Annotated in this window: 48 protein-coding genes and 1 tRNA gene (1 of these 49 running past the window's edge); 31 read left to right on the top strand and 18 right to left on the bottom strand. The window is 60.9% G+C overall.

Features of this window, described 5'->3' with window-relative positions; translation table 11 throughout:
• On the bottom strand, positions 1-1,474 hold the 5' portion of the coding sequence (locus tag KF757_12710; GenBank protein MBX3323840.1) for a hypothetical protein. The gene continues 1,076 nt to the left of window position 1, outside the view; only the first 1,474 of its 2,550 coding nucleotides appear in the window; the start codon lies at positions 1,472-1,474; its stop codon lies beyond the left edge, outside the window.
• Between the two features lie 144 nt (positions 1,475-1,618).
• Positions 1,619-2,968: an amidohydrolase family protein gene (locus KF757_12705; protein MBX3323839.1), complete on the bottom strand. Its 1,350-nt coding sequence runs from the start codon at positions 2,966-2,968 to the stop codon at positions 1,619-1,621.
• A 123-nt stretch (positions 2,969-3,091) separates the two neighbouring features.
• Between KF757_12705 and KF757_12700 the strand changes: the two genes are divergently transcribed.
• Positions 3,092-3,952, top strand: a complete 861-nt coding sequence (locus KF757_12700; protein ID MBX3323838.1) for an OmpA family protein — start codon at positions 3,092-3,094, stop codon at positions 3,950-3,952.
• A 112-nt stretch (positions 3,953-4,064) separates the two neighbouring features.
• Here KF757_12700 and KF757_12695 read toward each other — a convergent pair whose 3' ends face one another.
• Both KF757_12695 and ubiE read right to left on the bottom strand, forming a co-directional pair.
• Positions 4,065-4,778: a cobalamin-dependent protein gene (locus KF757_12695; protein ID MBX3323837.1), complete on the bottom strand. Its 714-nt coding sequence runs from the start codon at positions 4,776-4,778 to the stop codon at positions 4,065-4,067.
• A gap of 211 nt (positions 4,779-4,989) precedes the next feature.
• Complete coding sequence (ubiE, locus tag KF757_12690) at positions 4,990-5,781, bottom strand: bifunctional demethylmenaquinone methyltransferase/2-methoxy-6-polyprenyl-1,4-benzoquinol methylase UbiE (GenBank protein MBX3323836.1); 792 nt, start codon at positions 5,779-5,781, stop codon at positions 4,990-4,992.
• Positions 5,782-5,825: 44 nt separating this feature from the next.
• Between ubiE and KF757_12685 the strand changes: the two genes are divergently transcribed.
• The 4 genes from KF757_12685 (at position 5,826) to KF757_12670 (ending at position 10,086) form a co-directional block, all read left to right on the top strand.
• Positions 5,826-6,806 carry a M48 family metallopeptidase gene (locus tag KF757_12685; GenBank protein ID MBX3323835.1) on the top strand — a complete coding sequence of 327 codons (981 nt, stop codon included), beginning with the start codon at positions 5,826-5,828 and terminating at the stop codon, positions 6,804-6,806.
• Positions 6,807-6,925: 119 nt separating this feature from the next.
• Positions 6,926-7,651, top strand: coding sequence for a prolyl oligopeptidase family serine peptidase (locus KF757_12680; GenBank protein ID MBX3323834.1), 726 nt, complete (start codon positions 6,926-6,928; stop codon positions 7,649-7,651).
• A 168-nt stretch (positions 7,652-7,819) separates the two neighbouring features.
• On the top strand, positions 7,820-9,391 hold the full coding sequence (locus tag KF757_12675) for a hypothetical protein (protein MBX3323833.1): 1,572 nt from the start codon (positions 7,820-7,822) through the stop codon (positions 9,389-9,391).
• A gap of 101 nt (positions 9,392-9,492) precedes the next feature.
• Positions 9,493-10,086, top strand: coding sequence for a biotin transporter BioY (locus KF757_12670; GenBank protein MBX3323832.1), 594 nt, complete (start codon positions 9,493-9,495; stop codon positions 10,084-10,086).
• Positions 10,087-10,184: 98 nt separating this feature from the next.
• Here the strand turns inward: KF757_12670 and KF757_12665 are convergent, their stop codons facing one another.
• Positions 10,185-10,874, bottom strand: coding sequence for a hypothetical protein (locus KF757_12665; protein ID MBX3323831.1), 690 nt, complete (start codon positions 10,872-10,874; stop codon positions 10,185-10,187).
• A 163-nt stretch (positions 10,875-11,037) separates the two neighbouring features.
• Between KF757_12665 and coaD the strand changes: the two genes are divergently transcribed.
• Positions 11,038-11,538 carry a pantetheine-phosphate adenylyltransferase gene (gene coaD, locus KF757_12660; GenBank protein MBX3323830.1) on the top strand — a complete coding sequence of 167 codons (501 nt, stop codon included), beginning with the start codon at positions 11,038-11,040 and terminating at the stop codon, positions 11,536-11,538.
• Here coaD and accC read toward each other — a convergent pair.
• Both accC and accB read right to left on the bottom strand, forming a co-directional pair.
• Positions 11,531-12,871: an acetyl-CoA carboxylase biotin carboxylase subunit gene (gene accC, locus KF757_12655; protein ID MBX3323829.1), complete on the bottom strand. Its 1,341-nt coding sequence runs from the start codon at positions 12,869-12,871 to the stop codon at positions 11,531-11,533. The genes coaD and accC overlap by 8 nt on opposite strands.
• A 21-nt stretch (positions 12,872-12,892) precedes the next feature.
• Complete coding sequence (gene accB / locus KF757_12650; GenBank protein ID MBX3323828.1) at positions 12,893-13,378, bottom strand: acetyl-CoA carboxylase biotin carboxyl carrier protein; 486 nt, start codon at positions 13,376-13,378, stop codon at positions 12,893-12,895.
• A gap of 116 nt (positions 13,379-13,494) precedes the next feature.
• Between accB and KF757_12645 the strand changes: the two genes are divergently transcribed.
• Genes KF757_12645 through KF757_12605 form a run of 9 tightly spaced genes read left to right on the top strand, consistent with a single transcriptional unit; the run spans position 13,495 to position 28,518 of the window.
• Positions 13,495-15,174 (top strand): hypothetical protein, encoded by a 1,680-nt coding sequence (locus KF757_12645; GenBank protein ID MBX3323827.1) that lies wholly within the window; start codon positions 13,495-13,497, stop codon positions 15,172-15,174.
• A 34-nt stretch (positions 15,175-15,208) separates the two neighbouring features.
• The gene (locus KF757_12640; protein MBX3323826.1) at positions 15,209-16,294 is read left to right on the top strand and encodes a hypothetical protein; all 1,086 of its coding nucleotides are present in this window, start codon (positions 15,209-15,211) and stop codon (positions 16,292-16,294) included.
• Positions 16,291-19,341: a VWA domain-containing protein gene (locus KF757_12635; protein MBX3323825.1), complete on the top strand. Its 3,051-nt coding sequence runs from the start codon at positions 16,291-16,293 to the stop codon at positions 19,339-19,341. The genes KF757_12640 and KF757_12635 overlap by 4 nt, the downstream gene beginning before the upstream one ends.
• Before the next feature lie 12 nt (positions 19,342-19,353).
• On the top strand, positions 19,354-20,409 hold the full coding sequence (locus tag KF757_12630) for a MoxR family ATPase (GenBank protein MBX3323824.1): 1,056 nt from the start codon (positions 19,354-19,356) through the stop codon (positions 20,407-20,409).
• A 13-nt stretch (positions 20,410-20,422) separates the two neighbouring features.
• Positions 20,423-21,397, top strand: coding sequence for a DUF58 domain-containing protein (locus KF757_12625; protein ID MBX3323823.1), 975 nt, complete (start codon positions 20,423-20,425; stop codon positions 21,395-21,397).
• Positions 21,394-23,535, top strand: coding sequence for a BatA domain-containing protein (locus tag KF757_12620; GenBank protein MBX3323822.1), 2,142 nt, complete (start codon positions 21,394-21,396; stop codon positions 23,533-23,535). Before KF757_12625 ends, KF757_12620 begins: the two co-directional genes overlap by 4 nt.
• An 8-nt stretch (positions 23,536-23,543) precedes the next feature.
• Positions 23,544-25,766, top strand: a complete 2,223-nt coding sequence (locus KF757_12615; protein MBX3323821.1) for a hypothetical protein — start codon at positions 23,544-23,546, stop codon at positions 25,764-25,766.
• On the top strand, positions 25,763-26,695 hold the full coding sequence (locus KF757_12610) for an ABC transporter ATP-binding protein (protein ID MBX3323820.1): 933 nt from the start codon (positions 25,763-25,765) through the stop codon (positions 26,693-26,695). Before KF757_12615 ends, KF757_12610 begins: the two co-directional genes overlap by 4 nt.
• The gene (locus KF757_12605; GenBank protein MBX3323819.1) at positions 26,692-28,518 is read left to right on the top strand and encodes an ABC transporter permease subunit; all 1,827 of its coding nucleotides are present in this window, start codon (positions 26,692-26,694) and stop codon (positions 28,516-28,518) included. The genes KF757_12610 and KF757_12605 overlap by 4 nt, the downstream gene beginning before the upstream one ends.
• A 9-nt stretch (positions 28,519-28,527) precedes the next feature.
• On the opposite strand, the gene KF757_12600 is transcribed toward KF757_12605, so the two are convergent.
• Entirely contained in the window at positions 28,528-29,268 is a 741-nt protein-coding gene (locus KF757_12600; protein ID MBX3323818.1) for a sugar phosphate isomerase/epimerase, read from the bottom strand.
• Positions 29,269-29,328: 60 nt separating this feature from the next.
• Between KF757_12600 and KF757_12595 the strand changes: the two genes are divergently transcribed.
• Both KF757_12595 and nth read left to right on the top strand, forming a co-directional pair.
• A complete protein-coding gene (locus tag KF757_12595) occupies positions 29,329-29,916 on the top strand; it encodes a hypothetical protein (protein ID MBX3323817.1) in 588 nt (195 codons plus the stop codon).
• Positions 29,913-30,641, top strand: coding sequence for an endonuclease III (nth, locus tag KF757_12590; GenBank protein MBX3323816.1), 729 nt, complete (start codon positions 29,913-29,915; stop codon positions 30,639-30,641). Before KF757_12595 ends, nth begins: the two co-directional genes overlap by 4 nt.
• Positions 30,642-30,660: 19 nt before the next feature.
• Here the strand turns inward: nth and KF757_12585 are convergent, their stop codons facing one another.
• Both KF757_12585 and KF757_12580 read right to left on the bottom strand, forming a co-directional pair.
• Complete coding sequence (locus KF757_12585; protein MBX3323815.1) at positions 30,661-31,506, bottom strand: hypothetical protein; 846 nt, start codon at positions 31,504-31,506, stop codon at positions 30,661-30,663.
• Between the two features lie 173 nt (positions 31,507-31,679).
• Positions 31,680-31,753: transfer RNA gene (locus KF757_12580), tRNA-Arg, on the bottom strand.
• 25 nt (positions 31,754-31,778) lie between these two features.
• Here KF757_12580 and KF757_12575 point away from each other — a divergent pair.
• The 7 genes from KF757_12575 (at position 31,779) to KF757_12545 (ending at position 41,311) form a co-directional block, all read left to right on the top strand.
• Complete coding sequence (locus KF757_12575) at positions 31,779-33,041, top strand: hypothetical protein (GenBank protein MBX3323814.1); 1,263 nt, start codon at positions 31,779-31,781, stop codon at positions 33,039-33,041.
• A gap of 215 nt (positions 33,042-33,256) precedes the next feature.
• On the top strand, positions 33,257-35,476 hold the full coding sequence (locus tag KF757_12570) for a S41 family peptidase (protein ID MBX3323813.1): 2,220 nt from the start codon (positions 33,257-33,259) through the stop codon (positions 35,474-35,476).
• Positions 35,477-35,616: 140 nt separating this feature from the next.
• Complete coding sequence (gene pdhA, locus KF757_12565; GenBank protein ID MBX3323812.1) at positions 35,617-36,714, top strand: pyruvate dehydrogenase (acetyl-transferring) E1 component subunit alpha; 1,098 nt, start codon at positions 35,617-35,619, stop codon at positions 36,712-36,714.
• A 16-nt stretch (positions 36,715-36,730) separates the two neighbouring features.
• Positions 36,731-36,928, top strand: coding sequence for a hypothetical protein (locus KF757_12560; GenBank protein MBX3323811.1), 198 nt, complete (start codon positions 36,731-36,733; stop codon positions 36,926-36,928).
• 8 nt (positions 36,929-36,936) lie between these two features.
• Positions 36,937-38,469, top strand: a complete 1,533-nt coding sequence (locus KF757_12555) for an SRPBCC domain-containing protein (GenBank protein ID MBX3323810.1) — start codon at positions 36,937-36,939, stop codon at positions 38,467-38,469.
• Between the two features lie 97 nt (positions 38,470-38,566).
• Positions 38,567-40,390, top strand: a complete 1,824-nt coding sequence (aspS, locus tag KF757_12550; GenBank protein ID MBX3323809.1) for an aspartate--tRNA ligase — start codon at positions 38,567-38,569, stop codon at positions 40,388-40,390.
• 174 nt (positions 40,391-40,564) lie between these two features.
• Complete coding sequence (locus tag KF757_12545; protein MBX3323808.1) at positions 40,565-41,311, top strand: hypothetical protein; 747 nt, start codon at positions 40,565-40,567, stop codon at positions 41,309-41,311.
• A gap of 72 nt (positions 41,312-41,383) precedes the next feature.
• Here the strand turns inward: KF757_12545 and KF757_12540 are convergent, their stop codons facing one another.
• Both KF757_12540 and KF757_12535 read right to left on the bottom strand, forming a co-directional pair.
• Complete coding sequence (locus KF757_12540) at positions 41,384-41,701, bottom strand: hypothetical protein (protein ID MBX3323807.1); 318 nt, start codon at positions 41,699-41,701, stop codon at positions 41,384-41,386.
• A gap of 148 nt (positions 41,702-41,849) precedes the next feature.
• Positions 41,850-43,253 carry a DEAD/DEAH box helicase gene (locus KF757_12535; protein ID MBX3323806.1) on the bottom strand — a complete coding sequence of 468 codons (1,404 nt, stop codon included), beginning with the start codon at positions 43,251-43,253 and terminating at the stop codon, positions 41,850-41,852.
• A 500-nt stretch (positions 43,254-43,753) separates the two neighbouring features.
• Here KF757_12535 and KF757_12530 point away from each other — a divergent pair, with 500 nt between their 5' ends.
• The 7 genes from KF757_12530 to KF757_12500 all read left to right on the top strand — a co-directional run bounded on the left by KF757_12530 (position 43,754) and on the right by KF757_12500 (position 50,396).
• The gene (locus KF757_12530; protein ID MBX3323805.1) at positions 43,754-45,853 is read left to right on the top strand and encodes a PAS domain S-box protein; all 2,100 of its coding nucleotides are present in this window, start codon (positions 43,754-43,756) and stop codon (positions 45,851-45,853) included.
• The gene (locus tag KF757_12525) at positions 45,843-46,241 is read left to right on the top strand and encodes a response regulator (protein MBX3323804.1); all 399 of its coding nucleotides are present in this window, start codon (positions 45,843-45,845) and stop codon (positions 46,239-46,241) included. Before KF757_12530 ends, KF757_12525 begins: the two co-directional genes overlap by 11 nt.
• The gene (locus KF757_12520) at positions 46,238-46,645 is read left to right on the top strand and encodes a response regulator (protein ID MBX3323803.1); all 408 of its coding nucleotides are present in this window, start codon (positions 46,238-46,240) and stop codon (positions 46,643-46,645) included. Before KF757_12525 ends, KF757_12520 begins: the two co-directional genes overlap by 4 nt.
• Before the next feature lie 26 nt (positions 46,646-46,671).
• Positions 46,672-47,061, top strand: a complete 390-nt coding sequence (locus KF757_12515; protein MBX3323802.1) for a response regulator — start codon at positions 46,672-46,674, stop codon at positions 47,059-47,061.
• Positions 47,062-47,558: 497 nt separating this feature from the next.
• The gene (gene gap, locus KF757_12510) at positions 47,559-48,605 is read left to right on the top strand and encodes a type I glyceraldehyde-3-phosphate dehydrogenase (protein MBX3323801.1); all 1,047 of its coding nucleotides are present in this window, start codon (positions 47,559-47,561) and stop codon (positions 48,603-48,605) included.
• 72 nt (positions 48,606-48,677) lie between these two features.
• A complete protein-coding gene (locus KF757_12505; GenBank protein MBX3323800.1) occupies positions 48,678-49,112 on the top strand; it encodes a hypothetical protein in 435 nt (144 codons plus the stop codon).
• A gap of 12 nt (positions 49,113-49,124) precedes the next feature.
• Positions 49,125-50,396: a competence/damage-inducible protein A gene (locus KF757_12500; GenBank protein ID MBX3323799.1), complete on the top strand. Its 1,272-nt coding sequence runs from the start codon at positions 49,125-49,127 to the stop codon at positions 50,394-50,396.
• Here KF757_12500 and KF757_12495 read toward each other — a convergent pair.
• The 6 genes from KF757_12495 to KF757_12470 all read right to left on the bottom strand — a co-directional run bounded on the left by KF757_12495 (position 50,387) and on the right by KF757_12470 (position 57,502).
• Entirely contained in the window at positions 50,387-51,157 is a 771-nt protein-coding gene (locus tag KF757_12495) for a hypothetical protein (protein ID MBX3323798.1), read from the bottom strand. The genes KF757_12500 and KF757_12495 overlap by 10 nt on opposite strands.
• A gap of 27 nt (positions 51,158-51,184) precedes the next feature.
• Positions 51,185-52,417 carry a Gfo/Idh/MocA family oxidoreductase gene (locus KF757_12490; GenBank protein ID MBX3323797.1) on the bottom strand — a complete coding sequence of 411 codons (1,233 nt, stop codon included), beginning with the start codon at positions 52,415-52,417 and terminating at the stop codon, positions 51,185-51,187.
• 5 nt (positions 52,418-52,422) lie between these two features.
• Positions 52,423-53,337: an FAD:protein FMN transferase gene (locus tag KF757_12485; GenBank protein MBX3323796.1), complete on the bottom strand. Its 915-nt coding sequence runs from the start codon at positions 53,335-53,337 to the stop codon at positions 52,423-52,425.
• 10 nt (positions 53,338-53,347) lie between these two features.
• Positions 53,348-54,676: a Gfo/Idh/MocA family oxidoreductase gene (locus KF757_12480; protein MBX3323795.1), complete on the bottom strand. Its 1,329-nt coding sequence runs from the start codon at positions 54,674-54,676 to the stop codon at positions 53,348-53,350.
• A 148-nt stretch (positions 54,677-54,824) separates the two neighbouring features.
• Entirely contained in the window at positions 54,825-56,177 is a 1,353-nt protein-coding gene (locus KF757_12475) for a nucleoside permease (GenBank protein ID MBX3323794.1), read from the bottom strand.
• A 53-nt stretch (positions 56,178-56,230) separates the two neighbouring features.
• A complete protein-coding gene (locus tag KF757_12470; protein MBX3323793.1) occupies positions 56,231-57,502 on the bottom strand; it encodes a DUF1080 domain-containing protein in 1,272 nt (423 codons plus the stop codon).
• Positions 57,503-57,671: the final 169 nt, after the last annotated feature.

The raw sequence follows: 57,671 nt of genomic DNA, 5'->3' as shown, positions 1-57,671 counted from the left end.
AGGACTGCCCGGCGGGGTTGGTGATGCGAACGATGGCGACGGCGCTGGGGGCGTCTTCGTAGCCACGCGTGATGATGGGCATCGGAGGCGTGGGAGAAATCTGTTCGACCTGGATGCGATAGCCGGAGTCGCCGATGGTGAGAGAGTCGCCGACTGCGATTGGTGTGACGATGCGCAGGGGTTGTTCGCCGGGAATCTCGATGGAGAGGGCGTGTGACGTGTCTGGCGGGAGATCGAGGGCGAGGGTGTCCCATCGGCGTTGGTCCATGCCGATGGTGTATTCGAGGCCGAAGGCTTCGTTTTCGCTGATGCGCTGGATCGGCGCGTTGGGGAGGAGCGTGAATTCGAATGCGGGGCCTGTGCGCACCTGTCCCTGGTCATCGGGGATGTTGAGGAAGAGGGAGACGACGCGGAGGGGGTTTGCGCGGGCGAAGTTGGGGGAGTCGGCGACTTCAAGATAATCGCTTTGAAGTCGGCCATAGGAGCAGTAGCCGACGATGCGGAAGTTGATGTCGTCGTCGATGAGGTGTGTGGTCGGGGGGAGTGGGATGTTGAGTGGGCGTTGTGGCGTACCTTGCCATGGGGAGGCTGAGCCGGTGCGCCAGAGGCTGGTGCGTGCGTGCTCGTCGCCGACGTCGAGGGCGTAGTCGTTGTAGCGTGGGAGTCGCTTGATGGGACGTTGTTCCCATGCGGTGGGCCCGAGACCGGTGTGATCCTGCGCGACGTAGAGAACGACGGCGGTGTTGTCGTAGAAGGTTGCCTGGGGCGGGCCGATTGCGGCGGCACCGCTGACATCGCGGCCTGAGATGAGGAGGGTGTCGCCTTCTTTCTTGAGTTTCTGGTAGTAGATGCTGCCGAGGGCGATGGTGATGATGCCGGTGTGAACGGTGAGGACGCCGATGTTTTTGAAGGTGAACTCGATGCGTCGGATGGTGGCGATGAACATGTTGATGATGAAGGTCATCAGCAGGAGCCGCATTGGCCACCAGGAGTAGAACTCGAGTTCGGTCATTTCGAATGGAGGCAGGCGGCGGAGCGTGATGGCCTGATATTGACTGACGAAGGCTGGGAAGAGGCGAAAGCCGGAGTTTGTGGCGGCGTCATAGTGCAGCGCGGGCCAGACGTTGGCGGCCCAGAAGGATGTGCCGGCGACGCCGACAAGGATGAGCAGGCCGAGGACGAGGGGGAAGCGGACCGTGCGTTTGAGGGGGAGGCGATTGGCGACGAGGACGATGAGGAAGGCGATGAGTGTGAAAGGAACAACGAGGGTGGCGACCTTGATGAGCCACGTGGGAATGAGCGCGAGCATGCCGATGGGGACGGATGCGAAGACGGCGTAGAGCGCGACGCCGACGAGGACGATGACTGCGAGGGTGATGGAACTGAAGGCGCGGAGGAGAAATTTGAAGGGCCATGCCCAGGACGGAAAGTGTTGATCGTCCCATGCCTTGCTACGCTGCCACTTTTGACTCATGACGCTCCCATTTGTGGACCGCGGCGACGGCAGAGGACGATCGACAGAATACTCGCGACACTCACCGGCCAGCGGTTTGGATTCTAGGTCGTTCTGGCCTGTTCGGCGGGAGAGGCGTGTTCCCTTGAGTCGGGCGCGATGCGATCAGGGGTGGGTGGTGCTTGCGGCGCAGATTGCGAGCAGTGCGGGCTTGTGTGTGGCGGTGAGAGCGTCGGCTGGATTGGGGCCTGCGGGGAGGGCGACGATGCCTGCGAGCGGGGCACCGGGCGTGAATGTCCATGCGATGGGATCGAGGCCGAGGGCGCGTGCGCCGTTTGTGGTGAGCATGGCCAGTGCGGTCTGCGGGTCGAGATCATCGCGATGGATGAGCAGGCGGGCTTCATCGAGCGTTGAGAGGGAGCCTGTGGATTGGTCGTGTGGATCTGCGGGGAGGTTGATGATGGAGTCGGTGCCGAGGCAGACATTGATGCCGGCTGCGAGCATGTCGCGATAGCGGTGAGGGCCCAGGAAGTGTGGCGCGTTGAAGTAGTCGCTGGCGCGCGGGCAGTATGCGACGCTTGCGCGAGAGCGGGCGAGGATGGCGAGTGCGTGGTCGGGGCAGTCGTTGCAATGCGCGCAGAGCCAGTGAGCGCGGGCGAGGTATGGGGCGAGGTGCTCGATGGGATGATGCCCGAGGCCGAAGTGTGCGCTGGTGGGCGGGGGGAAAAGGCTGAGGGACTCGAGGAATGTGCGGTGCGGACCTTGTGCGTGCTGGATGAAGTTGCGTTCGTCGAGTGTTTCGGCCAGGTGTGTCGTGAGGGGGAGGTTGTGTGCTGAGGCGAGTTGGAGTGCGGCGTCGAAGGCAGAGGGCTCGGCGGAGTATGGAGAGTGTGGGCTGAGGCCGAGGCGGGTGGTGTGGGATGTGGGTGGTTGGGATGCAATGGAGTTGAGGAGTTGGTGGAGGTGTGCGATGCGATCGTGAGCGCGATTGCCGATGGCGAAGAACTCGAGGAAACTGACACCTGCCAAGGGCGATGCAGCGAGTGTGTGCCATGGGGCGAGCGTGGGACCAGTGGATGTGCAGCCTGCGATGTCGCCGACTGCAACGACGCCTCCGGCGAGTGAGCGTTCGACACCCTGACGGACAGCAGCGGCGATGTCGGGTTCGGATTGCGGGCGCGATGTGCGCACGGTGTCGAGCCAAGCGGCGAAGGCTGATTCGGCGGGCCTTGGTCGTGGGCCTATGGCGGTGAGATCGAGATGCGTGTGGGCATTGACAAACCCTGGGAGCAGGATGGTGCCGGGGAGAGGGAGAGTGAGTGTGCCGGAAGGGGCGTCGAGAGACGGGGAACATTGGAGTGTCTGGAGGCGGGTGAGTTGGTCGTGATGGCGTTCAATGAGGATCAGGAGCGAGGCTCCGATGTTTGGATCCCGGTGGGCATCCCATACTGCGTCGGGCCTGAGGAGGACGAGTGTGGGAGTGCGATCTGGGATAACTGTGATGAGGTCTTTCATGGCAAAGCGGGGACGAGTCCGATATGGTTGCTGGCACGAGGGTACCATGTTGGGCGCCGGGTTGGGCGCCGGGTCGGGACCGATCCGTGCGGTGTGCCGTCGCAAGGAGTATGGAAGATGAACATGTCGAAGCATCGTCGCTGGCTGGTGGGAAGCGTTCTGGCGTGCCTTTCCGTTATGGGTCTGGGCGGGTGCGTGAGTCAGCAGGAGTATGACCGTCTGGTGGACACGAACCGGAGCCTGAAGGCGACGAATTCGGATCTTCAGGCACAACTTGATGACCGGAATCGATTGATCAGTTCGCTACGCGGGGAGACCGGCAGCGCGAGCGATTCGATCACGGGATTGACTGGCGAGAACGCGACGCTGAGGCAGCAGCTGGCGGCTGCGCAGGCGCGGATCAGGCAGTTCGAGGATGATCTGGCGTCGATGTCGATGACACGACTGGACCCGGTGACGGATAGTGCGTTGCGTGATCTTGCCAACCGGTATCCTGGGCTGGTGTCGTATGACGCTGACCGTGGGATGCTGCGGTTTGCGAGCGATCTGACGTTTGACTCGGGCTCTGCGGTGGTGCGTGCTTCTGCGGGAGACAGCCTGCGGGCCTTGGCGGGGATTCTCAACTCGTCGGATGCGATGAACTATGACGCTCGCATCGTGGGGCATACGGATTCGCAGCGTGTGAGTGCGGCGACGGCACAGCGTCACGCGACGAACATGCACCTTTCGGCGCACCGGGCGATTGCGGTGCGCGATGCGCTCATCGGGCTTGGTGTGACGCCTGGGCGCATGGAGGCGGCAGGTTGGGGCGAGTTCCGTCCTGCGGTGCCGAACACTGCCAGCGGCAATACGCCTGAGAACCGTCGCGTCGAGATCTACATCGTTCGAGGATCGGGCGGGGCACGCTCGCTGGGTGCTCCGAGTGGCGGTTCGATTGAACTTGATCGCGATCGGGGTGCGGGCGGGTTTGAGCCTGTGAAGTAAGCCGATTGCTTCATCCTGAAGCGACAATCACCATGAATTGATAAAACCCCGGACGTGTGTCCGGGGTTTTTCGTTTGTGTGGTTGAAGCGAGCCTTGGCGGGCGGGCTTTAATTATGCTGCGGGCTTGGAGCGGCGGCGGCGCTTGCCGAACGTGCGGTGCGCGACGCTGGTGCGCAGGTCTCGATCGTGGATGAGGACTTCGACGAGTTCGATAGGATCCTGCACCCAGACGTCGGCGCCCATTTCTTCGGCGAGGCCTTCGGCACGATTGAAGACTCCCCCACCGACGGCGATCTGCATGTCCGGGCAGATGCCGGTTTCGTGGAGGGTGTTGAAGATCAGGCGGAGGTAGGGCAGGTCTGTCTGTGATGAGCAGAAGCAGAGGAAGACTGCGGGTCGTTCTTCACTGAGGGCGGAGATGATCTCGTCGTGCGGGACGTTGCCTCCGACGAATTGGACTGTGAAGCCGTGAGATTCGAGGAGGTCGACGGCGATCTGTGCGCCGAGCTCGTCGGGGTCTGTTGGGCCACAGCAGGTGAAGATGGTGCGTCCTTCGCCGGGCCCGGTGCCTGTGAGAGGAAGGTTTGCGGCGACCTGATCGACGAGCACGCGTAAGAGGCGTGAGCCGAGCTGATAACTGAGTTTGCTGAGTTGGTCCTTGCGGTGCATCTTGTCGAGCAGCGCGTAGGAGGGCCAGAGGAGATTGATGAGGATGTCCTGTGGCGGGAGGGTCTGTGCGGCATTGTGAATAACGGCGCGTGCGAGCGGACGATCGCCCGCGATGAGGGCATCAAAGAGCCCTTCGATCAGTGGATTCGAACTCATACTGGTGGTGCTCCGACGTCTGTACGTCCGGCGTCGGTTCCACCGCGCTCCGGGGCATGATTTGGGTTCGACGATCGACTCCCGTCCGATCGGCCGGGTCGGCTTCCGTGCCACCCGTGCGATGGAGTATCGGAGGCACAGAGAAAAATCTCGCACAATCGGGTGTGTGTTGTGGCGTGTGGATTGAAACGCGCAAAGTCGGCCTTGAAGGTCAGGTTTGCGGACCTGATCGGACGGCGCGATAGAGGGTGCAGATGCCAAGGCTGAGGGGGCGGGAGGAAATCTGTGAGAATCCGTGGCGATTCATGGCTGATTCAAGATCTGTTCGCGACATGAATGATTCGACGGACCTTGGCAAGTAGCGATAAGCCCCCGAGCGGTCGCGGCTGATGAGGGTTGCGGTACGAGGCATGACCCAGCCACAGTAGAAAGCGTTGAACCACCGGACCGGGGCGATCGCCGGGCGATCGAATTCGAGGATAACGAGTCGCCCGCCGGGGCGGAGGACTCGGGCGAACTCGGCCAGAGCCTGATCGGGATTCTGGACGTTGCGGATGCCGAAGGCGATCGAGACGACATCGACCGACCCCGATTCGAGTGGGAGGTTTTGTGCGTCCGCTTCGAGATATCTGATGCGGTCGGGGTCTGGGATGGAGCGGGTGGTGCGTTTGTGCTCTGCGAGATCGAGCATGGCGCGGGTGAAGTCGAGGCCGAGGATAGAGGATGCCGGTGTGCGGGCGAATGCGTGAGTGAGGTCACCGGTGCCACAGGCGACGTCTGCGACGACGTCTCCTGATTGAACGGCGGCGGCACGGACGGCGAGTTTTCGCCAGCGTTGGTCCTGGCCGAGGGAATGCACCCGGTTGTTGAGGTCATAGGATCTTGCGATGGCGGAGAACATTGCCCGGACCTTTGCGGGCTTGTCGGCGTCGTGGTGAGGATCGGTCAGGGTGGCGTCGGTCCAGACGGTGTCCTGATTGGTAGTTTTGGATGCGGAGTTCACCAGCGATGGTAGAACACTGTCGCAGGGTGCGAAGGAGTCGTCAGATGAAGAGCGTGATGAAGTACTTGGTGGTGTTTGTGGTTGGATCGACAGGATTGATGCTGGCGGGGTGTTCGGACAATCCGACGTTGGGGCGATCGCAGTTTGCGTTGCTGAGCCGGGCGCAGGAAATCGAGATTGGAGAGCAGGCCCAGGCGCAGTTGTCGGAGGAATATGGCGGGAGAGTGAAGAACGAGGCGGTGCAGGCGTATCTGGCTGAGGTGTGCATGAGCATGGTCGCGCACACTGAAGGGGATTGGGCGACGCTGCCCTGGGAGTTCACGCTGCTCGACAGCCCGGTGATCAATGCGTTTGCACTTCCGGGTGGCAAGACGTTCATGTCGCGTGGGCTGGTTGAGAAACTGAGCAATGAGGCGGAACTGGCGTTCATCATGGGGCACGAGATCGGGCATGTGACGGCAAGGCACGGGAACACGAGGATCAGCCAGCAGATCGGCGCGTCGGTGCTGCTGGTTGGGGCTGGGGTCGCGGCGCAGGGTTCGGACAGCGAAGTGGTGCGGGCGGGCGTGCCTGCGGTGATCGGGGCGGGGACGGGGTTGTATCTGCTGCGATATGGGCGGAATCAGGAGTCGGAATCTGATGCGCTGGGGATGCGGTACATGGTGAGAGCGGGGTACAACCCGCTTGGCGCGCGCGGGGCGATGCAGGTTTTGGCGGACCTGTCGCAGGGTTCGGAGCGCGGGGCGGAGATGTTTGCGACGCACCCGCACCCGGAGCGGCGCGTGGCGGATATCAATGAACGCATCAAGAAGCATTACAGCGCGATGGTTGATGACCCGGCGTATGAGTTTCATGAGGACCGGTTTCGGGCACGCATGCTGAGGCCTTTGGCGATGCTGCCGAGGAGTGGCGCGTGGGATCAGGGTTTTGCGCTGCACGAGACGGCGACATGGTGTGGACTGTGTGCGGCCGAGGCGCTGGGAGATGAGCACGCGGCGGTCGAGACGCGGATTGACGCGCGATGAGGGCGTGGGTTGTCGTGTTGTGTGCGGCGGTGTGTGCGGCGGGGTGTGGCTTGTCGGGTTGCGCTCGAGAACCTGCGCGCACGGCGCCGAACGTGGACGCGGCACCATTGCATCCTGCAGTGACCAACGAGCCTGAGGTTCCGACGGGGGGATCGTTTCGCGACGAGACGGTGATGTTCGGTGATCGGGAATATCGGTATGCGCTGTGGGTGCCGAGCGGGATTGAGATGCCCTGCGCAGGGCTGGTGTTCCTGCATGGGCTGGGCGAGTGCGGAACGGATGGGCGCAAGCAGGTGACGGTCGGGATTGGGCCTGCGCTGGAGCGTGATCCTGATCGGTGGCCTTTCGTGGTGGTGCTGCCACAGAAGCCTGAGTTCGCGGATGCATGGGAGGACCATGCGGGTGCGGTGCTGGCGATGGTGGATGCGGCGATCGAAGCGGGGCTGATTGATTCCAAGCGTGTGGCGATCACTGGGTTGAGTCAAGGCGGGCATGGGACGATCGCGATCGGCGCTGGGCATCGGGAACGATTCAGGGCTGCGGTTCCGGTGTGCGGGTATGTGGCGCCGGTGTGGGGGCCTGGGGGAGTGAGGAGCTGGACTCAGGCGGATGATCCGGCGTTGACTCGGTATGCGTCGGCGCTGGCGGAGATGCCGATGTGGGTGGTGCATGGTGCCCGTGATCAGGTGGTGCCGATGCGGGAGAGCGAGTTGCTGGTTGAGGTTTTGATTGCGGCGGGCTCGACCCCCCGGTTTACGGTGCTGCCGGAGGCGGATCACAACGCCTGGGACGCGACGTATGGCGACGCTGAGATTGCGGTGTGGCTGGTGGAGATGACGCGGTAGGAATCGCATTGTCGGCGGGGTGCAGATCTTTACAAATTTTGGTGAATCGGCCCGCGTGACCCGGGCGAAGCACGAGAAGGAGCCGTTCGGCTTCTCGGACGCATCGCGGATGCGTCGAATCTCACGAATGCCCGGTTTCGGGCGTCACAACTGGAAAGGAATTGAGTGATGAGCATTCTGAGAGAAGGTCTGTCGAGTACCGGGCGGCGTGCGGGGTTGATCGGGGTTGCCTTGATCATGACAGCGGGCGCGGCGATGAGCGCGGATATCGCGGTGCCGGGCGACGTGGCAACGATTCAAGGTGCGATCGATATTGCGCAGGCGGGTGATGTGATTGTGGTTTCGCCGGGCGTGTATCAGGAGACTCTTCAGTTTGGGAGCAAAGCCATCACGGTGCGATCGAGCGATGGCGCGGGTGTGACGACGATTGACGCAGGAGGAATTGCTGCGTTTGTGGTGCGGATGCACGGCGTTTCGGGTGGTGAGGCGGTGCTGAGCGGGTTTACGATCACGGGCGGGCTAGGCGCGCTCGGCGGAGCACACCCCACGGGCGGAGGGATCTGGATCTCGAACTCGACTGCGCGGATCGAGGGTGTGGTTGTGACGGGAAACAGCAACATCTTTGGTGGCGGACTGCGGGCGGAAGGAAGCACCGTTACGGTGATCGATGCCCTGTTCATGGAGAATGAGGCCTTGTCTGGTGGTGCGGTGAGCACGGCGGGCGGGAATGTCACGATCGAGCGCACAGTGTTGGAGAACAATCGTGCAACCAACAACGGCGGCGGACTGGCGGGGCAAGGGGGACATCTGACGCTGCGCGAGGTGGAGCTGCGGGAGAACGGATGCGGACAGCTCGGCGGTGGTTTGTGGCTGAATCATGTGAATATCAATGGTTCGCAGATGCTCGTGGAGAGCAACGGTTTTGCGGAAGTGCAGAGCGGGTCGATCCAGTTCGACACGCTCGCGGGCGGTGGTGTGTACACGTCGAACACATCGGGGCGGATTGATCGGTCGCGATTCATCAGTAATCGCGGGGCGTATGGCGGGGCGTTCTATATCGCGGGCGATGGCACGCTGGAGATTGTGAACACGGTGATGGCAGGCTCACTGGCAGCGATTGGTGGCGGGGTGTATTGCAACAGTTCGTCGCCTCGGATCACGAACTGCACGATCGTGAACAATCCGTGGGCGCTGTTCACGACGTACAACGCGTCACCTGTGGTGAAGAACTCGATTCTGAGCGGCAACTCGGGCACAGGATCAAACGAGATCGGGGGTAACGGACTGACACAGGTTTCGAACAGCATTGTCAACGGTCCGATCTGGAACACGAACATTGGCGGCGGGGTGATGCAGATTCATCCGATGCTGGATGCGGACTTTGCTCCGATGGCAGGGTCGCCAGCGATCGATGCGGGCGACAACAGCGCGGTGCCGAGCGGAGTGACGCTGGACCTGCTGGGCAATGCGCGATTCGTGGATGACCCGGATACGGCAGACACGGGGATCGGGGAGGGCCCGATTGTGGATCTTGGTGCGATCGAGTTCGGAGCGTCGCCTGCGACGGCCGAATGTGCAACTGACATGATTGCAGATGGGGTGCTGGATTTCTTTGACGTTGTTGCCTTCATCAGCATGTGGCAGGCGGGAAACCCAAGGGCGGACCTGAATGGCGATAGTCAGCACGACATTTTCGACGTTCTGATTTATCTCGATATGTTCTCGAACGGCTGCCCGTAATGTGAGTGAGTTCATTGATACTGCGGCGGGCGAGCCTGTGAGGGGAGCGCCCGCTGCGGTTGTTTTGTCGCATGCTTGCGAGAGCGGTATGCTTGCGATCTATGTTGCGTGAAGCGATAGGGCAAGCGGGCGATGAAAGCGGTGCGCGGTGGGCGGCGCTCCTGCGGCTGATGCTGGTGCCGGGTTTTGCGCTGCTGACGAGTCTGGGGGCGCACGTAGCGGTGCCGTTGCCACCGGATGGTGTGCCGATGACGATGCAGACGCTTGCGGTGCTGCTTGCGGCGATGTGTCTTGGGCCTCGGCTTGGGGCGGCGTCGATGGGTTTGTATGTGCTGATGGGGATTGTTGGTGCGAGCGTTTTTGCTGAGGGAGAGAAGGGGGCAGCGGCGATACTGGGGCAGACGGGGGGATATCTGGTGGGGTTTGTGGCGTGTCAGCCGGTGGTCGGATGGATTGTGAAGCGGCGCGACGGATCGGTGCGTGGATGGGGGGCGTTGGTGGTTGCGGTTTTGGCGGCGGAGATTGTGATCTTCGGGGTTGGGGTGCCTTGGCTGGCGGTGGTGAACGGGTTCGGGATTGAACGCGCGCTGGAGGGCGGGCTGTATCCGTTTTTGCCTGGTGCGGTGATCAAGGGGGCGATTGCGGTGTTGATCGGGCGGGTTGCGGTGCCTTGGGCGAGTCGTCGGTTGTGGTAGGCGCGACAAAACGCACAACGTCGCGCGAGGCGACGCTGTGAGAGAGAGGGAGAGACTGTGAGAGGTGAGACTGATGTCGCGGGTGCCGGAGCGAGTGTTCAGCGGCGGCGGCGTGTGATTGCGAGTGCGCCGAGGCCGAGGAGTGCTGCTGAGGCTGGAGTGGGGACAACACGGATGGAGCCTGAGAAGATGATGCCGCTGACGACTGCGCCTGCGTCCCACTGGTAGATGTAGAGGGTGTTGTTGAGTCCGAGCCATGATGTGGGGATGTTTGCGAAGCCGTTGGTTGGGGTTGCGAAGTTTCCGCCGGAGATGTTGAGTCCCTGGGCGGGATTGTTGATGTAGATCCCGACGTTGCTGTTGTCGCCGAGGACGTCGTCGATCATCCAGTCCATGGAGAAGGTGGCGCTGGTTGCGGAGGCCCAGTTGGGGACGGTGAAGTTGATGGCGTAGATCGCGGAGCGTGGCGCGCCGAGGGGGTTGGCGGCATTGAAAATGTCGGGGTTGATCCAGCGTGCCTGATTGTCGGAGGGGAGGAGAGCGGTCCATGCGTTGTGGGGCTGGATGACGTAGGCCATTGGACCGGAGGAGGCGGCGGCGAAGTTTGCAGCGGTGAGGGGAATGGTGCCGGTGGGCATGCCGAGGCATGAGATGTCGTCTTCGAGTTGGCCGAAGGTGCCCGGTGCGTTTCCGACGTAGCCGGAACGGAAGTTGAACACTGAGGCGTTGGCTGCAGAGGCGAGGGTGAGTGCAAGGGATGAGGCGAGGATTACGGTGCGAGTCTTCATTGTGATTCTTCTCCTGAAAGGCTGAGTGACCTGGTTGAGCACGGCGACAGGTGCGTGCGTTGGTTGCTGACGCCATACTTCTGTTGCTGGGCGGGGAATCTCTCAGGAGAGGGCAGAAAAATTTGAGGCGGCTAGGGGTGGGCGGATCGGATATGCTGCGGGTATGAGCCAAGTCGCGGTTTATGCGGGCAGTTTTGACCCCCCCACCAACGGGCATGTGTGGATGATCGAACAGAGTGCGGCGTTGTTCGATCGGTTGATCGTGGCGGTGGCGCAAAACCCTGAGAAGTCGTACTCGTATTCACTGAAACAGCGTCTAGGCTGGCTACGGACGGTGTTGCGCAAGCACCCCAACGTTGAGGTTGCGAGCATCGAGAACGAGTTTCTGGCGCACTATGCGCGGAAGGTTGGCGCGGCTTTTGTGATTCGCGGCATCCGCCATGAGGCGGACTATCAGTATGAGCGTGGGATGCGGTATGTGAACAGCGACCTGAACCCCGGGCTGACGACGGTTTTTTTGATGCCGCCTCGGGAGTTGTGCGAGATTTCGTCGAGTTTCGTGAAAGGGATGATCGGGCCGGAAGGGTGGGAGGAGATCGTGTCGCGGTATGTGCCTGCGGAGGTGTTTGCGGATCTGCGGCAGGAGAAGGGCGCGATTACTTGAGGATGCGTTCGAGATAGTGGATGTCGATCCCACCGGTTTTGAATGCGGAATCCTGCATGAGGCGGTGATGCAGGTCGATGGTGGTCTTGATGGGTCCGACGCGGAACTCGCGGAGTGCGCGTGCTGCGCGATCGATCGCTTCTTCGCGCGTGTCGGCGTGGACGATGAGTTTGCCGATCATGGAGTCGTAGTTTGGCGGGACGTAGTAGCCTGGGATGACGTGGGAGTCGATGCGGACGCCGGGGCCTCCGGGGAGTTCCCAGGTGTCGATGCGCCCTGCGGAGGGCATGAAGTTTTTGGTGGGGTCCTCGGCGTTGATTCGGCACTCGATGGCGTGGCCTCGGATGGAGATGTCTTTCTGCTTGAACGGAAGGGCGGCACCGGAGGCGACGAGGATCGACATTTTGACGATATCGATGCCTGTGATGAGTTCTGTAACGGGATGCTCGACCTGGACGCGGGTGTTGACTTCGAGCATGTAGAAGTTCTGCTTCGAGTCCATGAGGAACTCGACGGTGGCCGCACCGGCGTATTCGGCACTGCGGACGAGGCGTGCGGCGGATTCGCAGACGGCGAGGATTTTTTTACGGTCGATGCCGGGGCCGGGGGCTTCTTCGATGACTTTCTGGTGTCGGCGTTGCATGGAGCAATCGCGTTCGAAGAGGTGAACGGCGTTGCCTTTTTTGTCGCCGAGGACCTGGACTTCGACATGACGAGCGGCTTCGAGGAATTTTTCGACAAAGACTGAGCCGTTGCCAAAGGCAGCGAGTGCTTCCTGTTGTGCTTTTTTGATGTTGGCGCGGAGGGTTGCTTCGTTGTGGCAGACGCGCATGCCGCGTCCGCCGCCGCCGGCTGCAGCCTTGATGATGACGGGGTATCCGATTTCGTTTGCGACTTCTACGGCTTCGTCTTCGGTTTCGATGGCACCTTCGGAGCCGGGGAAGATGGGGACTTTTGCGGCTTTTGCGAAACGTTTTGCTTCGACTTTGTCACCGAGGCGTTTCATTGCTTCGGGGCTTGGGCCGATGAACTCGATTTTGCAGTCGCGACAGACTTCGGAGAAGTCGGGGCGTTCGGAGAGGAAGCCGTAGCCGGGGTGAATGGCATCGACATCGGCGACTTCGGCTGCGGAGATGATGCGGGAGATGTTGAGGTAGCTTTCGCGTGCGGGCGGGGGTCCGATGCAGATGGCGCGGTCGGCGAGGCGGAGGTATGGCGCTGCGCGATCGGCTTCGGAATAGACGCAGACGGTCTCGATGCCGAGTTCCTGGCATGCGCGGATGATGCGAAGGGCGATCTCGCCCCGGTTTGCGATGAGGACTCTCTTGAACATGGATGCTCGCGTGTTGGTCGATCAGTTTGGGCGAACGAGGAAGAGTTTTTGTCCGAACTCAACGGCGTCGCCGTCCTTGACGAGGATCTGCTCGACGCGACCTGAGACCCCGGACTTGATTTCGTTGAAGACTTTCATGGCTTCGACGAGGCAGACGACGGAGTCGTCGGAGATGGTTGACCCTGCGGAGACGTAGGCGTCGGAGTCGGGGTTGGGCGCGGAGTAGAAGGTTCCGACCATTGGGGATTCGATGGCGAGGAGGTCGGGGTCATCGATTGCGGTGGTGCCGTTGGCTGCGGCCCGTGCCGAGTCGTCGTCGGACGAGGCGTATGAAGCAGCGTGTGCGTAGGTGGGTGCTGGGGCGTTGTGGCCCTGATATATAACTGGTGCGAGGTCGGCACCTCTTTTGATTTTAACGGTCTCCTGCTGATCCTGAAGGTCGAGTTCGGTGAGTTCGTTTTCGACCATGAGTCGAACGAGTTCTTTGAGTTTTCGAATATCAATCATGATGAGGTCGCTCGATGAGAATGCGACAGAACGAAAAGTGTGAGATCGCTGAGCCTACGCGGCTGAGCGGCAACGAAGTCTACCAGCGCACCCGATCCCAGGTGTAGTCGCGGCTCGTGATGGTAGTGCGCCTGCGGGCGTGCTGCGCGGGTGATGGGCGTGTGGCGAAGTCATGCGTGCCGGCCGAGGGCATCGTTACACTGATGGGCAGCACGATCGAATGGGAGCAGAACAATCGGATGAGGTTCAGAGCCGACACAACACGACTGCCGATTGCGATGATTGTGCTCTGCGCGGTGAGTGTTGTGGTGCTTGGGCCGGTGATTGTGCCGATGGCCGGCGGGCTGTGGAGCGGGCGCGACGCGTTTGAGATTCGGTCGATGCGTGTGCTCGGGGTGACGGTGGGCGTTGCGGTGATGATTGGGTTCCTGGCGACGATGCTGGCGTGGTTTCCGGCGTGCGTGATGGCGGGTGGGCGCGGGCGGTGGTCGGGGTTGTTGCTGGTGCCGGTGTTGATGCCGCCGTACCTGGCGTATTCGGGGTATGGACTGGTGCGCGATCCGAGCTGGATGGTCGGGGACATGCTGACGAGGCTTGCGGTGTCGGGGCATGCGTGGGTGACGATTGGGGTGGGGCGCGGGCTTGCGATTGTGGGGTTGGCGATGTGGGCGTGGCCGATTGCGGCGTTGATGCTGCGTCCTTCGCTTGTGCGCGTGGGCGCGGCGGTTGATGATGCGATGAGGCTGGAAGCGGGTGGATTGCGACGAGCGCGAGAAAAATTGCGGATGCACGCGGCGGGGGTCGCGGGTGCGACGGGAGCGGTGTCACTGGTGATGCTGGGGTCAGCGCTGCCGCTGCATTTGGCGCAGGTCGAGACGCTTGCGATTGATCTGTGGCGCAGGCTGAGCGAAGCAGCCAGCGTGGATTGGGACAAAATCTGGGTGGGCGCGTGGCCGTTGTTTGGCGCGGCGCTGGTTGGCGGAGCGGCAATCGCGCTCTGGGTCGGCATGCAGCATCGTGACCATCGCGAGGATGACCCGACGCCGGCAAGAGTGAGCAGGGTTGCGAAAGTGCTGGCTGTGGTGGTGTGGGGCGCGAGCGTGCTGGTGCCGCTGGGGTTGTTTGCAGCGTCGATTCGGCATTGGAGTTCGATCGGGCGGTTCTGGATGTTGTCTGGGGAGGCGGTTGGACATGGCGCGATCGTGGCGGCGATTGACGCCGGGGCTGCGGTGTTGATCGGTGGCGCGATGGCGTGCGCGATCGGGACAGGCCGGGGCGTGTGGGCGCGGCGGTGGGTGATTGCGGTGTTGTCGGTGTGGATAGTTGCGGCGTTGGTGCCGGGGGTGTTGATCGGGTCGGCCCTGGCGCGGGTTGGAGTTGGGCATGGCATCGCGGGAGATGTGCTGGTGGTGATCGGACATCTGGTGCGATTTGGGTGTGTTGCGGCGCTGGCGGGTTGTGTGGTCGGGTGGAGTGAGCCTCGGGATCGAAGGGATCTGCGCTGGCTTGACGGAGCGGCGGGGGTACGTGGGTGGTGGCTGGCGTCGCTGCCCTGGCAGTTGCCGGTGTTGATCGGAGCGGCGGCTGTTGTTGGATTGATGGGGTTCCATGAGATCGAGGCGACGATGATGGTGCAGTCGCCGGGGCGGGGGAATCTTGCGCAGCAGATTCTGGGCTACCTGCATTTTTCGCGGCTTGAGGAGTTGTCGGCGGCTGCGGCGTGGTTGATTGGGGGCGGGTTGGTGCTTTCAGGTGTGGCTTCGGTTGCAATTTGGGGATCACGGCGCGGAATTTGAACCCTCGAAAGCGGAAGCCTGTACCATGGAGTCGATGGCAAATGGCCGACCAATCCTGTGGCGCGCGGCAGTGGTGTGGGCGATTGCTGCGTTTGGTGGCTGTGCGGACAGGGGGAATGATGGCCCGCTGACAGTGAACGGGGTTGTTGGTGAGATCGGTGTCGCGCCGGGGCAGTTCAGCTATCCGCGTGCGATTGACGCCTCGATGGGCTGGATGGTGGTGATTGACAAGACGGCACGGGTGCAGAGGCTGGATGCTCGGACCGGGGAATTTCTGGGCGGGTTTCGGATGCCGGAGCTTGATCTTGGCAAGCCGACGGGCGTGACGATCGGTTCGCATCCTTTCGATGCGGGGCGGCAAGTGCTGTACATCGCGGACACGCACTATCACCGCGTGATGGTGTATGACGTGCCGAGCGATTCGCGAGAGGATCCGCGGGTGCCGCGCGAGCCGTTGCTTTCGTTTGGGAGTTATGGCACGGGGGATGGGCAGTTTGTGTATCTGACTGATGTTGCGCCGCTTCTTGATGAGCATGGGGCGGTGACGAGGTTGTATGTTACGGAGTATGGCGGGAACGATCGGATCAGCGTGTGGGATGTGGCTGAGGGCGAGATTCGATTCTCGTTTGCGTTCGGGCGTTTTGGAGATGGGCGTGGAGTGGTGGGAACGCGTGAGGTTGAGTTTCAGAGGCCTCAGTCGATCGAAATCGATCATGCCCGGCGCGAGATCGTGATGACGGATACGTGCAGCCATCGGGTGGGGAGGTTCACACTTGAGGGAGAGTTGATCGCGTGGATCGGAGATGATGCGGGCGAAGCGACGTTTGCCTATCCGCAAGGGCTTGTGCTGCTCGAGGGCGGGCGGGCGCTGGTGGTGGAGTTTCTGGGCAACCGGGTGCAGATCGTGGATCTTGAATCGGGCGCGTCGCTTGGGAGTCATGGGACAGCGGGAAGAATGGTGGGCGAATTGGCCAGCCCGTGGGGGGTTGCGATCAACGGTCGCGAGGTGTTGGTGCTCGATTCGGGGAACAATCGTGTGCAGCGGACGGGGATATCGGCGCGTCGGCTGAATCCGCCATGGGCGTTTGGCGAGGCGCGTGCGTCCAGGAGCGTCCCTTGATGCGAGCGTGCGAGGTGATGGTGTTTGGAGAGTTGGTGCTGGGACCGATTCAGTTTGATCGGCCGGTGTGGTTGTGGCTGATTCCGGTGCTGGGATTGGCGTCGTGGTGGATCGGGCGCAAGAGTCTGTCGGGAATGGATACGAAGTTGCGCTGGGTTGCGCTGGCGGTGCGTGTGGTGGTGATTGCGTTGCTGGCTGGCGCGCTGGCGGAGCCTGCGTCTCGGCGCGAGGGCAAGGACGTATCGGTGACGATTGTGCAGGACGTGAGCCGATCGATTCCGCGGACGCTCGATGGGCAGATTGACGGCTACATCGATCAGGCGCGAGAAGCATCGAAGGGACGTGATGATCGCCTCGGGTTGGTGACGGCGGGGACGGGTTCGTATGTGCAGATGTTGCCAAGTCGCATGACGCGAGGGCTTGAACGGCAGTATGTGGGTTCAACGGATTCGACGAATCTGGCGTCGGCGCTGCGACTGGCACTTGGGGTGATGCCCAACGACGCGGCGAACCGGATTGTGCTGATCAGCGATGGGAATGAGACGGCTGGGAGTCTGCGGTCGGCAGCGGAGCATGCGCGTGCGATGGGGGTGCCGATCGATGTGCTGGCGGTGAGGCTCAACTATGACAACGAGGTCATGGTGGAGCGGGTTGCGCTGCCTTCGACGGTTCGTGGCGGGGAAACGATCAATGTGCGCATCGTCATCAACGCGACCAAGCGGACGCTGGGGCGACTGATGCTGACGCAGAATGGCGAGGCGGTGGATCTTGATCCGTCGTCGGCATCGCTGGGGTATGAGGTGGTGCTGGATGCGGGGAAGAACGTGATTTCGGTGCCGGTGCCGCCGTCGGCGCCGGGGCCACAGGAGTTTGATGCGGAGTTTGTGCCGATCGGCACGTTGAGCGAAGACGATGAGATCATCGGGCCTGCCGATACGCTGGTAGAGAACAACCGTGCGCAGGGCGTGACTTTTGTGGGGCGTGAGGGGTGGGTGCTGGTTGTTGCGGATTCAGCGGCCGAATCGCAGCACTTTGTGCGCGCACTGGGAGAAGCGGAGGTTCGCACGGAAGTTGTTTCGCGTGAACGCGCGCCGACGACGCTGACAGAGCTCAACAGGTACGAAGCTGTGATCATGCTGAATCAGCCTTCGTACAACTTCAGCGAGCGGCAGCAGGAGATTCTAAGGCAGTATGTGCATGACAGCGGCGGCGGGCTTTTGATGGTTGGCGGGCCGGAGAGTTTTGGTGCGGGTGGGTGGATTGGCTCGCCGCTGGAGGATGCGCTGCCGATTCAACTGGATCCGCCGCAGAAACGGCAGATGCCACGTGGCGCGCTGGTGATGGTGATTCACTCGGTGGAGATGCCCAACGGGGTGTACTGGGGGAAGCAGGTCTGCAATGCTGCGGTCGATGCGCTTTCGAGCCGCGACCTTGCGGGGATCGTGGAGGTGAACTGGTCGCAGGGTGTGGACTGGGTGCATCCGTTGTCGCAGTTGAACGATCGCTCGGCGATCAAGCAGTCCATCAACAAGCTGACGTTCGGCGACATGCAGAGTTTTGATCCATCGCTGAACCTTGCGCTTGCGGGGTTGATGAATGCAGACGCGGGGCAGAAGCACTGCATCGTGATTTCGGACGGCGACCCGACGTTGAGCCGATCGATCCTGACGCGGTTTGCCGCTGCCGGGGTGAGCATCAGCACGGTGGGTGTCTTCCCGCATTCGACGGCGGACTTCAACACGCTCAAGGACATGGCGGAGATCACGGGTGGGACGTTTTATCCGGTGAACTCGCAAGCGGCGATCACGACGCTGCCGGAGATCTTCATCAAGGAAGCGCAGACGGTTAAACGATCGTTGATCTGGGAAGGGCCTGCGTTTACACCGGCGGTGGTTGCGGCCCCGATCGAGTCGATGCGTGGGATCGCGGCGGTGCCTCCGATCACGGGGTATGTGGTGGCGGCTGATCGCGGCGGGCTGAGCATGGTGACGCTGCGTGGGCAAGAAGAGGACCCGATTGCAGCTCAGTGGCAGTATGGGCTGGGGCGCGTGTTTGCGTTTACGGGCGATGCGACGACGCGGTGGTCGGCGGACTGGACAGGCTGGTCGCAGTTTCGTGCGTATTGGGAGCAGCAGGTTCGGTGGGTGATGAGGCCCTCGGGCGATGCGACGATGCGGGTCAATACACGACAGGAAGGCGAAGAGACGATCATCGAGATCGAGGCGCTGGATCCGGATGGAGAGAGGCTGAACTTTGCTGCGTTTCGTGCGCGGATTGCGGCTCCGGATGGGAGCGGCGAGGATGTTTCGATTCGGCAGATTGGACCGGGGTTGTATCAGGGGCGCGCGACGACCACGTTGCCGGGGTCGTATGTGGTGAGCATGGCGTACAGGGCGCCTGGGGCTGAGGGGCAGTCTCCGATCGAAGGAACGGTGCAGGCGGCGATTACGAAACCGTTTGCCGATGAGTTTCGGACATTGACGGACAACATGCCGCTGCTGCGTGATGTTGCGGCGTTGACGGGCGGGCGTGTGCTGACGTGGAACCCGCAGGCCGACGAGTTGTGGCGGCGTGAGGGGTTGACGATGCCGGTCTCGACGCGGTCGATCTGGTTGTGGGTTGCGATGGCTGGAGTAGGGCTGTTTCTGATTGATGTCGGGATTCGGCGTGTGCGGATTGATCTTCGCGCGATGGCGGCGGCGGTGTTGCGTTCTGTGCGTCGCGGGCCGGAGTCGGGGGCGGGCAAGCAGATGGACACGCTGCATGCTGCACGAGCCAAGGCGAAGGCTCGGATCGGCGAGGGCGGAGCGGAAGAATCGCGGCAGGTTGCTGCGAGGAAGTTTGAGATGTCGGAGGAGGCTGCGAAGGCGGCTGGCGAGCAATCGGTGTTGAGCGGCGCGCCGACGGATGCGCTGCAAAGGCCGAAGGCTGAAGTTGTCAAGCCGAAATCGAAGGAGTCGCAGCCCGAGGAAGAGGGTATGTCACGACTGATGCAGGCCAAGAAGCGGGCGCAGGACGAATACGGAAAAGACGACAAGCAGCAGTAAGGAGTGTGCGTGATGGCAGGTGCGGAAATGGTTGAGAGCGCGGAAGTACGGGCAGAATGCGCTGCGTTTCGAGAGACTTTTGCCAAACTCAAGAGCGAGATCGGCAAAGTGATGGTCGGGCAGGACGAGGTGGTCGATGGCGTGCTGACGACGCTTTTTGCGGGCGGGAACGTCCTGCTTGAGGGCGTGCCTGGGCTGGGCAAGACGCTGCTGGTGCGAACGCTGGCCGATTCATTGCACCTGCCGTTCAGCCGCATTCAGTTCACGCCGGACCTGATGCCCGCGGACGTTGTGGGAACGAACATTGTCTCGGAAGATCCGGAAACGGGTCGGCGTCGGTTCGAGTTTCAGCGTGGACCGATCTTTGCGCAGGTGGTGCTGGCCGACGAGATCAACCGCGCGACGCCCAAGACGCAGTCGGCGCTGCTCGAAGCGATGCAGGAGCGGAGTGTCACGGTTGGCGGAGAGACGTACAGGCTCGCGCAGCCGTTTCTGGTGCTTGCAACGCAGAACCCGATCGAGCAGGAAGGAACGTATCCGCTGCCCGAAGCGCAGATGGACCGGTTCCTGATGAAGATCAATGTGGGATACAGCCAGTTGGATGATCTGATGGTGATACTGGATCGGACGACAGGCGCGGCGACGCCGACGGTGAGTGCGGTGCTGGATGGGCCCGGGATTCTGGCAGCACAGAAGTTGATTCGCGGAGTTGTGATTGCGCCGCATGTCAAGGAGTATGCGGCGAGGCTGGTGCTTGCGACGCATCCTGGCGGGCGGTTCATGGCGGGTGGTGAATCGGGGCCTGTGAATCGGTATGTGCGATGCGGGGCAAGCCCGCGTGGTGCACAGGCGCTGGTGCTGGCGGCAAAGGTTAAGGCGGTGACGGATGGGCGCTACCACGTTGGCAATCAGGACATCAAGGAAGTGGCACTGGCGTGTCTGCGGCATCGTGTGCTGCTCAACTTTGAGGCCGAGGCGGATCGAGTGGATGCGGATGTGCTGGTGGGACAGATTCTGGAGATGACGCCGACGCAGCCGGTGGGCATGCCGGCAGCGTTGAAGGCCTAGAGGACAGCGAGCGATGCTGCGAACGACCAATCCAACTCGGCCTCGTTCGATCGATCAGCTGATCGATGGGCAGCTCATGTCCAGACTTGGGCAGCTTGATCTGACGAGCCGCAAGATGTTTGCGGGGAAACTCAAGGGCGAACGTCGGAGCAAGAAGCGCGGCGAGAGCGTCGAGTTTGCCGACCACAGGCAGTACACGATCGGTGACGACCTGCGGCACATCGACTGGAACATTTACGGGAGACTCGATCGGTTCTTCATGAAACTGTTCGTGGAGGAAGAGGATCTGTCGCTGCACATTGTGATTGATGCGAGCGAGAGCAGCGACTGTGGCACTCCCAACAAGTTTTTCTATATGCAACAGGTTGCGCTGGCGCTGGGATACATCGGGCTGGTGAACCTGAATCGTGTTGCCGTGACGACGATCGGCGGAACGGTCAGAACGGGCGAGGAGGACGCTGAGTCGCGCACTGTCGCGGGGGATCTGGATGGGCCGGTGATGCACTCGATCCGCGATCTGCGCGGGAGTCGGCGGCTTGCGGATCTTGGGCGATTTCTTTGTGCGCTCGAGCCTGGCGGCCGGAGTGATTTTTCGGAGGTTGCCAAGCGCATCGCGCTTTCGCGGCGTGGGCGCGGCGTGATGGTTGTGCTGAGCGATTTTTTCATGAAGGAAGGGTACGAAACGGGCCTGCGGCTGCTGGTGGGTCGGGGGTATGACGTGTTTGCGATTCAGACGCTGAGCCCGCAAGAGGTGGAGCCTGACATCAAGGGGGATCTTCGACTGCGCGATGTCGAGGACGGGGATATGGCGGAGGTGACGATTTCAGCACCGCTGCTCAAGAAGTACAAGCAGATTCTCGCGGCGTACTGCACGGAACTGCGCGATTTTTGTGCGCGGCGAGAGATCACGAGTTTCACGATCAGGTCTGACACACCGATCGATTCGCTGATGCTCGATTATCTGCGTCGAAGGGGGCTGCTGCGATGAACTGGGCGACACCTGGGCTTGCGGCACTTGCGGGAGCGGTGGCGGTTCCGACGCTGCTGATTTTGTATTTTCTGAAATTGCGGCGGCGGAATGTGGAGATTTCATCGACGCTGCTGTGGAAGAAGGCGATTCAGGACTTGCAGGCGAATGCGCCGTTTCAGCGATTGCGGCGGAATCTGCTGTTGTTTTTACAGTTGCTGGTGCTGGGGGCGGTGTTGCTTGCGATCGCGCAGCCTCAGATGATGAGCGATCATGCGACGGGTGAACTGAAGATTTTCATGATCGATCGTTCGGCGAGCATGGCCTCGATGGATGGCGACACAACGGGCGGGACGCGACTGTCGAGGCTGGATCAGGCCAAGCGACTGGCGATCCGCGAGGTTGAAGCGATGCGAGAGGCCGGTCTGTTCAAGGGCGAAGAGCCTGACCAGGGCATGGTGATTGCGTTCGATGGGACTGCCGTGGTGGTGCAGCAGTTCACGAGCGACAAGGAGATGCTCAAGGCTGCGATTCGGTCGATCGAGCAGACGGACGGCCCGAGCCGATTGGACGAAGCGATGTCGCTTGCCAAGAGCCGCAAACCGCCGCGCGTGCTGACAGATACGCGGGTAGGCGAGGATGGGGAGGTGGTTGAGAACATTTCGATCGAGGGGCTGACATCGGGCCCGCCTCAGTTGATTCATTTGTATACGGATGGGCAGCTTGTGGATTCGGCGCGCGTGCTGCCTGATCAGGGCGATACGGTGCTGTTTCATGCGATTGGAACATCGGATGCGGTGAATCTTGGGCTGACATCTGTGCGTGCCGAGCGGAGTTATCAGCAGCCGGAGCAGTTGACAGTGTTCGCAGCGATCGAGAACACCGCGAGCACCGCGCGCGAAGTGGATGTGGAGTTGCGTGTGGACGGAACTCCAGTCGCGACACGGCGCGTGACGATTCCGGGTTCGGCGAGCCAGGGGGCAAGCGTAACAGCGGACGGCACTGGCAGCGCGCGAGCGGCCAGGCCTGCGTCGGGCGCGGGTGGGATTGCGTTTCCGCTGACGCTGGCGCGCGGAGCACTGGTCGAAGTCAGGCTGATCGGAGACGGCGATGATGATGTGCTTGATCGCGATGATCGTGCGTGGCTGATCGTGCCGCCAGCCGAGCAGACCGCGGTGGCGGTCGTTTCAGCCGATGACATTTTTCTGCTCGAAGCGCTCAGCGGGTTGCGGCTCTCACGTTTGAGCAGGTACACGCCGAGCGAGTTTACAGCGATGCTTGCCGACAGCAGAGCGGCGGAGTATGACGTGGTGCTGCTCGATCGGTGGTTGCCGACGGTTGGCAATGAGACGCTGCCACGTGGAAGGTGGATTGTGCTGGGGGCGGTGCCTGGCGGCGTCGATGGACTTGTGGATGGAGGCGTCGGTGGGGTTACGACGATTCTCGATTGGCGCACGGAACATCCTGCTTTGCGTCCGGTGACGCTCGATCCGCTGGTGATTGGGCGCTTCCGCAGGGTTTCGCTGCCGGAGACGAGCAATGCGCTGGTGCTGGCGGATGCTGCGGAAGGTCCGGCGATTGTGGAACTTTCGGGCGTGGAGTTTCGTGCGTTGGTTGTGCCCTGGGAAATCGAGCAGTCGAACTGGCCTTTCCAGGTGGGGTTTGTGCTGTTTCTGGCGAGCGGGATCGACTATCTTTCGGCGAGCCGTGCAAGCGAAGCGGAGGCCGGCGGTGCGAGTCGTCTGTTCAGACCTGGAGACATTCTGGCGGATCGTCTGCCGCTCGATGCGCGCGAGGTGGATGTGACATTGATGCCTGGCGGGAGGCCGATGACCACAACGCCAACTGGTGACGGGCGCATCACGCATGGCCCGCTGACCAGCATCGGGGTGTATCGCGTGCGATGGAGCGGCTCGTCTGGCGCGACTGATGTGCGTGAGGATGGTCGCGTGAGTCGGTTTTACGCTGCCAACCTGGCGAGCCCGGAAGAAACGGATGTGCGTACGGCCGAATCGCTGTTTCTGGCTTCGCAGACTCTTGCCGCGACGGATTCGGAGAGGCAGACAGAAGTGCGCAGGCTCTGGCCTTACCTGGTGCTCATCGGGCTGGGCATCATCATGCTCGAGTGGTTCATCTACAACCGAAAGGTCTACGTGTGAATCGAGTCGTGCGGTTGCTGATCGCGGTGATGGTGTGCGTCGCGTTTGGTTCGGTGGCGTATGCGCAACGCGATGCCGGTGTCAGCATGAGCGTGAGCTTCGGGTATGGAGACACCATCGTTGCGGAACGCTGGTGCCCGGTGCGTGTGCAGATCACGTCGGAGACGCGCACGATCGCGGGCGTGCTGAGCCTGAGTCACAAGCAGGATGGTTCGCAGGATGTGAATGTTTCGGTGCCTGTGTCGGTGCTGCCGGGGCAAACAGTGACATCGGAAGTGATCCTCAATTTGCCTCACTCGTTGCCGGGCATTTCGGTTGAACTGCGTGACATGACGACCGGGCGAATCATAGTGAGTGATTATCTGCACTTTCAGCGTTCGGACTCTCGCCGAATTCCATTCCAGATGCCAACCATCGCGTCAGATCGTGTGGTGATCCTCGCATTGGGGCTGGATCAGATGGCCGAGATCGCGCGCGATTGGAATCGATTGTGGATGCCGGGTGAGACGGATTATTACACCACAACAACAACCAAGCCGGAATCTCGCACGGTTGAGCAACAATACAAGTTGCATGTACTGCCGCGGGATCAGGCACCGGCCTCGTGGGCTGCGTACGACGGCATCAAGGCCGTGATCGCCAGTGCCTCCTCGATCTCGACACTCTCGGAGCGTTCGCGGCGTGCGCTGCTCGATTGGGTTCATGGCGGGGGCGAACTGGTGCTGGTGATCGATGACGCATCGAACGTGTGGAGATCGTGGCTGCCTGCAGGACCGATCGGGGATGTGATCGATGTGCTTGAGCTGCGCACACACCCGGCGCCGAGCAACTTTTCGGAGATTCGCGAGCACGCGAGCTCGTCGAAGAACTACAACGTCGAGGCGAGCGAGCCAGCCTCACAACTTCGGGCGCGTTCGATCTCGATCCGCCCGTCTGGAGCAGCGATTGGATGGAAGGCGATTTATGCGCTCGATGACGATGCGAATGTCGCACTTGTCGCGAGCGGACCTGCGGGGTTTGGGCGTGCGACGATCATCGGGTTTGATCCGGCTGCTGCGGTCGCGATTCGATCGCGTTCGGGGTCTTCGGCTGCATGGGCGGCTTTGCTGGCACGCTCGCTGAAGCCGCAGGCCGATGGATCGTCCAATGTCTGGGCGTATTACTCGCCTGGTTCGGGAGGAACCCGATTGGAAGTGGACGCGATCGCTTCGACGGTAGATTGCCTCATCTCTGTTCGCGGGATTGGCGGTAGAATTATCGCGGCGTTGATTCTGATTCTCGGTCTGTTGGTTGTCGGAATTGGGCCAGTTGATGCGCTGGTGCTGCGGAAGTTTCGAGCGAGGCACTGGTCGTGGGCGACGGCGTGTGGTTGGATCGCGCTGACATCGCTGCTGGCGATTGCGGTGCCGATCTTTGGACGAGACGGATCGAGCCAAGCAGGGCGTGCGACGATTGCAGATGCGATTCTTGACGAACGCGGCGAGGCGGTGCTGTCGTGGACGACAGGCGTGACTGTGAGTTACGCGAGCGAGAGCGGACCGATCGGTCCGGCGGATGATCGACCTGGCGCGTGGTGGAGAGGGGTCTCGCCACTCGAGTCATGGGGCATGGGCAGCGACGGGACGAAGCTGGCGCTGCGCCCGGTGCAGTTGCAGCAGTTCGCGCAGTCTGGGCCGGGCGGGGCGGTGCTCGGCACCCATGCACGCACACCGACGCAGCGTGTCTGGACTGTGCGTGCGCTGCTCGATGTGGCACCGGCGTCGCCGCGTGTTGCTGCCCGAGCATCGCGGGACGACGGAGCCATTGCTGTTGAAATCCGCTCGCTGGACGCGAGTGCTGAGCTGCTCGAAGTTGTGGTGGTTCACAAGGGCGAGCGTCGCCGGGCGACGGACGCCACGTTCGGTGTGCCGCTGACGTTTGCATCGATGGCGCCTGTGGCAGGCATCGTTGTGAGTGATGCAGAAGAGGCGACTTTCTTGTCGGCACCTTGGACGCATGTCCGGAGGGACACTGGACTCAATGCGGTGGTATCGGCCGATCTCCCTGGCGCGTCGCGACGAACGGACATCGTGATGCAGTACGGCACATCGAGTTCGTACGCTGTGGTGATCGTGACGTATCGCCCAGCTTCGAGTGAGATAGCGCTGATTGGTGCGACTGAGTTTGAGGGACATGCAGTTGCACGACTCGTTGTGCCAGTGCGCGACATGAATTCCGGGAACAACCCATGATCGAACTGAAGAACATCACCAAGACGTACGGTGCGTTGACAGCTGTCGATGACCTTTCACTGAACATCGGGCCTGGCGAGATCTTCGGGTTTATTGGCCCAAACGGCGCTGGGAAGAGCACAACGATGAAGATCCTCGCGTGTCTTCTGCGCCCCGATCGCGGAGTCGCGAAAGTTGATGGCTTCAATGTCATGACTGACGGCGAAGCGATCAGACGGATACTTGGGTATATGCCGGACTTTCTTGGGGTATACGAAGATCTGACGGTCGATGAATATCTGCACTTCTTTGCGTCGGCGTTCCGCATTGAGCGACGCAAGCGGCGTGCGATTGTCGATAGCGTGCTGGCACTGACAGATCTGACGGATAAGAAGAACGCAATGGTCAGCGGGCTTTCGCGAGGCATGCAGCAGCGTCTGGGGATCGCGCGGGTGCTGATTCACGACCCGAAAGTGCTGCTGCTTGATGAACCTGCAAGCGGGCTTGACCCACGTGCGCGTATCGAGATGCGCTCGCTGCTGACCGAGCTTGGGCGAATGGGCAAAGTGCTCATGGTTTCGAGCCATATTCTGACCGAACTGGCCGAGATGTGTTCGTCGGTGGGCATTATTGAGCGAGGAAAGTTGCTCTTTTCAGGCTCGATTCAGGAAGCGTACCGAAGTGTGCAGGCCGGAGAGGTCGTGCGTGTTCGGCTTGAGAATGCGGATGCATCAGCGGCTGTGGCGAGCAGTCTGACACAAGACGAACGAGTGCGCAAGGTTGAACACAAGGACGATGCACTGGATGTCGAACTGATACAAGTCGGCATGGGGCATCACTTCGTGATCGAGCGTGTCATCGCGGCTGGGGGGCGCATCGCAGCATTCGAGCCGCGCGAGATCAAGCTCGAAGATGCCTTCCTGAAGCTGACGAAGGGGGCTGTGCAGTGAAGCGCACGACGCTGAATCCCGTTCGACTGCTCGCGGGGCCGATCTTCACGACAGAGATGCGTATCGGTGGGCGGCACATCAGTACATATGTGCTGCGATTTCTGTTTTCTACGGTGGTAATTGGTTTTTTTGCAGTTGTGCTGCTTGTCACGTGGGCCGAATCGAACCGATCACATGGTGGCACAGTCGCCGATCTGCAGCGGTTTCAGAAGATCGCACCGCAACTTGGCACGACTGTCTTGTGGACGCAGTATGTCGGGCTGCTGCTCTTGACCCCGATTATGTTGGGCTCGGCAATCTGTGGCGAGCGTCGCAGCCGAACACTTGCTGCTTTGCTGACAACGCCGCTGAGCGCGTGGGAAATACTGCTGAGCAAACTGACGGGGCGCATGACGCAAATTTTGATTCTGGCTGCGGTATCGCTGCCGCTGTTGCTGGCGTCGCGCATGCTTGGCGGGCTGAGCATCGAAGGAATTTTCGCGGCGGCGGCGGTTACATTTACGAGCGTCCTGCTTATGGCCTCGCTCACGCTCGCAGCGTCCATCAGCGCTCGCAAGCCAACTTCGGCCTCGGCACAGGGCTTCAGCCTGTTTCTGACGATTTCGTTTGGGCCTTCGATCGTTGCGGCGATCTACAACTTCTGGTTTCTGCCAAACTATCCGATGGCCGGGCTGAGTCCGATTCCGGTGCACTGGATTAATGCTTCATCCCTCCCACTCTCGCTGGGCCTGGTGTCGTTTGAACACTTTGTCGGAAGTCCAACCGGGCTGTCGTCGATGCAGACATGGGGATGGAGCGTCATCCTTGGTCTGTCGATCTCGATGCTCACGCTGCTGGTCGCGGGGGCTCGTATGCGTCGGACGATGCAGCGCGATCCGGAAGGCGACCCGAAGGCCTACGCCAAGCCCAAACGTTCGCGCGTTCGCAAGGGACAGGCGACTGAACAGCCCGCCGCGGTTGTTGCTGATGTCACACGCAAGTCGCGCACGGTCGGAGATCACCCGGTGCTCTGGCGCGAGTTGCGCCAGCCGCTCTTTCGCACGAAAGTGATGTTTGCTACGGCAATTCTCGCAATTGTCGCATTGGTCGCACTGCTTGCCGTCAACGATGGTTTTTCTGAGCCCGCGACGTATTACGCACTCACCATGATCGGGCTTGGGTCGGCGATTTTTCACGCCTGCTATGGCACGACGGGCAGTATTTCGAGCGAGCGTGAGACACGCACACTCGATGTCCTTCTGACCACGCCGATCAAGCCTTCGGCTATTGTACTTGGCAAGTATGTGGGTGCGCTGCGCAAAATGATCGGGATTCCGTTAGCACTCTATGTGCTCTATATCATCGGATCGACGACATACATTCACTGGTCAATTCTCATTCTCATGCCGATCATCGTCGTGCCACCGATATTGCTCTTCACAGCGACCGGCATGCTCTGCGGGGTATACATGCGCAACATTGCGGCCGCGATGACCAATGTGGGTCTGGCGGTCGGTCTGTACATGGTTTTGCCGATATCGATCGTGATGATTGAAAACTTTTCTGGAGGAATGCATCGCGGCAATGCGCAGTTTTTCTTCACTGGAGCGATTGCTCCAAATCCATTCGTCATGATTGCAATTGCGATCGAAGGCACCGGGGAGTTCTATGGCCGGGCCATCAGTTTAAGTAGCCTGGAGTTCTCGTTTCCTTACCGATCAGTGTCATTCGCAGCGTTTCTGACCATTGTCGTGATCGGTGCGCTGGTTCAACTGGTTGCTGCAGCGGGGGCTCTGGCCTGGGCGATGAGGGCGTTGCCCGTTCGCCACGGTCGCGCGAGTTGAGGTGCCGATTCAGGTTGCAGGAAGTGCGGTCACTCGCTGCCAGAGTTGGAGTGCTCGCGTGGCGCTCTCGTAAGGCTGGGGGAGCCCGCGCATATCTGCAACAACAGGATTATGAAAACCAACAGCTGCGAGCGCCATGGCGTAGCCGAGAATGTCGAGACGTCCCGCGCCGAGTTCGCAACGTCCGACAAGATTGGCATCGCCAAGCCTCGCAGCAACGAGTCGAGTTTGCCGCTCGAACACAGCCTTTGCTGGATCGGCGCCGGCCGAGAGCAGGAGAGCGGGATCGACGCCCAGACTCAGTCGATCGTCTGGAGCGGCGGCATGGTCGGCGAATTGCACTCCGACTTGATCTGCGCACTGCGCCAGACTCGCAGTCTCAGCCATACCAACTCCGATGATGACGCTGACCGCTGCACCCGGCTCGGCAGCACGCAGCGCCATCATGTCGCGCAGCAGTTCTGCGGCCCCCACTGCTGCCGCCATGGCACGATCAATCTTTGCTGCATTCTCAAAGTCTTCTCTCGCGATGAAGAGGTCGAGCCCCGAGAGGCGGAGTCCGCTGCGTGAGAGGGAGGCTGCCAGGTCGCGCCTGGCCGAGGCATCCAGCTCGCGTGGTCGAAACCCTGCCTGTGCCGCGTTGATCTGAACCCAGCGATATCCGGCTGCAGCGATTGCTGCGAGCTGCTCGCGAGGCCGACCCGAATCATCGAGGCCTGCCAAAGCCAGACTGAGTGAAGGTGCAGTCATCTTGACCATCGTTGTAGGCTGCTCGCGGACCGAAGCGCGCCGGGGCTTCTACGATTCGACATGACTACCGGCGTTCGCGTTCTTGAAACAGTACATGTTATCGTGCTCGGAGTCTGGTTTGGGGTGCTAGGGATGACGGCGGCAGTTGCAGCCATCATTTTCCCTGCCATGCGCTCGCTGGAACCAGCGTTTGGGCAATTCTCACGGTACGAAGGCGCGCACGCCGATCTTGGTGCTGGGTTTATTCAGGCGCGCGTGTTTGCGGCTGCGGACATGGTGCAGTTCGCCGCGGCGCTTCTCGCGATGCTCAACCTGACCGGGGCGATGGTGCTGCAACGGAACCTCAAGTCGATGTGGACAATGATCCGGTGCGTGCTGCTGGCGTGTGCGGTGGCGATGCTGTCGTATCACCTCTTTATTCTCGCGCCGCGCATGGATTCCAACGCACGAGTTTACTGGGAGGCGGCCGCTGCGGGAGAAAGTGATCGAGCCCACGAATCCCACGAGGCTTTCATGCGCGATCACCCGGCCGCGACGCGGACGATGATGTTCCTGGGCGTGTTCGTCGCGGGCACGCTGTTCGCTTCCACGTGGTCACTGAGCGGCGAGCGTGCTGCAAAACGTCGCGGTGAGGGCAGCCGGCTGTGAGTGTCGATCGACCGATACTCACGCCTGCGAATCCGCCGGGGCTTCGTGATCTGCCGTTTGAACTGCCGAAAGTAACAGCTGCGCAGAAGCGCCGTGCGCACGCCTTGGCAGACGCGCTGGCACTTGCCTATCCCGACGCCCACTGTGAGTTAAACTACACAACACCGCACGAATTGCTGATCGCCACGATCCTCTCGGCGCAGTCAACCGATGCTGGAGTAAACAAAGCCACGCCCGGCCTGTTCACAGCGTTTCCAACGCCGCGCGAGTATGCGCTGGCCACACCCGAACAGATCGAGCCATATATCAAGCGCATCGGGCTGTACCGCAACAAGGCAAGATCGGTGCACGAAGCCATGCTCGCGGTTGTCGAGCGTTTTGGGGGCCAGGTCCCACAGACAATGGATGAACTGCTATCACTGCGTGGCGTGGCACGCAAGACAGCGAACGTCGTGCTGGGCAATGCCTTTGGCATCAACGTCGGATTTGTGGTCGATACGCACATTTTGAGGCTGAGCGTTCGGTTTGGAATGGTCGAAGAGGGCGCGACGCCGCTGGCAACGGAGAAGCAGTTGATGGCTCTGATGCCTCGAGAGAAGTGGTGCACGCTCAGTCATCAATTCATCTGGCATGGCCGACGTGCGTGTATTGCCCGCGTGCGCAGGTGTGCAGCGCATCCTGTCTGCGAGCAGTTCGGCAAGTGTTGCGAAGCAAGGCGGTCGTGACCACGCGCGGGCACGTCGTTTAGTCGGTCTTTCTCTCGATTTTGGCCTTGAGTTCGGGTGGCACCGTGAAGTCGTGCTTTTCTTCGAGGTTCACCTGAACCTTGACGTAGTCGAACTCGGTCGCCTTGGGGTCGTCCTTGAAGCGCTGGATCTGACCCATTGTTGTAAGCACGCCCCCGACATCCTGATAAGCCTTGAGGACGGTCTCGAACTGTTCGGGCTTACCGGTTTCGGGGTGAACGGTCAGGGTGCGGGTGCCGAGATACAGACCTGAATCTCGCGAGAACACGAGCACTTTTTCGCGTCCAGAAACAGCCTTGACGTGCACTCCGATGGCGGTCTCATCGCCGAACTTGAACTGCCCGAGAGTCTGCATATCGAGGTACTTGCTCTCGTAGTTGACTTCACCCCAGAAATCGGAGGAATCACGCAACTCGATGAGCCTCTGCCCCTCGACCAATCGCAGGCCGATGCCGGGCTGGCGTTCCCATCCGATCTCACCATCGAAACCGATTTCGATGGTTTCTCCGGCTGGTTGCTGGATCTTGAGGTGGAACTTGTTGGGCATTTCCTGCCAGATGGTCAGGCGTGCGGGGAATGTGAAGGGGCGGCCGATGTATCGTCCGTCGATGCGGCGCGACGTGATCTCTTTCATCTTTTCGCGACCACCGATGACCTTGATGTACCGCTCGAAGAGATCTACGGGCTTAGGAAGGTTTGCGGCGTCAACCGGGGTCGGATCTGTAGCCGGAGGCTCGGAATCCTGAACGCCCAGTGAGGTTGGCGCGAGCTCAGGCCACTCGTTGACGAAGTTCCCCCCCACTGTGATCGATGCCACTACACAAGCCGCGACGAACAGACCCATGGCTCAACCTCCCGCTGCGACGCCTGGCGCGTCGGACATACCTACATGGTACACGAATACGAAGTTCATCGGGTCCGCAGCCAATGAAACTCTCTGGTCACAGTCGATCAACGTCCGATCATTCGGTGGGGTCGATCCGAGAGACTGGGCCGACGGCCCGAAGATGCCCACAATACGCCCGCCGCGATTCGAACGCGGAACCTTTGGCTTCGGAGGCCAACGCTCTATCCAGTTGAGCTACGGGCGCTCAAGAGTGACTCTACGATCGCTGCTTGGCTATGGCAAACTCACCCTCCCTTTCCGCCCGACTTGACAAAACTCTCGCTCTGGGGCTTGGCCTGACATTTCTGGCCAGTCTTGGTACGGGAGCCGTCACTAATGGTATTTTCTTCTTGACCGAATCGGCACTTGGCTATGGCAAGGCGGGCAATATGCTCGTCGCCCTGCTGATGGGGGTTGCGTACATCGCGGGGGCTGCGGGAGTTGGGCCAATGCTTCGGCGTCGCACAGCCCGATCCAAACTCACGACGCGGGAGGTGGCGAGTTGGCTGCTGGTCGTGATCGGCGCGGCATGCACAATCCCGGCGGTAGCGGGCGGCGGGATCAAAAACCCCCCGCCTGCGTGGAGCCTGTGGGTGCTGGTGCTGGTCTTTGGAGTCCTGACCGGAGCGTTCTGGCCGATTGTCGAGGGGTATATCAGTGGCGGTCGGCGCAATGCGCGCCTCCGAAGTGCTGTAGGTTGGTTCAACATTGTGTGGGCGTCATCGGTGATTGCAGCCATGTGGCTGATCGCGCCGTTTGTCGCAGAACGCCCGATGGCGGTTCTTCTCTGGGTTGGGCTTGCGCATGGTCTGGCAGCCCTGTTGCTTAGGCCCTTGCCGCCTGAGCCTCCCAAGCACCTTGACGACAGCCCGCATGCGGTGCCGCCTCACTTCGCCGATCTTCTGCGCACAACACGAGTGCTTCTCCCAGCCGCGTACATGCTGATCTCAGCAATCGGCCCGGCGATCCCGGCAGTTCTGGGGCACCTTGGTGTGCCGCTGGTGTGGAAAGCACCGGTGTTCTCGGCCTGGCTGGTGGCGCGGTTGGCGGCATTTATCGGACTCGAACGCTGGCACGGTTGGCATGGGCGGTGGTGGCTGCCTCTGGTTGGCGGGGTCGGGATGATCGTGGGGTTTGCGTGTGCAGTGCTTTCGCCTCGATTTGGGTCGCTTGGGTTGGTGACGCTCTTTGCAGGACTGGGGGTGTTCGGCATATGTGTAGTGATGATTTATGTGGCTTCGCTGTACTACGGCATGGAGGTCGGCGGTGCGAGTGTCGATGATGGTGGAAAACACGAAGCGTTTATCGGACTTGGGTATGCGGGTGGTCCGGCATTCGGACTGGTCGCTGCGTCGATTGTTGGGAGGGATTCACCGGATCTGGACTTGGCCATTGTGGCGATAGTTGGCCCAGTTGCGCTGGTGGCGGTCGTTCTAGGACTTGTGGTTGCTCTCCGTTCTCGTCGGGCTGTGCGGGGAGAAACGATCGAATAAGCTGGAAGAGGTCAGTGTTGAGTCTCTTCTGGCGGAGTTTGGTTCGGAAAATGAGCGCACGAATAGGATGATCCGATATGATGCGAAGAGAGGCTTCGTACGGAACCTGATTCAACACCCTCGGTAGAGGGGGTCGATCTTTTCGGGAGTCTGGTCCGTAGAGAGATGGGTCGTGCCTTGAGTGTTCGGCAGGCTGCAACCCGACGGGAGTACAGATGAAGCGAGTGACACATCGGTGGTTGAGTGCGGGAATCGTGTTTTTGTCGACTGGTGTGGGTGGGTTTGCGCAGGCTCAGAGCGAACCGGTTGCCATCGAGGCGTGGTCAAGCCAGGTGTGGCGAGCAGCGGAGAAGGACGGGGAGAGCGAACTGCTGGCCCGCCTTGCCCCGGTGGTGACAGGTGACATTGAGTCGATCGATTGGCTGCGGTCATCGATTGAAGTGTTCAAGTCGAACCTTGCCAAGCGGGAGCAGACCCGAGTCGAACAGATTGCCAAAGTGAGCGCGGAACTCGACGAGCACATGGCGATGGCTGAGAATCCGGTCAAACTGAGTGAAGCGTTGCGTGCGGCCAATGAGTTGCAGTTGCTGATGCCGAATAAGGACGAGTTCTTTGCGCAGCCTCGCATTGAAGAGTTGATCAGGATTTCGGAAATTGCGGGGCAACGTGCGCTCGAACAAAGCGACTGGCTGATTGCCAATGAGTTGTTCGCTCGACTGTCGCTGCTGTACGAAAACGAGGAGCGGTACAAGAACGAGCGCGACACGCTCGAACAACGGCTGACGATGATTCGGATGTATGCGCCTGATCGGTTCTGGCAGTTGCGCAACGACCGTCGGCTGGCGGCGGGCGAGGAGGCGTTTCCGGATTACAACCCGACGGGCGATCAGTGGAATGACAAGATTGCGAACGTTCGGATGCAGACGGTGCTTGCTGCGGTGACGCGGACGTACAGCCATGTTGACGGCGTGGCGATGCGTGAGGTGCTGGTCAAGGGTTTTGACGCGGTGATCGCGTTCGTGACGACGCCGGAGCTGTATGGGGCGTTCACGTCGCTTGCTGATGATGCCAAGCGCGAGGCGTTTCTGACTGGGGTGAAAGCGTCTCGGAACAACATTGCGAACAAGGCCGGGACAGTCACACGTCGCGACGCGTACGAATCGGTCGAGGCGATGATGGTTGCCAACACGAACACGATCGGATTGCCTGCAGCTGCCATCGCGCACGAGTTCGGGAATGGTGCGATGAAGGCTCTGGATCAGTACAGCGGCATCATCTGGCCGGACGAGTTGGCGCGGTTCGAGCGTTCGACGCGTGGCGAGTTCGTCGGGGTGGGTATCTCGATACAGCTCGACGAGCTGCAGAACATCAAGGTTGTGACGCCTCTGGAAGGATCTCCGGCGCAGCGTGCGGGAATCAGAGCGGGCGATCTGATCAAGAAGGTCAACGGGAACTCTACGGTTGGATTCACGCTTGACCAGGCGGTGGACGTGATCACGGGCCCACGCGGGACCAAGGTCTCGCTGACGATCGAACGGCAAGTGCCCGAGGGGGATGCGGTTTCGATTGATGTGCCACTGGTACGCCAGGTGATTGACCTTCCGACGGTCAAGGGATGGAAGAAGACGGGCGCGAGCGATGACGCGTGGGACTGGTTTGTGGATCGCGAGGCCGGTGTGGGGTACTTGCGGCTGACCGGGTTCAGCGAGAAGACGACGACGGAGTTTGACCGCGCGGTGCGCGAGATGAAGCGGCAGGGCCTGCAGGGGCTGATTCTGGACCTGAGGTTCAATCCGGGCGGGCTGCTGGAGCAGGCGGTGAGTATTTCGAGTCGGTTCGTCAATGACGGGCTGATTGTGAGGACTGTTGACGGGACGGACCGGACGCGCGACGAGCAGGTTGCACGGGCCGTGCCCAATGCAGTGAATCTTTCAGAAATACCGGTGATCGTGTTGATCAATGAAGGGTCGGCGTCGGCGAGCGAGATCGTGTCTGGAGCGATTCAGGCGCACGCCCGCGAGGGGAAGATCCGGGCGCTGGTGGTCGGGCAGCGGAGTTTCGGCAAGGGAAGCGTGCAGAACGTGTTCCCGATCCAGGGCGACGACAACACGCTGATGAAGTTGACGACGCAGTATTACAAGTTGCGTGGGAACCAGATGATTCATCGCCGCCCGGGCGCGTCGGAGTATGGGATCAAGCCTGATCTGGCGATCGAGATGTTGCCTCAGCAGAGCATCGACGCGCTGGTGCTTCGGCGTGATGCGGACGTGCTGCCTCTGGACGAGAACGGGAAGATTATCGAGACGGCGGAAATGCCAAACCCGGATCGACTGATCTCGGAGGGGCTGGACCTGCAATTGGAGGCGGCGGTGGTGCTGTTGCAAAGCCAGCAGGCACCGGCGATCGTGGCGAAAATGAGCCGAATCGGGGGTTGATTCCTCTCTTTCCTGGCCGTTGGCGGATACGGAGGAGGTCACCTACACTCCGTGCGAATTCGGAATCCGCGGGGTTATTGTTGCGCAGACTGTGCGTCGGCGTTGGCCCCGGTTTTGACCGATGAAGGAATGACGATCGCATGTCAACCGCCACTGCCAGTTCCAAACCCATGAGTAATCGCCTGACCGACCGCCTGGACCATGCTGTGCTGCTCAAGTGGCTGTACGACATGCAGTTAATTCGGGAGTTTGAGAACCGGACGGCACAGGCGTATCAGCAGGCGAAAATCGGCGGGTTCTGCCACATTTATTCGGGACAGGAAGCGTGCGCAGTCGGAACGATCGCATGTACCGATCTGATGGACCCGATCGTGACGGCGTATCGGGACCACGGCCACGCGCTGGCACGCGGGATGAGCCCTGAGGCTTGCATGGCGGAGATGTTCGGCAAGATCACAGGGTGCGCCAAGGGCAAGGGCGGGTCGATGCACATGTTTGATCGACCGAACAACTTGTTTGGCGGGCACGGGATCGTGGGCGCGCAGACGCCGCTCGGGGCCGGGCTGGCATTTGGTGCGCGGTATGAGTGGGAAGTGCTCGGAACGGGACCCAAGAAGGTGTGCCTGTGCTATCTGGGGGACGGGGCGATCGATCAAGGCGCGTTTCATGAAGCGTTGAATCTTGCGGCTTTGTACTCGCTCCCGGTCATTTATGTGATCGAGAATAACGGATACTCGATGGGTACGGCGATCCACAGGCACTCGGCGAACTCGGGAAACCTGCTGGCGCGCGGACAGGCGTATGGCATCAAGAGTGTGCAGATTGACGGGTTTGATGTGCTCAACGTGTACAACGAGTTCAAGCCTCTTGTGGATGAATGTCGGGATCTTCAGAGGCCGGCATTTGTGGATCTCAAGACGTATCGGTATCAGGGCCACTCGATGTCGGACCCGCAGAAGTACCGGACGAAAGAAGAGGTCGAGGATTGGAAGGGGCGCGACTCGATTGCGAGTCTGGCCGACCATCTGATGAACGCGCGTGAATGCCTGAGCGAAAGCCAGTGGAACGCGATGCAGGACGAGATCCGCGAGCGTGTGAAGGCGTCGCTGGTATTTGCGGAAGAATCGGCGGTGCCGGATGTTGACGCGGAACTGGCGAGCGACGTGTACGCCCTGCCGATGAAGAATCTGAGCCCGAATACTGAGTTTGGGCACGGAGTGCGGAATCCGTTGATGTGAGTCAGGCGGTTCGGTCATGCCCTTTTCTGGTGGCGTGTTCTTGCTGGCGGTTGCCTTTGTAGGATTGCTGTTGCTGCGCGTGGTTTTTCTGATGATGCTGCGTCGCGACGAGGTTTCGAAGCAGCGGAATGCAGGCGAGGGCATTGGCGCCGAGGTCGTTTACTGGACGCGGGAGTCTGACGACACGCGTGCGACGAGTTCGGGCGGCTCGTAGAATCTGGCATGAATCTCAATCCCCTGCTCCGAATTGTGGCCTTTGCGTGTGTGCTCGTGGTGTGTGCGTCAAATGCCTTGGCGCAGGAACGCGTGCTTCGACACGAGATTGTCGTGGATGCCTCGGCTGCGGAGGTGTGGGCAGCGTGGACGACGAAGGCGGGGCTCGAATCGTGGCTGGCGCGGTCGGCACTGATCGACCTCAAGCCGGGCGGGCGATTCGCAACCAACGCACAAGGCGCGATCGGTGAAGCGGGGACGATCGAACTCTCGGTGATCGCGTTCGAGCCCGAGCGGGTGCTGGCGTATACGACGACGGCACCGGCGGACTTTCCGACTGTGGCAGCGGCGACGAACACCTGGGCCGTGCTGCGACTTGAGCCACTGGATGCGACGACGACACGTGTGCATCATGCTGCCCTTGGCTGGGGCGAAGGGGCGGAGTGGGAGGAAGCGTGGTTTTTCTTCAATAGCGCGAATCGGTATGTGCTGGAGATGCTCCGTCGGCGTTTTGCGGGCGAGCATGAGTTGATCGCGACCGGGCCCGGTTTGGGACGGGTGCTGAGCCAGAGTGTGGAGGTGAATGCCACACCTGCGCAGGTGTGGCCGATGCTCACGACGCGCGATGGGATCGCTCGATGGCTGGGAGGAGCCGTGAGGGGTGAGTTGCGGTTTGGGGGGTCGTTTGTGTACGGGGCGGAGTCATCGGGAAGTGACAGGCGGACGGAATTTGTCATGGCGTACGAGCCTGATCAGATGCTTGCGACTCGGCTCGAACTCTCGCCCGAACTCAAACGCATCATCGGGCTGGTGGAGCGCACCTGGACGGTGACGCGCCTTGAGGCTGTTGATGGCGGGCGAAGGACGCGCGTGGTGCGCACCACTTTTGGCTGGGGAGAAGGCGAAGAGTGGGACCGCACATATCGCTTCTTTGAGGGGCAGGGTCGGGAGCAGTTGCGGTCGATGTCGCGCTTGCTTGGAGAGGAGCAGCAGCCTGTGACAGCACCGGCGGCGGTGCGCAGAGACCCGGCGACGACAACTACAGCGAGGCCTGAGGAGCGAGTGGTGGCACCCTCGACAGAACCGACCTTGACGGGTCGGGCGCTCCTTACGCGCATGCGGTCGTTCATCGGAGTCTGGGAGGCCGTGACAACCGGGCCTGAGGGCGAGTCGGTTCGGATTCGCAACGTGGTGGAGCGCGGGCCTGACGGGTTTTCGCTGATTGGTCGTTCGGCGATGGGGACTGGGGGGCTGCGGCTGAAAGACCATCAGGTGTCGATGGTTTTTCTGGAACCGGGAACTGAGGAAGCGCGGTTCATCACGATCGATGAACTCGGGGACGTTGCTCGCGGGACGATTACACTCTCGGGAGAGGTGTTCACATGGGATTGGCGTGTGCGCACGGCTGGGGGTGAAGAGCAGCACTTTGTCGTGCGGCAGGTTCTGTTGTCTGCGGAACGGTACCGGATGATTCTGGTGTCGCCGGCAACGGGCAACGAGGAGCCCTTGCTTGAACTGGAATTTGAGCGTGTGCGCGACTGATAACCTTTGAAGCGTGGGACGTTTTGACGCCCGGATGCGCCCGCTATACTCACCGGCCCAATTTCTGCAGTCATCGAGCACCAAGGATTGATCGACCATGACTACGTGGAGACGCACCCACACCTGCGGCCAGCTGCGCGACGAACACGTCGGGCAGACCGTCACCCTCACCGGCTGGGTGAACGCCTATCGAGATCACGGCCTGGGGCTGATCTTCGTCGATCTGCGTGACCGATACGGCCTGACGCAACTGGTGTTCGACACCGAGGACGCGAGCCAGAGCATTCTCGACATCGCGGACAAGCTGCGCAATGAGGACGTGGTTGCAGCGCGCGGGGTTGTGCGCATGCGCGACGGCGGTCCGAACCTGAAACTTGCGACGGGGCGCGTTGAGGTTGTGGTTGCGGAGGTGCAGATTCTTTCGAAGACTGTCAATCCGCCATTTCTGCCGCACGATGACAAGGGCGAACTTCCGGGTGAGGAGATTCGTCTGCGCAATCGGTTCATCGATCTTCGGCGGCCTCGGATGCAGCAGATTCTTGCGACGCGGCATCGAGTGGCGAAGGTGACGCGCGACTACTTCGACGAGCAGGGTTTTCTGGAGATCGAGACTCCGATGCTGTGTCGTTCGACGCCGGAGGGCGCGCGTGACTTTCTTGTGCCGTCGCGTTTGCAGCCGGGGCAGTGGTATGCGTTGCCGCAGTCGCCACAGTTGTTCAAGCAGATTCTGATGGTGGCGGGATGTGACCGGTATCTGCAGATTGTGCGGTGCTTTCGCGATGAAGACCCGCGAGCCGACCGGCAGGCGGAGTTCACGCAGATCGACCTTGAGATGTCGTTCATCGATCGTGATCTGGTTCTGGAGACGATGGAAGGATTTGCCAAGAGGCTGTGGGAGACGGCTGCGGGAGTCAAGTTGCCGACGATGCAGCGCATGACCTATCGCGATGCGATGGACAGGTATGGCATCGATCGCCCGGACACACGATTCGGGCTTGAACTGGTGGATGTCTCGGACCTTGCGGGAACAACGGACTTCAAGGTTTTTACGGGCGCGCTGGCCAAGCATCGCGGCGTGGTCAAGGTCATTCGAGTGCCGGGCGGGGCGGAGAAGCTGACCCGCAAGCTCACCGATGGCTACAGCGAATGGGTCAAGCAGTTTGGTGCCGGGGGTGTGCCGATCACGAAAGTGACTGCGACGGGACTTGAAGCGGGTATCGGTAAGTTCATCGAGCCGATTGCGGGTGCGCTGATCGAACGCACGGGCGCGCAGCCCGGCGATATGCTCCTCTTCGGAGCGGACACCTATGCGGTGTGCTCGAAGGTGCTCGGGGAGTTGCGACAGAAAATCGCACGCGATCTTGGGCTGATCCCTGAAGGGCAGTGGAATTTTCTGTGGGTTGTCGACTTCCCGATGTTCGAGTTCGACGAGAAGAGCGGGCGTTTTTATGCGCTGCATCACCCCTTTACCGCGCCGCGGGCCGATCAGGTTGAGAAGTTGATGGCTCTTGATCCTGAGGATCACAGCCAGGCCAATATCGATCTGGTCGAGTCGATCGTGTCGGACGGTTATGACATGATCTGCAACGGGTCGGAGATCGGGGGCGGGAGCATTCGTATTCATCGGCAGGACGTGCAAAGCCAGGTCTTCAGCCTGCTGGGTCTGAGCAAGGACGAAGCCAAGCAGAAGTTCAGTTTTCTGCTCGATGCGCTGAGTTTCGGTGCTCCGCCACACGGCGGGATCGCGTTCGGGCTCGATCGCATTGTCATGCACCTGTGCGGGACGGACAACATTCGCGACGTGATTGCATTCCCGAAGACCCAGACAGGTGCGGACCTGATGAGCCAGGCTCCGAACGCTGTGGATATTGCGCAGCTGAAGGAACTGCACGTCGTTTCGACGTGGGATCCGACAGGCTGAGCAGGCGAACAGGTGTAACCGGCCCATGGGCTGGTACCCTATGATGTGCCCGTGCAACGATTCAGATGGCGATATCTGGGCTCCTGCCCATTTACGTGTCCAGTGTGCCGGGATGCTGTCCTGCATGAGCGGTATCGCGTCGTCATCGAAGTCAAGCGACTTCTGGGCAAGTCCGTGGATCTGCCGTATTCGGACATGCTTCAGTGCCCGAAGTGCAATCATCAGTTACTTGTTGAGCGTGGTTTTGGCCAAGGTTTTCAACCCCACGAGCACGAGGACGCGTATGACGCGTTGGTTCGTATGGTCGGTCAAGACAACGTCGAAGTCGCTCTGGCCGATGCTTATCGCAATGCGCATGTGGACCTGATGTCGAGTGAATCTCGTTGGCACATGATTCTCAACGCATTTCGACATGCGAACTATCGGCAGCATGTCCCGACAGATGGGTCGCCGTTGCCCCAATCATGGGTGAGTCGACTAATGGTTCTTGGAATTTCCCTTGCGTTGAGTGGATTGGTCGGCGGAGTGGTGATCGGGATTGCGGCCGCAAGCCTTCCCACCCCTGCTTCGACGATCTCAGTCAATATTCTGTCAACTGCAGTGCTGTGTATCTGGTTATACCAGATTGGTTGGCACATCCGCGGGTTTTGTCGCGACTCGTCAACACATCTGCACCGCCGACTTTCGACAGGGCGCGTCCACAAATATCTGGCTCGCATGCTCACCAACCTTGATGTTGATGGCATTACGCTGCGCAACGCGATGACGACAGCTGGCGAAAACAAGTGGATCACCGCGAGCATCAATCCGGAAAAGGTGCTCGAGTTAATTGCGCATAACACCGCAGCTAAATCACAGACAAGCAGCGCAGATTCTCATGTGATTGTCAATTCCACGACCCAGAACCCTCCGGTGTCATGATTTCGCAACAAGTACGTTGAGAAGCACGAAAACAGAGCTGAGCAAGGACGAAGCCGAGCAGACGATCCACACTCAGCGAGAGTCGCGCGTCGGCGGACTTTTGAACAACTGCCACACCGGAACAAGGGCGAATCCGACGATCAAGGCGAGCGGGATGCCGTATCGAACGAGCCATTGGCCGGTGTGTGGACCAGCCCACATGTATGAGCCGCCCAGGGACTGAGGCATGCCGTCGGCGTAATGCAGCACTGTGTCGGGCGAGATGGCGATGACCACAAGATCGCGATTGGCAGGCCAGCCGAAGAGATTACTCCATCCGGCAACAAGCCATGCAGCGGCTGCGAGGACGATCAACAGACAGGCCATTGCAAGCAGCCGACGTGCGAGCATGAGCAACCTCCGAGAGAGCGGGATGATCCGAGTGTAGACAAAGTGCAGTTGGTACGGCTCGGGAGCAGTGAGAACGAACAGGGCCGCCTTTCTTTCGAAAGCCGGCCCCGCGTTGAAGTCCAGTGAGCCGCACATTGCGGCGAATGTGTCAGGAATGCGAAGCGTTGGTTTGCCCGCGATGAGGCTTGCGGCGGCGGGTGCGTTGCTGCGCGCCGGTCATGCCCGACGGGCGAGAGTTTCCGGAAGCGTCAGTATGCCCTGCGTCATTGGGTGGCCGGCTGTTGCGCACTCGGCGCGGACCGCCTGACTTTGAAGCGTTCTGGCGTGGTGCGCGTTCCTGGGTGATTGGAGCGGCGGGTTGGATGCGCGGCGGACGGCTTGCGATCAGGGCTGCAAAGTCAGGAAAATCACGTGCAACGGTGAGGCGGATCTGCGTGCGGCGTTCGATGGCCCCGAGAACGCCCTTTTCGTCGCGGTCGCAGAAGGATACTGCGATGCCACTGGCGCCAGCGCGAGCAGTGCGTCCGATGCGGTGGACATACGTCTCGGCGTCGATTGGCATATCGAAGTTGACGACATGCGTGATGTCGTCGACGTCGATGCCGCGCGATGCGATATCAGTGGCGACAAGGACGCGAGTCGCGCCATTGCGAAAGCCCTGCATGGCGCGTGTGCGGGCGTTCTGTGATTTGTTGCCGTGGATCGCCTCGGCGTTGATGCCTGCGCCATGAAGAAACTTGACGAGACGATCGGCCCCGTGTTTGGTGCGGGTGAAGACGAGCGTGCGGCCAACATCGCCTTGGCGAAGCAGGTGTTCGAGAAGCAGGGGCTTCTTGGCGCGTTCGATCATGTAGACACTTTGCGTGACCATGTCGGCTGTGGCCGATTCGCGAGCGGTCTGGACGTGCACCGGATCGCGCAGCATCGAATCGACGAGCGAGCGAATCTCGGGCGACACCGTGGCTGAAAAAAGGAGTGTCTGGCGTTCCTTGGGGACCATCGCCACGATCTTGCGAATGTCATTAATGAAGCCCATGTCGAGCATGCGGTCGGCCTCGTCGAGAACGAGAACCTCGATCGAGCGCAGATCGACGCAGCCCTGATTGATCAGGTCGAGCAGGCGGCCGGGCGTCGCGATGACGACATCGACCCCGCCTCGCATTGCGGCGACTTGCCGGGACTGGCTCACCCCGCCGAAGATGGCGGTGTGGCGCAGCGGCAAGCCTCGGCCATAAGCGATGAAACTTTCGAGAATCTGCGAAGCGAGTTCGCGTGTTGGGGCGAGAATGAGAGCACGCGGCGCGCGTCCGCCGTGCATTGGCTTGCGACCACCCTGTCGCTCACCATCGCGAGGCTCTGGTGTGAGTCTTTGGAGGATCGGAAGCGCGAAGGCACAGGTCTTGCCGGTGCCGGTCTGGGCACAGCCGAGCACGTCGCGACCTGCGAGCGCATGCGGAATGGCCTGTGCCTGAATGGGAGTAGGCGCGGTGTAGCCTTCGGCAGCGACAGCGCGAACGATGGGCTCTGACAGCCCCAGATCAATGAAACTCATGCTTTTGAACCTTGATATCCGGATGGATCGGGCGTTCCGGCGTGTGTGGAAGTTGCCGGAGTGCCTCTGGACGCACATCGCGTCCCCAACAAGCCGCCGGTAGTGAATCTGCTGTGTGGGTGGCCCCGATCATCCACGGATTCGCTGGAAGAATAGGTTCGGCGAGTCTGGAAGTCCAATTAGTACGATTTGTTCGATTGCATGGGCGAAGATCTCCGGCACCGGTGGCGGGGGCACGCGATGCCAAGGTGTCTGGTGGTTTCACGCAAGTCGGATCACTGTGTGCCCGCGAAATTGAAGAGTGACGCGCGTTCGATGCGGACACAACCGTCCAATTAGACGCTTGCACTACGCAAGCGAATGTAGTGGTTTGTCATGATTTTTGGGGGTTGTGTGCAATCACACTTCGAAAATGAAGACTCGGGTTGATTCAAGCCTGCATCCACGCGTGCCGATACCCGGATCGGCAAGGCAATGTTGCCTGCTGGAGAACATAGGCCATGAGTACCCCCAAGCACTTGTTCATGAACTCTGGAATCCGCAAGACTCGCAACACGCACACCGAGCACACTTCACACGACCAAACTGCCCCTGCGACTGAGTCGGAGAGCTACGAAACAAGCTGCGCTGTGAAGGCGGCAAGCGAGCATGCCAAGTTCGAACACGCTCAGCGCGACTTCGAAGCGTTGAGCAAGTCACTTGAGAAACACTCGATTGTTTCGGTGACTGATGCAAAAGGCAAGATTATCAAAGTCAACAACGCGTTCTGCGCGATCAGTGGATACTCACGCAAGGAACTCATCGGGCAAGATCATCGCTTGATCAACTCCGGATATCACGACAAGAAGTTCTGGTCGACGATGTGGCGCACAATCATGGCGGGCAAGCCTTGGCGCGGAGAAGTCTGCAATCGAGCCAAGGATGGTTCTCTCTACTGGGTTGACAGCATCATTGCCCCATTCTCGGACGCGGATGGAAAACTTGAATCGATCGTGTCGATTCGTAATGACATCACCCCCCGCAAACGTGGAGAACTCTCGCTGCACGAAACCTCCAGCCGACTGAGTCAGGCCGTGCAGATTGGAAACCTTGGCGTCTGGGACTGGGACTTGAACTCTGGGCTGGTGCACTGGGATACGAAGATGTTCGAGATCTATGGCCTCGCGCCGTCGCCCGACGGATTAGTCGAGTATGCGACCTGGACTGCTACTTTGGATCCTGATGATCTGGCCACGCAGGAAGCGATACTGCACGACACAATTGCGCGAGGCGGACGAAGCGAACGTGAGTTTCGTATTCGCCGACCCGACGGCACGACGCGGGTCATTCAGGCTGCTGACCTGGTTCGACTCAATGACCGCGGCAGACCCACTTCTGTCGTCGGAGTTAATCGCGACATCACAATTGAACGAGAGTCGCAGGCACGTCTCAAGAATTCGCTGGCAATCATCGAACGGCAAAACGTGGAACTGTCGGTCATGGCCGAGCGAGCGCACCGCGTGGTGGACGACGTCTCGCACGAGTTTCGTACACCGCTGTCGGTCATCAAGGAGTTCGCTTCGATCATTGCCGATGGACTCGCCGGCCCCGTCACTCCGGAGCAGGCGTCGTATCTGAAGATCATGGACGGCGCGGTGATGGATTTGAATCACATGGTCGAGGACCTGCTGGATTCGAGCAAGTTGCGGGCCGGCCGTCTTCGCGTGGATAGAAGGGCTCATGATGTCGCAAAAATACTGACGTCAGGCCGATCTGTCCTTTCTAACAAGGCTTCAGCACGGTCGATCGTAATCGAAGAGCGCATCGATCCTTGTCTGCCTCTCGTCTTTGCAGATGAGGAGAAAATTCGCCGTGTGGTCGGGAATCTCATGACCAATGCGATCAAGTTCTCGCCCGAACGAGCGTCGATCATTCTGGGGGCATCGTGCTCTGAGCAACCTGATGAAGTCATGATTTCGGTAACCGATCACGGCCCCGGTCTGACGCCCGAAGAGATGGATCGATTGTTCGGTCGATTCCAGCAGGTGTCCACATCGCGAACAGTTGCTGCAAAAGGCTTTGGCCTGGGGCTTAGCATCGCACAGGAACTCGCCTGGCTGAATTTGGGTTCACTATCCGTCCGAAGCGAGAAGGGCGAGGGAGCAACATTCTACTTCACGCTTCCAATCAATCAGCCCGAGTCGGTGCTCGAACACTACCTCAGGACCATTCGGACAAGTGAGAACACGGGAGAAGAAATTGCGGTGCTCAGGGCTGAAGTCGAGTGCCCAATCGGCAACAGCGAGCCCGATGAGCCTCAGTCATTTCTTGCGTCAGTCACGTACGCTACCGACTTGATCTATCCGATTGTGCTCGATCAATGCGACGCCAGCACAGAGCAGCCTCCGACGGCATTCTGGATCATTGGGCGCACGAAGTCTGCCGAGGCGTGGACCGACAGACTCCGCCGAACACGATCTCAACTCATGAGCGAGAACCAGATCGACCTGGCTCCACTCAGAATTGAAATGCTGGGGCATTGGAGTTTCAAATATCAGCTCGAGCGCGGGTTTGAGGATGTCAAGAACATGATTATCGGGGAGCAGATTCATGTCTCATAAAGTTCTCATCATCGATGATGAATGGATGATTGCGAGGGCACTCTCTGCCCGGCTCGGTGCTGCGGGCTTCGAAATGCACACTGCGTCCGATGGGTTCAGTGGCATCGAGGCTGCACGCAAGTTGCTTCCGGACGCAATCCTGCTCGACTTGCGTATGCCGGACATTGACGGATTTGAAGTCCTGCGTCGAATGCGTCTCGAACCAAGCCTTGGCATCATACCTGTCATCATTCTGACCGCAAATGTGCAAGACACCGTGCGGCAGGAGGCGCGAGTGCTCGGAACTGCCGGCTTCTTCTGCAAGCCATATGACCCCGAACTTCTCATTGCCTGTTTGAAGAGAGCCATCAGCAGGAAGAGCGTACTTTCATATGGAGAATCATCATGAGCACATTGAACTCGAAACACATTCTCATCGTCGACAATGACCCAGCGGTTGTAACTGCACTGGCAGCACGGCTCAGCGCAAACGGTTATCGCTGCACGACGGCCAACTGCGGCTCGCAAGCGCTCGCTCGATTTGATGCCGACCCCCCGGATCTCATCATTTCTGATCTGAACATGCCTCAGGGTGATGGCGTTGCGCTGGCTGAGAGCATTCGGCGCGTTTCGGTGATTCCGATCATTCTCATCAGTGGCTTCAAGGACGCGTATCGTAAGCAACTGCGGCATGTGCGCGACATCTTGTTTCTGCACAAGCCATTTGTGACCGAAGAACTTGTAAGGCTTGTGGCATCTGCGATTGCAGACACAGAACTTGCTGTTGCAGCATCGAGTCGCACAAGTGATTAACAATTATTGAACAGGAGGACCATGCTATGGCACATAAAATTCTGCTGGCAGATGACGACCAGAGTTTTCTTCACTCACTCGCTGTTCGTTTGCGGGCCGAGGGATTTGAGGTTTTGTGTGTGCAGGATTCGTATCAGGCCGTGGATCAGGCTCGCCGCAAGTGGCCGGATGTTATGATTCTCGATATCAACATGCCTGCGGGCGACGGCTTCACAGTCCAGGACCGCGTGGAGAAAATGGTCCACCTCAAAGGTGTTCCGGTGATCTACCTGACAGGTGAACGCTCGGAACGCGTTGCACAGATCGCGCGAGCGCACCAGGCCTTCGCGCTGATCTACAAGCCGTTCGACACAAGCGAACTGCTCTCGACCATCGGTGCGGCCCTCGATGCGCCGAGACCATGCCCGGCTTTGTGATCGGTGTCGCAAGGCAGGGTCGAGGTCTAGACCGGAAAGAGTGCGAACCAGGCGATCTGGAGCGTATACACCCAGCCATCGCTTGGCGCTACGCGATGCAAAGCACAAGGGTGACGTGGGTGGTCGACGAGCGGTGATTTATCAAACTGAGCGTCTCGTGAATATCGAGCCGTTGGCAATTGAGCCGCTGATTCTCGAGTGCCAGCCTTTAGGCCATCGTCGCATCGCTCGGCAGCCTCTTGAAACTCGCCACGTCGGTAGCACGCACCTTTGGAACGATCTGCTCCGCACTCGAACTCTGCGTTTCCAACAATGTATCCTCCGTAGCCCAGATTCAGAAACAGCACCCGAACCTGGACCGGTTTGATGGGGACAGGTCATCTTGGTGGCACGAACGAACCGCCCCTACAATCACGCCCGGGCCGGGGGTTCGGCCCGCTTTGCTCGCACCGCCCTGTGCCGCCGCCCGCGGCCATAACGAAAGGTCAATGTCTCTCATGCCCACCCGCATCGGAATCAATGGCTTCGGTCGCATCGGTCGCCTCGTCTATCGCGCCGCCTGCCAGCAGGGCGATGTCGAAGTCGTCGCTGTCAACGATCTAGTCCCCTCCGACAACCTGGCGTATCTGCTCAAGTACGACACCATGCACGGCCGCTTCACCATCGGCGGCAAACCCGCCAGCGTCGAGGCCGCCGAAGGCTCGTTCACCGTCAACGGCCGCACCACGCGCACGCTCGCCGAGCGCGACCCGACCAACATCCCCTGGGGCGACATGGGCGTCGATTACGTCCTTGAATCAACCGGTCTCTTCACCGACTACGACGGCGCGGCCAAGCACATCGCCTCAGGCCCCGCGGGCAAGGGCGCCAAGCGTGTGCTCATCAGCGCCCCGACCAAGAGCACCGACACCGTCAAGACCCTGTGCTACAAGGTTAATCACGAGCAGTACGACCCCAAGACCGATGTGATCGTCTCCAACGCCAGCTGCACCACCAACTGCCTGGCACCCATCACCAAAGTCATCCTCGACACCTTCGGCTTCGAGGAAGGCCTGATGACCACCGTCCACGCCGCCACCGCGACCCAGCCCACGCAGGATGGACCATCGAAGAAGGACTGGCGCGGCGGTCGCAACGCCTACATGAACATCATCCCCGCCAGCACCGGCGCCGCCAAAGCCGTGGGCCTGTGCATCCCGCCGGTCAAGGGCAAACTGACGGGCATGAGTTTCCGCGTGCCCACCGCCGATGTTTCGTGCGTCGATCTGACCTTCCGCACCAGCCGACCGACGAGCATGACCGACATCAACGCCGCCATGAAGGCCGCCGCCAGCGGGCCGATGAAGGGCGTGCTGGCCTACACCGAAGAAGAAGTCGTGTCGAGCGATTTCATCGGCGATGCCCACAGCAGCATCTACGACGCCAAGGCCGGCATCGAACTCAACGACCGATTCTTCAAGATCGTCTCGTGGTACGACAACGAAGCGGGCTACGCCCACCGCTGCCTCGACATGCTGCGCTTCATGGCGGGCAAGGACGCGTAAATTCCGATCGACTCACTCACCCGACGCAGGCCCGACGGCACGCGCCGGGCCTGCACAGCACGGAGCAGCGCGATGGGCCTGAATGACCTGAAGTACAAACTCGGCGATGTCGGAACGAACCTGAAATACAAGATGGACGATGTCAAGGGCTCAGGCAAGGGCAAGACGATCATCCTCGGCGGCGGCATCGGCCTCGTGCTCCTCGTCGTCTTCTTGCTGGTCTGGCTACCCCGGCTCACAGGCGGTAGCGGCCCCAGCGAGGCGGTCCGCATCGCCGAGCATCGCGGCACCGATCAGCAATGGATCGACAAGGCCAACGCCGCCATCGCAAATGACCCTCGCTTCGCAAACGTCGTCATCGAATCGGGCGCCACCGAAGACGGCGCGGCCATCATCCGCGTGCGCGGCCGCGTCGCGAGCATGACCGAACGCATGGCACTTCTGGGCAAGTTCGTCGAGGTCGGTAAACGCGACAACGTGTCCGTCGAAGTCGAGGTCGCAGGGTAGCCGTTGCCCGCCATGCATCACCCCAGCGCCACGCAAACCGCTGCTGTTCTGGCCATCGGCGACGAACTGATCCTGGGCCAGACCCTCGACACCAACACGCAGTGGATCGCAGCCCGCCTGACTGAACTCGGTTTCATAGTGCGCGAGCATGTGACGCTGGCTGACGATCAAGCGACCATCGCCGCCGCCATCACACGCCTGACACGCGACGCGAGCCTGCTGATCGTCACCGGGGGGCTCGGCCCCACCGCCGATGATCTCACGCGGCACGCACTGGCCGACGCGATGGGCCAAACACTTATCACCGACGACGCCGCACTCGCCGCGATCGAAGCCTGGTACACCGGGCGCGGCCGACGCATGCCCGCCACCAACCGCGTGCAGGCCCTGAGGCCCGCCGGCGCCGCCATGATCGACAACCCACACGGCACAGCGCCCGGACTGGCCGCCACGATCGGCGATTGCCGCATCTCCTGCCTGCCCGGCCCGCCGCGCGAGATGAAGCCGATGTTCGAGCGGGTCCTCACGCCGCTGGCCGCCGGCATCGGCACAATCAGGTGCCGCGTGCTCTCGACCTTTGGGCTGGGGGAAAGCGCCGTGGCCGAGCAACTCGCAAGCCTCATGGACCGCACCCGCAACCCGCTGGTCGGCACCACCGCAAGCCAGGGCGTCGTGAGCGTGCGCCTGCGGGCGACCGGACTCGATGAGGCCGCGCTCGACCAGACTGAGCAGCTCGTACGCAGCGCGCTGGGCGATTTCGTCTTCGCGCGCGACGTCTCGCTGGCCGAACACATCGTTACGCGCCTGCGCAAACGCAGTGAAACTCTCGCGACGGTCGAGAGCTGCACGGGCGGACTCGTCGGCAGCGCGCTGACCGACATCGCAGGCGCAAGCGCAACATACCTCGGCGGACTCGTGACCTACACCAACGAGCTCAAGACCGCACTGGCCGGTGTCGAGCCCGCCATCATCGCCGAGCACGGCGCCGTCAGCTGCGCGTGCGCCATCGCCATGGCCGAAGGCACCCGCTCGCGACTTGGCGCAACCCACGCCGTCGCCGTCACCGGCATCGCCGGACCCGAAGGCGGCAGCGAAGCAAAACCCGTCGGCACCGTATGGTTCGCGCTGGCCTCAGAAAACTTGCCAACCGACGTGCGCCGATTCAGGTTCCCCGGCGACCGCACAAGTGTGCGAACCTGGGCCGCTGCAACGGCACTGGCGATCGTGCGGCTGCGCCTCGATGACGTGGCGACGCCGATGCTCTTTGAACAGACTCAGGCCTGACTCGCACGCGCCTTGGGCCACCACAGATCGCACACCACCAGCACCAGTGCCGCCACCAGCCCGATCTGATACGCAATCCCGCCAACAAGAATCACCTCGACCAGCACCGCGTGCTGCCGCGCCGGCACCCACGCCCCCAGATCTGCACACAGCCCCACTGCCGTCACCACACTCACCAAACCCACGATCACGCCCGGCAACCGCGTCAGCGCCAGCAAACCAAGCACCACAATCGTCAATGACGCCAGCCCCAGCACATGCGTGTGCAGACTCGCATACAGAATCTTCTCATCGACCGGCTTGATCGTGCGCGAGATCGACAGCGCCCGCACATCGTCGAAATACTCAAGCGACATCTTCGGCATCGCATCCGGTCCGGTCGCGCTGCGCGCATGACACGACACACAGTTACCGACGATGATCTCTTCGGGCGCCAGATCGCCCAGGTCAAAGTTGTCGTAATCCTGTGCAAGCCTGTCACTCTTGAGCCAGGAGATCAAGGCGTCGCGCTCGCGCTGGGGCAACTCCGGCGGGTGCCCGCTCTCGAGCGCCTTGAGCATCGGTGGATACGTCGTCAGGCCGTGATAGTGCGCTCGAATGTCATCGAACGTAAATCCAGGCCTCTCGTCGCGATTCTCCTGAAACTTCTTCATGTACAGGCCCGACGCCGCGCACCCGAACACCACCAGCAGTGCCAGCAGCGTCAGCGCCAAACGCACGCCAACCCCGAAATCCCTCAGTCGCAACGCCGGCTTGGCCATCCGCGTCCCCTTGCATTCCCAAACCGATTAGCTCACCCGCAGATCGCTCTCGGCAATCGAAACCGTCTGCCCGGTCGCGACCGCCTGCGCCGCCTTGATGCCCACAACCGTCGCGCGATAGCCTTCCTCAGCCGAGCACGCGACATTCGCCCCGCTCGCCACACTCTTGAGAAAGTCGCCCACCGCATAATACAGCGGAGCGTGCGGCAGACCGATGCCTTCCTGCAACTTGCCCTGCGACGCCAACTGCGTAGCGCCCGCGATCAGCGTGATGCCCTCATCATTGTGGAACTGCTGGCGATTCGCATAAACCTCCCACCCCTGTGTCGGGGCGTCGGCCTCCTTGAACATCCACGCGTGCGTTCCCGCAAGCTTGATCGCAGCATTGGTCCCGAACAGCGTCTCGAACGTCCCGCCATACGAGTTGGCCAGCGTCGCGTCATACGTCATCACAGCGCCATCCTCGAACGCCAGTTGGCAACTGATCGTGTCCGCGACTTCGCGCCCGTCGCGGTGCAGCCGCACCGAACCGAGCCCGCGCACCGACACCGGATACTTCCCCGTGAACCAGCACACCGTATCGATCTGCTGCGTGCCCAGTTCGCCAGCCAGACCGAGCGTCACGTCAGGGTCGAGCCGCCAGTTGAGCGCGCGGTCGCGATCCGGGCTGTCGGCCGGCACGCGCCACGACGCCTTGCGGTTCTGCTGCGCGTGAATGCTCACCAGATCGCGCACCGAATCGGACCGGAAGAACGATCGCGCCAGCGTGTACACCGGATTCGACCGCCCCTGCATGCCCGACTGAAACACCGTCCCCGCCGACCGCGCCGCACGCGCGATCGCAGCCGCATCTTCGATCGTCGAGGCCAGAGGCCCATCGCAATACACATGCTTGCCCGCCGCGATGCAATCCTCAACTGGCTTGCGATGCAGATGCGTCGGCGTCGCGATGAACACCGCGTCAAAGGTATCAGCCTTGTCGAGCAGTGCCTCGTGCGCCGCGTAGCCGATGGCGCCGCGCGTCCGCCTCAGACCCGCATCGAGTCGCGTTGAATCCACGTCACACAGCGCCGCGATCTCCACCCCATCAATCTTCGCAAGTTCACCGATGATGGCCCGGCCCTGCCGCCCCGCACCGATGATCGCCACACGCACCGCCGCACCCGAAAATCCAAACGCATACAGACTCTTAGGCATCAGCGCAAAAGCTGCCAGGCCGGCGGTCTGACCAAGAAATGTCCGACGATCCGATTCAAACATGCCGTTCACCTTCCGTCTTGAGTCCCATTCGTCACGAACACTGCGTCTTGCTGCTCGACCTTCCAGCAACCATCTCCCGCGATCGCGCTCGACAGATTTACGGGCATCCTATGCGGCCTCTGCCCGAGAACCACCAATGCCGTCGCCCAGGCGTCGGCCTCGGCTGCCGATGCCCCTGCCACCGCCGCCGCCCGTGCCCCTCGCGCAGGCTTCCCGCAACGGACATCCATCACATGCCCGACCATCAACCCATCCTCAACTCTCTCCCGCCCGCTCGGCGACGACACTGACAACGCACCATCCCGCAAATGCACATCCAGCAACCCCGCCTCGCTCGCTCCAGAAGGCACCTGCACTCGCCACGCCCCCACCCCCGGAGGCGACCCGATCGCGACCACCGTGCTCGTCCCCCCGTGAATGATCCCCCGCTCCACCCCCAGCGCCCGCATCCGCTCCCACACCCGATCGAGCGCATACCCCTTGGCCACGCCCCCAAGGTCCAGCTCCACCCCCGCTCCGAGCTTCACGCTGCTGTTCGCCTCGTCGATCTCGACCGACTCGAACCCACCAGCCACTGCCCCAGCCGCTGGCCCCACTTCTCCCCGAAACCCCCACCGTCGCATCAGCCCTCCGACAGCCGGATCAAACGCCCCATCCGACTCCTCCCACACCCGTCGGCACAGCATCAGCAACTCCAGCAGATCGCGATCAATCTCGACCCACCGCTCCGCCCCGAGTGCATTGACCCGCGACAGCAGACTGCCCCGATCGAAAACACTCAGCCTCGCATGCTGCTCTTGAATCTCCGCAATCGCCTCTTCACCGACCGCGCGCAAAAAAGACTCGTCCTGACCGTTCAGGACGAGTTCAAAGCGGGTCCCCATCGCGTGCGTCGCCAGACGGACGTTCACGCTCTCCATAGGGTCGATCTCAGAGCTTGCGAGCGCGCATCGTCTCAGGGTCGAATCCGTATGCCGCACCATCCCACATCGACCGTGTCGCAAGATCCACCGCGACCATGACCTTGGTGGCCAGTTCCACGTTGCTGATGGCCGGCTCGCGGTTGCGCATGCACTGCCACCAGTTCAGACGCAGTTTCTCCTGATCGTTGCCGATGTCCGCGCATTCGACCGTCCGCGCATCGATGTCATCGACATACAGCCGCTCGGGGCGAATCACGACATGCCGGCTGTTGAGGAACATATTCCCCTTGTGCCCGCGAATCAGCGTCTCAAGCCCGACCTCATTGGCAGTCGAACCCGCGATGATCATCGTGTGCCCGTCCTCGAACTCCACGTTCAGATTCACCGTGTCGTGATTCTCCATCTTCTTGTCGACGTAGTGCCCGCCCGAAGCGCACACCCGCGTCGGCCAGCCCGAATCAAGCGCCATGATCAGAGGCGTGATCTCGTGCACCAGCAGATCGCCCACGATGCCGGTCGAGAAGTCCTTGTACCGGCGCCACCGGGCGTAGATCTCGGGGCTCCAGGGCCGCTTGGGCAAATCGCCCAGCCACGCTTCCCAGTCCATGTTCACCCCGGGCTGCCACTTTGGATCCAGCCCGTAGTACAACCACTCCCCGTCTTTCGAGTTGCGGCAATAACTCGTCTGGCTCATCGTCGGCTTGCCGATCGCACCTTCCTTGATCAGGCGACGCGCTTCGATGTACTTGGGCAGGATGATCTTCTGTGTGCCGACGCAGAAGATCCGGTCCGGATTCTTCAGCACCACTTCGCGCAGCGCCAGACCCTCTTCAAGACGCAGCGTCATCGGCTTCTCGCAGTAGACATCCTTGCCCGCCATCAGCGCGTCGGTGCAGTGCTTGCCGTGCCAATGCTCGGGGCTGGCCACCAGCACACCATGAATGTCATCGCGTTCCAGCAGTTTGCGATAGTCCGTGTACTGATCGACCGTAATGCCCTGTTCGCTCTCGCACCGACGGTGTGCGTCGGCCATGCGCACCTGGTTCACATCCGCAAGCGCGACAATCTGCACGTTCTCTTCGCCACGCTTGGCCATCGCCATCGTGCTCTGGCAATGCCCCGTGCCCATGCCGCCCGTGCCGATGACCGCCATGCGAATCGTCTCGCCCGGCGCCAGCCTCACAGCCTTCTTCTTCGACCGCTCCGCCACGAACGCCGGCTTGCCCGCACGGTTGCTCGCAGCAGCCGAACCCGCGATCGCTGCAACCCCCGCAACCGCGACGGCTTGACCAAGGAAACTTCTTCTCGACTGCTCAGACACTCGTTGCTCAGACATTCTCATGCACTCCGCATCGTGCCTGCTGGCACGAGATCCCATAGGTTCCTGCGGCTTCGACCCGCAGCCAAACACCAGCATATCCGATTCTCAGCCCCGCTCAACCCAAATCTCTGCTCCAGGCTGTCGAATCACACCACCCGGGAGACTACCCCTCTCCACCAGATCCCTCCTTCAAAGGCTTTCCACTGAAAAACAGGAAGAACACCACCATCACAACCCCCGCAAAGATCGCAGGGGCCATCCACACACTCTGCCAATCTGTCGCCTGCATATACAACCGCGACGATTCCGCCCACAACCGATCCACCTCCGGCACATTCCCGCCCTTGGCGAGTTCCGTGGCCTGTTCACGCAACGCCTTGGCCTGCGTCACCAGCAGGTCAAAATCGTCGGCCTTATACAGGTCAACCAATCGGCCCGATGCCTTCGCACCGATCAGCATCCCGAGACCCTGTGTGATGAGTACCAGGAACCCCTGCGCAGCTCCGCGGATCTTCTTGCTCGCCCGCTTATCCACATAGATCTGCCCGGTCACAAAGAAGAAGTCATAGCAGATCCCGTGCAGAATAATGCCCGCCAACACCATCCACCGCACCTGCTCATCCGCCGCCTGGGCAAAGAACACATACCGCAATACCCACGCACCCATGCCCACCAGCAGCATCCATTTCACACCAAGCCGCACAAAGAACAGCGGCATCACAATCATGAAGAAAATCTCGGACATCTGCCCCAGCGTCATTGTCGTCGCGATCTGCCTGAAACCCGTTTCCCCCACATACTGCCCCGCAAATGCGTAGTACGCCGCCAGCGGAATGCAGATCAGAAACGAGCACAAGACAAACACCGCAAACGAACGATCCTTGAGCATCGACAATGCATCAAGCCCCAACGCATCGCGCACCGAAAACGCCGTCCCCTTGGCCGGTGGTGGCGTATGAGGCAACGAAAAACTGTACAGCCCCAGCAACACGCCCGAACCACCCGCCACATAGAACATCCGCGCATCGGTGTCGAACCCAAGCCGCGAGATTGTCAGCCCCGCCACAATCCATCCAATCGTCCCCCACACCCGAATCAGCGGGAACTGCTTCTCCTGATTCGTCATGTTGTGAAACGCCAGCGTATTGGTAAGCCCCAGCGTCGGCATGTAGCACAGCATGTGCAGCAGAACCGCCGCAAGAAACAAGTTTGGGCTCCGCTCCATCGCCAGTGGTGCCGCCATCAGCAGCACCCCGCCCAGCACGTGCATCACACCCAGCACACGCTCTGTCGGAAAGAACCGGTCCGCAATCATGCCCAGGAAAAACGGGCTGAAGATCGCCGCAATCGGTCCCAGCGAATACGCCGAACCGATGAACGATCCTTCCATCTTCAAGTTGGCCAAGTAAGGCCCCATCGTCACATACCACGCCCCCCACAGAAAAAACTGCAGAAACATCATGATGCTCAGCCGCATCCCGATCAGACCGCCCTTGCCCAACGCTGGTTCACTCATGCCTGACGTACCCTTCTTCTGCTCAGCGCACGCCCGTGCGCCCTATTGATCGCTCATTCGGCCTTCGGCTCTGCGCTCGCAGGCACTATCTCCCGAATCCGCACATCACGATACATGATTTCGTTCCCCGGGTGGTGGCCCTGCAGCGCAATATGCCCACGCGAGAACTCTTCCAACTCCGCATCCACCATCGCCACGCCGTTGATCCACGTCTGAATCCGATTCCCTATCGCTAAAATCCGGTAGTCAAACCACGCGTCATCGCGCGTGACCGGCAACGTTGCCTTAGGCCACGCCTTGTTGTACACACTCCCCGTAAAATTCCTCGGGTCGTGGTTATCCACCTGCGCCTCATAGCCCGTCGGCCACGAATCGCGGTTCTGCGCGTTCGGCACCGTTCTGAAGTAGATCCCGCTGTTGCCCCGCCTGTTCACCTTCACCAGCGCCCGCAACTCGAAATCGCCAAACTCCCGTTCGCTGAACAGGTGCCCCGGGCCGTCACGCCCCACCAGCGTCCCCTCCACCACTTCCCACCGTGCAATCCCCGTCTTGAACCACCCGCTCGTGTCGCGCCCGTTGAACAATGACTCATAGCCCCCGCCATCGAGCCCTTCCGGTTCCGGGTCCGGCGACAGATCCCGCACCTCGATCTTCCGATACCGCACCGCGTGCCCGTGATCCTGAAGCGCAATATACCCCGTCGTCAGGCGATCCTTCAGCGGCATCGCGTCCTCAACCCGATGATGATGCCCGCGCTCATCGAGTTTCTGGGCAGTGTGAATCTGCTCGCCATTGAGCCACACATCCAGCGTGTCGCGCACCACCCGAATCCGCATCGAGTTCCATTCGCCCGCCGGCTTGACCGCCTGCTTCGTCGGCGCGATCGCGTTGTACACCGCGCCGCAATGTTGCACCGTCGGCTCTTTGCCAAACGAATCAAATACCTGAACCTCGAACCCCGTAAACGCCGGATCGCCCACACTCGAACCCCGAATCCCCACCCCGCTGTTCGCACCCGGAGGCAGCCAGAACTCCAGCCTCAGATCCACATCGCGGTACATCTTGGCCGTCCGCAGCCACCAGCCCTTGCCGGGCTTGGCCACGACGATCTCCCCGTCCTGCACCGCCCAGGCTCCTTCCTCGCCCACCTGCACCCAGCCTTTGAGGCTCTGGCCGTCAAACAAAGGCTTCCAGATGTGACTCGGATCGATCCATCGCCCCGCCAGCGCCTCGCCATCGCCTGTGGCAGAACCCGCATCGCTTGGCAGACCGATCGCCAACCCCAAGGCAGCGGTAAGAATTAGCCGCATCCAGTTTCGCATCATCGCAACGTCCTCCCCGAGGCTTGAGCAAAGCCCTGCGCGGAGTGTACCAGATTGCTCCTGAACCGGCGTTCTGTTTTTGCCGTGCCTGATGCTCAGCCAATGGGCCAGGTGGGACTCGAACCCACACTCCCCTTTCAGGGACGCGGATTTTAAGTCCGCTGCGTCTGCC

Source organism: Phycisphaeraceae bacterium, assembly GCA_019636795.1.
In the GTDB taxonomy this organism is placed as follows: Bacteria; Planctomycetota; Phycisphaerae; order Phycisphaerales; family UBA1924; genus JAHBWW01.
This window is presented reverse-complemented; position numbering and strand designations above follow the sequence as displayed.

Bases quoted from the DNA above. Each gene is read 5' to 3' on its own strand.
- KF757_12480 (MBX3323795.1), bottom strand. From the start codon at position 54,676: ATGTCTGAGCAACGAGTGTCTGAGCAGTCGAGAAGAAGTTTCCTTGGT.
- KF757_12595 (MBX3323817.1), top strand. From the start codon at position 29,329: ATGACTACCGGCGTTCGCGTTCTTGAAACAGTACATGTTATCGTGCTC.
- KF757_12570 (MBX3323813.1), top strand. From the start codon at position 33,257: ATGAAGCGAGTGACACATCGGTGGTTGAGTGCGGGAATCGTGTTTTTG.
- KF757_12685 (MBX3323835.1), top strand. From the start codon at position 5,826: ATGAAGAGCGTGATGAAGTACTTGGTGGTGTTTGTGGTTGGATCGACA.
- KF757_12600 (MBX3323818.1), bottom strand. From the start codon at position 29,268: ATGACTGCACCTTCACTCAGTCTGGCTTTGGCAGGCCTCGATGATTCG.
- KF757_12675 (MBX3323833.1), top strand. From the start codon at position 7,820: ATGAGCATTCTGAGAGAAGGTCTGTCGAGTACCGGGCGGCGTGCGGGG.
- gap (MBX3323801.1), top strand. From the start codon at position 47,559: ATGCCCACCCGCATCGGAATCAATGGCTTCGGTCGCATCGGTCGCCTC.
- KF757_12540 (MBX3323807.1), bottom strand. From the start codon at position 41,701: ATGCTCGCACGTCGGCTGCTTGCAATGGCCTGTCTGTTGATCGTCCTC.
- pdhA (MBX3323812.1), top strand. From the start codon at position 35,617: ATGTCAACCGCCACTGCCAGTTCCAAACCCATGAGTAATCGCCTGACC.
- KF757_12485 (MBX3323796.1), bottom strand. From the start codon at position 53,337: ATGGAGAGCGTGAACGTCCGTCTGGCGACGCACGCGATGGGGACCCGC.
- KF757_12470 (MBX3323793.1), bottom strand. From the start codon at position 57,502: ATGATGCGAAACTGGATGCGGCTAATTCTTACCGCTGCCTTGGGGTTG.
- KF757_12630 (MBX3323824.1), top strand. From the start codon at position 19,354: ATGGCAGGTGCGGAAATGGTTGAGAGCGCGGAAGTACGGGCAGAATGC.
- KF757_12700 (MBX3323838.1), top strand. From the start codon at position 3,092: ATGTCGAAGCATCGTCGCTGGCTGGTGGGAAGCGTTCTGGCGTGCCTT.
- KF757_12530 (MBX3323805.1), top strand. From the start codon at position 43,754: ATGAGTACCCCCAAGCACTTGTTCATGAACTCTGGAATCCGCAAGACT.
- KF757_12500 (MBX3323799.1), top strand. From the start codon at position 49,125: ATGCATCACCCCAGCGCCACGCAAACCGCTGCTGTTCTGGCCATCGGC.
- coaD (MBX3323830.1), top strand. From the start codon at position 11,038: ATGAGCCAAGTCGCGGTTTATGCGGGCAGTTTTGACCCCCCCACCAAC.
- KF757_12640 (MBX3323826.1), top strand. From the start codon at position 15,209: ATGGCAAATGGCCGACCAATCCTGTGGCGCGCGGCAGTGGTGTGGGCG.
- KF757_12505 (MBX3323800.1), top strand. From the start codon at position 48,678: ATGGGCCTGAATGACCTGAAGTACAAACTCGGCGATGTCGGAACGAAC.
- KF757_12560 (MBX3323811.1), top strand. From the start codon at position 36,731: ATGCCCTTTTCTGGTGGCGTGTTCTTGCTGGCGGTTGCCTTTGTAGGA.
- aspS (MBX3323809.1), top strand. From the start codon at position 38,567: ATGACTACGTGGAGACGCACCCACACCTGCGGCCAGCTGCGCGACGAA.
- KF757_12535 (MBX3323806.1), bottom strand. From the start codon at position 43,253: ATGAGTTTCATTGATCTGGGGCTGTCAGAGCCCATCGTTCGCGCTGTC.
- accB (MBX3323828.1), bottom strand. From the start codon at position 13,378: ATGATTGATATTCGAAAACTCAAAGAACTCGTTCGACTCATGGTCGAA.
- KF757_12695 (MBX3323837.1), bottom strand. From the start codon at position 4,778: ATGAGTTCGAATCCACTGATCGAAGGGCTCTTTGATGCCCTCATCGCG.
- KF757_12625 (MBX3323823.1), top strand. From the start codon at position 20,423: ATGCTGCGAACGACCAATCCAACTCGGCCTCGTTCGATCGATCAGCTG.
- KF757_12525 (MBX3323804.1), top strand. From the start codon at position 45,843: ATGTCTCATAAAGTTCTCATCATCGATGATGAATGGATGATTGCGAGG.
- KF757_12515 (MBX3323802.1), top strand. From the start codon at position 46,672: ATGGCACATAAAATTCTGCTGGCAGATGACGACCAGAGTTTTCTTCAC.
- KF757_12610 (MBX3323820.1), top strand. From the start codon at position 25,763: ATGATCGAACTGAAGAACATCACCAAGACGTACGGTGCGTTGACAGCT.
- KF757_12705 (MBX3323839.1), bottom strand. From the start codon at position 2,968: ATGAAAGACCTCATCACAGTTATCCCAGATCGCACTCCCACACTCGTC.
- KF757_12620 (MBX3323822.1), top strand. From the start codon at position 21,394: ATGAACTGGGCGACACCTGGGCTTGCGGCACTTGCGGGAGCGGTGGCG.
- KF757_12475 (MBX3323794.1), bottom strand. From the start codon at position 56,177: ATGAGTGAACCAGCGTTGGGCAAGGGCGGTCTGATCGGGATGCGGCTG.
- accC (MBX3323829.1), bottom strand. From the start codon at position 12,871: ATGTTCAAGAGAGTCCTCATCGCAAACCGGGGCGAGATCGCCCTTCGC.
- KF757_12555 (MBX3323810.1), top strand. From the start codon at position 36,937: ATGAATCTCAATCCCCTGCTCCGAATTGTGGCCTTTGCGTGTGTGCTC.
- KF757_12665 (MBX3323831.1), bottom strand. From the start codon at position 10,874: ATGAAGACTCGCACCGTAATCCTCGCCTCATCCCTTGCACTCACCCTC.
- KF757_12520 (MBX3323803.1), top strand. From the start codon at position 46,238: ATGAGCACATTGAACTCGAAACACATTCTCATCGTCGACAATGACCCA.
- KF757_12585 (MBX3323815.1), bottom strand. From the start codon at position 31,506: ATGGGTCTGTTCGTCGCGGCTTGTGTAGTGGCATCGATCACAGTGGGG.
- KF757_12670 (MBX3323832.1), top strand. From the start codon at position 9,493: ATGTTGCGTGAAGCGATAGGGCAAGCGGGCGATGAAAGCGGTGCGCGG.
- KF757_12495 (MBX3323798.1), bottom strand. From the start codon at position 51,157: ATGGCCAAGCCGGCGTTGCGACTGAGGGATTTCGGGGTTGGCGTGCGT.
- KF757_12490 (MBX3323797.1), bottom strand. From the start codon at position 52,417: ATGTTTGAATCGGATCGTCGGACATTTCTTGGTCAGACCGCCGGCCTG.